We start from the raw sequence: 57,190 nt of genomic DNA, 5'->3' as shown, positions 1-57,190 counted from the left end.
GTCACTTCCTCGCACAGGCGGTTGAAGCGCTGCACCATCCCGTTGCGATCGAGAATCACGACGAGCGAATTCACTTCGGACACGACCTGCTCGGCGAACGCGAGCCCGTGCGCGAGATCGCCCGCGACGGATTCGGTATCGGAATAGGCGGAGGCCGTGCCGGCCCAGTCGGTCGTGTCGACTTTCCGCCCGACGAGATGAAGGCTCACCGGTTCGCCGAACAGCGTGATGTCGAGCACGAGGTGCGACGTGACGCCGGTCAGCGCGCGAATGCGCGCGGCCTGTTCGCCCGTCAGCGCGACGGCGACGTTGGTCAGGCCGCGGACGGCCGCCAGTTCGAGGGCATTGCTGTCGCTGCCGAGACGCCAGCAGGGGCTGCGCGTACCTACGTGCGCCTCGAGCACCGCGCTATCGTTTTCGTCATCCATGGAGACGCCCCGATCCAGAAAAAACGCACAGTGTAGACGGAGGCGACCCGGCCGGCCGCCCTTCCGGGGCGCGCGTCGCGCGTTCCCGGCAGGGCAACCGTGATTGCCGTGAAGATGGGCCTCGTCCCGTACTTGTTTCCAGCTAATGCGACCCGGCGTTCGCGCGTGATGCGCGCAGGTGCTGCCAAACGAATGATGAGAGCCATCTTATCAAATGACGATCAGGATTGGCACTCACATTTAGAGCAGAGTGTCAAGGAATTGGGACTCGATTGGCAAGCCGGATTTTTCATGATTGGCGGCCTGCTCAATCGCGTTTGCGACGGTGCGGGACGGGTTCGGCGAATCGGGCTGAGCGCCCCGCCGGGCGGGCGTTTGCGGCTGATTCCAGCCGTCATGGACAGCGCTGTGACAAGCCATCTGCGACAGGGTCGGATCGCGTTGCGGCGACCCGACTTTTCGTCGATTTTGATTCCTTTCGTGCGCTAATACACAACTTTATTCCACAGTCCGTTGCAATGCCGTTCGAGCATCGGCGCCGGTCGCCGGCGCCGGTCGCGCGGCTCAGCCCGCCGTGCCGTATCCGCCGCCGCCCGGCGTTTCGACGACGAACACGTCGCCCGGCGCCATCTCCGCGCGGCCGATATGGCTGAGCGTCTCGACCGTGCCGTCCGCGCGCTCGATCGTGTTGCGGCCGAGCGCGCCGGCCTCGCCGCCCGCCGCGCCGAACGGTGCGTGGATCCGGTTGTTCGACAGGATCGACGCGGTCATCGGCTCGAGGAAGCGGATCCGCCGCACCGCGCCGTCGCCGCCGCGCCAGCGCCCGCCGCCGCCCGAGCCGGCGCGGATCCGGTGCGAGTCGAGCCGCACCGGGTAGCGCCATTCGAGCACCTCCGGATCGGTCAGCCGCGAGTTCGTCATGTGCGTCTGCACCGCGCCGACGCCCGCGAAGCCGTCGCCCGCGCCGCTGCCGCCCGCGATCGTCTCGTAGTACTGGTAGCGATCGTTGCCGAATGTGAAGTTGTTCATCGTCCCCTGGCTCGACGCGACGCAGCCGAGCGCGCCGTACAGCGCGTTGGTGATCGCCGACGACGTCTCGACGTTGCCCGACACGACCGCCGCCGGATACTCCGGGTTCAGCATCGAGCGCGCCGGCACGATCACCGTGAGCGGCTTCAGGCAGCCGGCGTTCAGCGGGATCTCGTCGCCGACCAGCGTGCGGAACACGTACAGCACGGCGGCCATGCACACGGCCTTCGGCGCGTTGAAGTTGTTGTCGAGCTGCGCGGACGTGCCCGTGAAATCGATCTCCGCGCGCCGCGCCGCCCGGTCGACGCGGATCGCGACGCGAATCTCCGCGCCGTTGTCGAGCAGATAGCGGTACGCGCCGTCCTGCAACGCGCCGATCACGCGCCGCACGGCTTCCTCCGCGTTGTCCTGCACGTGCCCCATGAACGCGAGCACGACGTCGCGGCCGAACTGCGCGACCATCCGGCGCAGTTCGTCGACGCCTTTCTGGTTCGCGGCGACCTGCGCGCGCAGGTCGGCCATGTTCTGCTCGACGTTGCGCGCCGGGTAACGGCCCGACGCGAGCAGCGCGCGGGTTTCCGCATCGCGCAGCGTGCCGGCCGACACCAGTTGCCAGTTGTCGATCAGCACGCCCTCCTCGTCGATATGCGTCGAATCGGGCGGCATCGAGCCCGGCGTCGTGCCGCCGATGTCCGCGTGGTGGCCGCGCGAGCCGACGTAGAACAGCGGCGCGTCCGAGCCGTCGGCGAACACCGGCGTGATGACGGTCACGTCCGGCAGGTGCGTGCCGCCGTGATACGGGTCGTTCAGCATGAACACGTCGCCGTCGCGCATGCGGCCGCGGTTGCGCTCGATCACCGTGCGGATGCTCTCGCCCATCGAGCCGAGGTGCACCGGCATGTGCGGCGCGTTCGCGATCAGGTTGCCGTCGCCGTCGAAGATCGCGCACGAGAAGTCGAGCCGCTCCTTGATGTTCACCGAGTACGCGGTGTTCTGCAGCCGCAGCCCCATCTGCTCGGCGATCGACATGAACAGGTTGTTGAAGATCTCGAGCCGCACCGGATCGGCGTCGGTGCCGAGCGAGCGGCGCGTCGGCAGCGGCGTCGTGCGCGTCAGCACGAGGTTGCCCTGCGCGGTCATCCGCGCGCGCCAGCCAGGCTCGACGACGGTCGTGCCGTTCTTCTCCGCGACGATCGCCGGGCCGTCGATCGCGTCGCCGGCCAGCAGCGTGTCGCGCACGTAGAGCGCCGCGTCGTGCCATTGCCCGCCGGAATGGAAGCGCACCGCGGAATGGGCGCGTAGCGCGGCATCATCGCCGTTGCCCTCGTTGCGCGGCGCGAGCGGCGCGATCTCCACCGGCGCGTCGGAGCGGCCGATCGCCTCGACCGACGCGAGCTCGGCGACGAGCGGCGTGCCGGGCATCAGGAACGCGTAGCGCTGCCGGTATGCGGCCTCGAACGCCTGCTGCATCGCGGCGACGCTGCCGGCCGGCACGTCGAGCGCCGAATCGGTGCCCTGGTAGCGCAGGTGTACGCGCCGCTCGGTCGCGATCCGCTCCGGCGGCACGCCCTGTTCGAGCAGCGCGCCGACGGCTTCGTCGGCCAGCCGGTCGAGCGCCGCGTTCAGCGCCGGCAGCGACGCGTCGGACAACACGGCCTCGACCGCGCGCTCGCGCATCGCGGTCTGGTCGGCGAGGCCCATCCCGTACGCGGACAGCACGCCCGCGAGCGGATGCGCGAACACCTGCGTCATCCCGAGCGCGTCGGCCACGCCGCACGCGTGCTGGCCGCCCGCGCCGCCGAACGTCGTCAGCACGTAGCGCGACACGTCGTGGCCGCGCTGCACGGAAATCTTCTTGATCGCGTTCGCCATGCTGCCGATCGCGATTTCCAGGAAACCTTCGGCGAGCGCCTCGGGCGTCTCGCGCCGCCCGGTGGCCGCGTGGATCTCGTCGGCAAGCGCCGCGAACTTCGCGACCACGCCGTCGCGGTCGAGCGGTTCGTCCGCATGCGGGCCGAACACGCGCGGGAAATGATCGGGCTGGATCTTGCCGAGCATCACGTTGCAGTCGGTCACCGTCAGCGGGCCGCCGCGCCGGTACGCGGCCGGCCCCGGGTTCGCGCCGGCCGATTCCGGCCCGACGCGCAGCCGCGCGCCGTCGAAGCCGAGCACCGAGCCGCCGCCCGCGGCAACCGTATAGATGCTCATCATCGGCGCGCGCATCCGCACGCCGGCCACCTGCGTCTCGAACACGCGCTCGAACTCGCCGTGGTAGTGCGACACGTCGGTCGACGTGCCGCCCATGTCGAAGCCGATCACGCGCTCGAAGCCGGCCGCCTGCGCGGCGCGCACCATCCCGACGATGCCGCCGGCCGGGCCCGACAGGATCGCGTCCTTGCCCTGGAACGCGTCGGCGCGCGTCAGCCCGCCGCTGCTCTGCATGAACTGCAGGTTCACGCCCGGCATCTCGTGCGCGACCTGCTCGACATAGCGGCGCAGGATCGGCGACAGGTACGCGTCGACGACGGTCGTATCGCCGCGCGACACCATCTTCATCAGCGGCGACACCTCGTGCGACACCGATACCTGCGTGAATCCGATGCGGCGCGCCAGATCCGCCAGCGCGCGTTCGTGCGCGGTGTAGCGATAGCCGTGGATCAGCACGATCGCGAGCGCGCGCACGCCGGAGTCGAACACGCGGCGCAGCGACGTTTCGGCACCCTGAACATCGAGCGGCACGACGACGTCGCCATGCGCGCCGATGCGCTCGTCGATCTCGACGACGCGCTCGTACAGCGCATCGGGCAGCACGATGTCGAGATCGAACAGGCGCGGCCGGTTCTGGTACGCGATGCGCAGCACGTCGCGAAAGCCGCGCGTCGTCGCGAGCACGGTGCGTTCGCCCTTGCGCTCGAGCAGCGCGTTGGTCGCGACCGTCGTGCCCATCTTCACCATCTCGACGCGCTCGGGCGTGATCGGCTCGCCGGGCGCGAGGCCGAGCAACTGGCGGATCCCGGCCACCGCCGCGTCGCGGTATTGCTCGGGGTTCTCCGACAGCAGCTTGTGCGTGACGAGCGTGCCGTCGGGCCGGCGCGCGACGATGTCGGTGAACGTGCCGCCGCGATCGATCCAGAATTGCCAGCGTGCGGCGTCGGAGGGAACGGGGGAAAGGTGTCGGTCAGTCATGATGTCGGGTCGATGCGTCGTTGAGTCGAGGGACGAGCGCCGCCGCACGGCGCGCGTCGCGCGCCGCGTCACCGGGTCGGTCAAAGGGGGAGAAAAACGAAGGGCCGGCCGGCCCGCCGCTCAAGCGGCGTCGAGTTCGCGGCCGCGTGTCTCGGGCAGCGTCAGCGCGGCGACGATCACCACGCCGTACGCGGCGACCGCGAAGATGCCGATGCTCGTGCCGAGCCCGTATTGCTTGGACAGCGCACCGATCAGGAACGGGAACAGTGCGCCGATCGCGCGGCCCACGTTGTAGCAGAAGCCCTGGCCGGAGCCGCGCACGCGGGTCGGGAACAGCTCGGTGAGGAACGCGCCCATCCCCGAGAAGATGCCCGACGCGAAGAAGCCGAGCGGAAAGCCGAGCCACAGCATCGACGCGTTGGTCAGGTTCAGCGACGTGTATGCGAACGCGATCACCATCGAGCCGACCGCGAACAGGATGAAGTTCGGCTTGCGGCCCAGCCGGTCGGTCAGGTACGCGCTCGTCAGGTAGCCGACCCACGAGCCGAAGATGATCATCGCGAGATAGCCGCCGGTGCCCATCACCGTGAGGTGCCGCTCGGTCTTCAGGAAGGTCGGCAGCCACGTCGTGATCGCGTAGTAGCCGCCCTGCGCGCCGGTCGTCAGCAGCGCCGCGCGCAGCGTCGTCGTGATCAGCTTCGGCGCGAAGATCTCGGTGAGGCGCGGCGCATCGGCTACTTGCGCCTGCGCGGCCTTTTCCTTCTCGTAGACGTCCGGCTCCTTCACGTAGCGGCGGATCGCCACGACCAGCAGCGCGGGCGCGAGGCCGACGAGGAACAGCGCGCGCCACGCCTGCTCGGCCGGCAGCACCGAGAACAGCAGCGCATACAGCAGCGCGCACAGCCCCCAGCCGATCGCCCAGCCCGACTGCACGAGACCGACCGCCTTGCCGCGGTCGCGCGCGCGGATCACTTCGCCGATCAGCACCGCGCCGGCCGTCCATTCGCCGCCGAAGCCGAAGCCCATCAGCGCGCGCGCGGCGAGCAGCTGGTGATAGTTCTGCGCGAGCCCGCACAGCGCGGTGAACACCGCGAACCACAGAACGGTGAGCTGCAGCGTGCGCACGCGGCCAATCCGGTCGGACAGAATGCCGGCGATCCAGCCGCCGGCTGCCGATGCGAGCAGCGTGATCGTGCCGATGAAGCCCGCGTCTGCGAGCGAAATGCCCCAGGTCGCGACGAGTGTCGGGATCACGAACGACAGCATCTGCGTGTCCATCCCGTCGAGCATGTAGCCGACCTTGCAGCTCCAGAACGCGCGGCGCTCGCGCGGCTGCGCATCCCCGTACCACGAGAACAGGCCGCTACGCTCGAGGGGCGCGGGCTCGGCGGCGGGGGCCGCGAGGGTCTTGCTTTCCATGGTGATGCTCCTGTCGTTGTGCGCCGTCAAATGGCGATCGTGCGTGCGGTGTGTCGTGCGGGTGGCCGTCGCCCCGGCTCAGAATACGGCCAGCGATGCGTTCGTGATGTCGGTCATCAGCATGTGGCCGGGCGTATGCGCGATCGCGATCGGCAGCTTCGCGTCCATCAGCGCGGTTTGCGGCGTCACGCCGCAGGCCCAGAACACCGGCAGCTCGCCGTCGCGGATCGTCACCGCGTCGCCGAATTCGGGGGCGTTCAGATCGGCAATGCCCAGTTCGCGCGGATCGCCGAGATGGATCGGCGCGCCGTGCACGCCAGGAAACCGGCTCGTGATCTGCACCGCGCGGATCGCGTCGGCGCCGCGCATCGGCCGCATCGACACGACGAGCTGGCCGCCGAAGATCCCCGCGCGGCGGTTCGGAATCGACGTGCGGTACATCGGCACGTTACGCCCCTCCTCCACATGGCGCAGGCCAATCCCTTCGCGGGCCAGCATGTCCTCGAACGAAAACGAGCATCCGATCGCGAATACGACGAAATCGTCGCGCCACAGTGCTTCCAGCGACTCGACACGTTCGGTCAGGCGGCCGTCGCGGTAGACGTTGTAGCTCGGCACGTCGGTGCGGATGTCGAGATCCTCGCCGAGCGCGTCGACCCGGAACGCACCCGGTTCGCCGACGCCCAGCAGCGGGCAGGCTTTCGGGTTCGCCTGGCAGAAGCGCAGGAAATCGTGCGCGACCGCCTCGGGCAGGATCGCGAGGTTCGCTTGCGCGTACGGGCCGCAATGGCCGGCGGTCGGGCCGCGGAACGCGCCGTGGCGCACGGACTGGCGGAATTCGGAAGGGGTCATGAGGGTCTGTCGCAGATCGGTATGTCGTCGGGATGACGGTGCCGTGTCATCGGATACGGCGAAGAATAGAAAAGAAAAAATTTTGACGCCAACGAGTTTTTCTGCGCTTCGTGTATAGAATTTCTTAACGGATCTTGGGGTTTTCCCAGGCTCCGTTCACTTTTCTTCACCGGCAAAGTGCGCATCCGCCCCATCGCCCGACCGCCATGAACACGCGTTTTCTCGAAACCTTCGTCACGCTCGCGAAGCTGCGCAACTTCCGCACGACGGCCGCCGCGCTGCACGCGACGCCGGCCGCGATCTCGCAGCGCCTGAAGGCGCTCGAGGACGAACTGCAGACGGTGCTCGTCGACCGCGACAGCCGCGAATTCCGGCTCACGCCGAACGGCGAATACCTGCTCGGCTATGCGAAAGCCGTGGTCGAGGCGACCCAGGAGCTGCTGGCCGCCGCCTCCGGCGAGCGCGCGCTGCGCGGCAAGCTGCGGCTCGGCGTGATCGAGACCGTCGTGCACAGCTGGCTGCCGCACTACATGCGGCGGCTGGCGGCCGACTATCCGCAACTCGAGATCGACCTGACCGTCGACGTCAGCGTCGTACTGCAGCGCCGGCTGATGGCGGGTGAGCTCGACCTGATCATCCGTGTGGAAGGCAGCGACGAGGCGTCGGTCGTGTGCGATGCGCTCGCGAACTATCCGGTGCGCTGGATCGCGCGCGCGGGGCTGCTGCCGAACACGCGCACGGGGCTCGCGCGGCAGGTGCTGCGCCAGCCGATCCTCACTTACGGGCGCGGCACGGCGCCCCACCGGGCGCTCGAGGATATCGTCCGCACGCTCGCGCACGCGCACGGCGTGCCGCTGTCGGACACGCGCATCACCGGGTCGCCGTCGATCTCGGTGATCGTGCAGCTCGTGCGCGACGGGTTCGGCGTCGCGGCGATTCCGGTGCTGTTCGTCGACGCGTTGATCGAAAGCGGTGAAGTCGTGGAGCTGCCGCTGCAGCCGTCGCCGCCGTCGATCGTCGTGTCGATGTCGCGGCGGGCGGACGCGCCGAGATTCGTGCATGGCGCATCGATTGCGGCGCGGGCCGCCTGTCACGAGTACTGCGAGAAGAGCAAGCGGTTGCTGGTCGAAGCGCTTTGATGCGGTGCGGGCCTGCGGATGGCGAGGCCGGGCAGCCGGCACGGATTCGACATCGCCGCCCGAATCACCCACAATCGCCAGCGACGCGTGCGCGCCATGTATCGCGAATGCCGGCACGGCCGTCCGGCATTGACCGCTTCGCACGCCCTGCACAACAGGAAGGCAACATGCAGACTCGCCCCGCTTCCGCTCGCCTGAACCTCGCGCGCGCCGTCATCGTCGCGCTGTACGTCGTGTCGCTGCTGCTGCCGGTCGCCGCCGAACCGCCGAATGCGGCTGGCGCAATAAACTGGCTGCGCGGTTACATGGTGCTCGCGATCGGCCCGCTCGCGATCCTCGACCTGCAATTCGCCTGGCTCGGCAATCCGCTGCTGGTCGTTGCGCTGATCAAGCCGAACCGCATCGTGTCCGCGCTGCTCGCCGTGGTCGTGGTCTTCGCACTCGGATGGCACACGATACCGACCGGCCCGGACTTCAAGCCCATCCACGCATTCGGCATCGGGTACTACCTGTGGATTGCGGCAATGGTTGGCGGCGCCGCATTGCCTTGGATCGGCGGGCGCATGAAGAAGGAAGCCGTCGCGCCAGCCGATTCCAGCGACGCGGCGCAACCCGGCACCGCACCGTCACCGCCCGTTTCGCCGATCCCGCCGGGCCGCTGGGCCGTGACCGCGACCGATACGCGCATCGAGGCGACCGACCCGAAAGGCGCAACGCACGGAATCGCGCTGTCCGACCTCGGCGCGGTCGCGATCGAAACCACCGACCAGGGGCCGTACGAATCGGATGTGTGGTGGATCCTGTTCGATACGAACAAGCAGTTCGCGTGCGGGTTCCCGCAGGACGCCGAAGGCGCGAAAGCGGCCGTCGACCGGCTGCTCGACCTGCCTGGCATCGACCACCGCAAGGTCATCGACGCGCAGACGTCGGTCCAGAACGCGATGTTCCCGATCTGGCAGCGCGCGGCGCGGGCGGAGCCGAAAGACGACGTAGCACAACGCACCGACTGAACCCGCACCGCGACAAAGCCAAAGGGCACGGCCACGCAAACCCGCAGCCGTGCCCGTATCACCCGGCCTCAGCCCGCCGGGCGCTCACCTGCTTCAGTGCCACCGCCCGGCATCCGTCCCCGGCGCGAACTCGATCCCCCGCAGCACTTCCGCAAACTTCGCCGTCCTCAGCACCGCGAACTGCTCGTGCGCGGCCGTCGTCGCGCTGGTGTTCTTCAGCACGTCACGCACGGCAACCAGCCGGTTCGGATCCGCACCGATATCGCCGTTGCCGCTGACCGTCGACGTAATCGCCCAGATCGTCACCGTGCCGTCGCGTTCGACGCGGCCCGTCAGGTTGCGCAGGCCAGCCGTCGCCGGTGCCCACGGCAGGCCCGTCGCCGAATTGTTGCCCGTCGGATAGCCTGCGACCGAATACGGCTGACCGAGGTTCAACCCGTTCTGCAGCGTGTATGCGAGCTTCCACTGCTTCGCACCTGCGTCGTAGACCCACTTCTGCAAGCCGGCGGTCGTCTGCGCAGCGGCATGCGTATACAGGTCCGCGCCGCCCGTATAGCCGTCGCCTTCGTCCGCGACATAGAGCGTGTTCGCGTCGGCGAACCAGATCCCGAACGGATAGGAGAGCGTCGTCGCGGTCTTGTTCGGCGTGGCCGGGAAGCCGGCCAGCACGCACATGTTGTTCGGCAGGCCAGCCGTCTGCAGCGTGGCCGCGTTGTAGGCGAGCGGCGCCGTCGGCAGCGCGGCCTTCGGCGACGGCACGCCGACGCCCGACGGGCACGCGGTGCCAGTCGTATCGACGAAGTACACGGTGTTCACGCCGTTGCCGCCGCTGCCCTTCGTGTAGTACACGACGTTGTCGTGCACCGTGATGCCGCGGAAGTTGTCGTCCTTGCCGATCTTGTCGGCCTTCGCGCCGAGTGCCGTGACCGAGAAGCTCGCGAGCGGCGTCGGCACGCCCGGATCCTGCTGCGCTTCGTGACGCTTCGCGCCGTCGATGAGCTGGGCGCCCGCGCCGAGGATCACGTTGTCCGGCTGCGGATTCGAGCCGTTGCCGGCGTTGCCCGACGTGTAGTAGAGCTCACGGCCGTCGCGATTGTTCAGGATCGCCGCGCGGCCGTTGTTGCCGCTGTACGCATTCGTCTCAGTGAAACGGAAATGCCCGTGGCGATCGATGCGCGCGATCGCGCGATAGAAGGTCTGCCCGTCCGGGTTCGTCGTATCGACCGCGAGCGGCGTGTTCGAGTTCGACACGTCGATCGCATTGACCGGTGCGACGTAGCCCATGAACGTCAGATAGTTGCCGTCGAGGGACAGGTGCAGGCCGAGTTCCGACTTCGAGCTGAAGCTCGTCACCATCTGGTCGCGCGCGAAGCCTTTTTGCAGACTGTTCGGCACTTCGAGCGTGCCGACGACACCGCCGGCCGGCGTGATCTGGTCGAGGAAGATGCGCGAAGTGATGCCGAAGCTGCCGTCGTAGCGGTCGTTGTTCCACACGTACGGATAGGTGCCGTCATTCGGCGCGCCGGATGCCGTGCCGCAACCGCCGGTGGTCTTCGCGCAGTTCGGCGGCAGGATCGCGCCGGGCTGGACGTTGCTCGACACGTTGTCGTACACGCTGCGGCTGAGGACCAGGAAGCCCGGCACGAAGCCCGGCGTAAAACGGCTGTCGCCGTCGTTGTCATGCGGGGCAGCGTGCGCGCCGATGCTCGCGGCAATCAGCGTCAGTACGAAGACGGGAACGGTACGATCGCGCAGCGCGCGGCGGCGCTTCGCGGACAAGGCGAAATTCGGCATGGACAAGGCTCCGTACGACATCGAGTGAGGATGTTGTTGGTGGACAGACTGACGACGTGAAGCCCCGCCACCTTAGCCATGCTTGATGAAGAATTGATTGCACACGAGCGCGGGGAAACCCGCGCGCCAACCCGGGCTGCCGAGCGCGGCGCCTCGTTATTGATCCGTAATGCGAAAGAAATGAATCAGACAGCCGTTCAGGCGGGTTGCCCCGCATGCGGCTGCGTGAGCTTGCCGTCGCCATACTCGCGCAACACTTTCGAAATCACGACGCGATAGCCGTCCAGCCAGCGCGCCTGCTTCGTCTTTGCCTCGAGATGCGCCGGGTGCTGCATCAGCTGCTGCAGCGCGGCCTCCGACTCCCAGTAGTAGACGTTCTGGATCAGTCCCGATTCGGCGTTCTCCCATGTCTCCTCGCCGAGATAGCCGGGCGTCGCGCGCGCCATGTCGGCGATCTGCCGGTCGAGCCGGTGGAATTCGTCGTCGTATTGCCCGGCACGGAAAATGAAAGTCGACGCGTACATGCCCGCTCCATCGAAAGCGATTGAAAGAGCGCCGATTGTAAGACAAATGCAACATGCCGAGACCGTCACGCGGCGAGCGTATCGAAGTCGGGGCGGCCGGCGAGCCACGCATCGATGCGCGGTGCGTCTTCACGCATGTCGGTCGCGGGCGACGGCAGCGCGGCCAGCGCCTGTCGTGCGCGTTCGAGCGCCTGTGCGAAGCCACGCAACTCACGCGTCGCGGGACGGTCGTCGGCCAGCCGGCGCGCAAGTGCTGCGTCAATGTTCGTACCGATCAACGCGAGTTGCGCATCGATGAACGCCATGCACAGCGCGTGGCAATGCGCGGACACCGATGCAACGGCCAACAAGACCGGCGCGATCGACACGGTCAGGTAGCCGCCTGGCGCAAGCCGCGACAGCGCATGCCGCACGTCCTGCCCGCCAGCGGTCAACGATGCGAACACCGCATCTCGCCACACCGCGCGCTCGAACACGAGCGCTTCGCGATACGCGTCGAGCGCCGCACGATCCGCGACCTCTCCGGCCGTCACCAGCGGAATCGGAAATGAAGATTCAACGGACGATTGCGTGCGCGCCGTTTCGACGATGCAGTTCGCGCCGAGCCACGCCGCATCGTCGCGCCGCGCGGCCAGCACGCGGGGCTGCAACCGGTCCGGCAGCAACGGATCGAGCGGCACCGCGCGGCAGATCGACGGCTTGTCCGCATGCACGCTGCAGCGTCCGTCGTCGGCCAGCGCCGCGCAACGGCCAAGCGACGGATAGTCGTAGCCCTGCAGCGTCAGTGCGATCCATTCGGCTCCCCCGCTGCCCGTGCGATGAAACAACCGCGCCGCCAGCGCATCGGAAGCCGCGACGTCGTCCGCATCGAGCGCGTGCTCGCGGCCGCCGGCACGCCAGCGCTCGCCGATTCGCCGCTTCGGCACGCGACGGATCGCCAGCGCACCGACGAAGCGATGCCGATGCCGGAACAGTTCGCGCAACGACAGCGCCGGTGCGCTGTTGCAGCAGCGTCCGCATGCGTTGCATGCGAGCAGATAGGTATCTACCACGGCCGCCGTACCGAATCCTGGTAGCGCGTGAGAATGAAGCGCGCGACGTCGTCCGAGTGATACGCGGCGACGAGTTGCGTGACCCACGGCTTCGTGCGATCAGCCTCGCGCACCGTCAGCACGTTCGCATACGGCGAGCGCGCATCCTCGAGGCTGATGCTGTCACGCGCGGGTTGCAGCCCGGCGCGCGCGGCGTCGTCGCTGTCGATCGCGACGAACGCCGCCGTGTCGAGCGCCGCGTAAAGGCGATCGCGCCGCAGTGCGACGAGCTTCAGCCCGAGCCGGTTGCCGGTCACGTCGCGCAGCGTCGCGTGCAGGCCGGCCCGCTCGCGCAGCGTCACCAGCGTGTCGTTCTGCAGCAGCACGAGCGCGCGCGCCATCCCGCGCGGATCGGCGGGTATCGCGACCGTCGCACCGGGCCGCAGTTCGTTCAGGTTCTTCAGCCTGCGCGAATAGAGCGCCATCGGCAGCGTGACGGTCGGCGCGATTTCGGTCAGCGCATAGCGCTTCTGCGCGCGCGTCGCGGCAAGCTGTTGCGCATCCTCGAAGCTGGCCGCGTCGATCCGGCCATCGGCCAGCGCGGCGTCGATGCGCGATGCATCGTCGAATTCGACGACGTCAATGCCGAATCCTCGCGACGCGGCGACCCGCTTCACTTCATCCAGGATCTGCGCATGCACACCGCGTGTCACGCCGACGCGTACGGCCGGCGCAGCCGATTCGGCGGCAACGGTCAAACCCGAGTGAACGACCGCGCACGCAGCCATCAGCCACGCGCCCGCGCAAACCATGACGCGCTTCATGATGCATCCCTCAGTATCGTGCGAAACCCGATATGCGACGCGCCGAGATCGGCTTCCTGCTGTTCGCGCGACGACGCGCGATAACGCACGCAGTAGTCGCGCGAACACAGGAACGAGCCGCCCTTGATGACCATCGGCGTATCGTGCCGGCGCGTCGGCGGCGCGACGGCCGCCGTGTCGCCGTTCGTGTGCGACTGGTGCGGGCCCGTGTATGCGTCCTTGGTCCATTCCCATGCGTTGCCGATCATGTCGTAGAGCCGGAACCCGTTCGCCGCGTAGCAGCCGACGGGCGCGAGCCCCGCATGGCCGTCCTCGGCCGTGTCAAGCACCGGGAACACACCCTGCCAGTAGTTCGCGGCCGGCTTGCCCTGCGCATCGCGCGGCGCCGCGTCGAGCGATGCGTCGTCGCGGCCGGCCTTGCCCGCGTATTCCCATTCGGCCTCGGTCGGCAGGTCGCGGCCGAGCCAGCGCGCATACGCGAGCGCATCGCGCTGCGTGACGAGCGTGACGGGCAGGTTGCCGAGCCCGTCGACGCCGCTGCCCGGCCCGCGCGGATGACGCCACGATGCGCCCTTCACCCATGACCACCACGCCAGGTCACGCGCGTTCATCTCGTCGCGCGTCGGCACATGAAACACGGCCGCCCCATCCTGCTGTTCGGCCTCGGTCACGTAACCGGTCGCCTGCACGAACGCGGCGAACTGCGCGATCGTCACGTCGGTCTGGTCGATCCAGAATCCACCGACACGCGTGCGACCGTCGCCGACCGGGCGCTCGTCCGCGTAGCCGCGCGTGCTGCCGAACACGAACGCGCCGCCGTGCAGGTGCACCATCCCCGCCTTCGGGTCGTCACGCCACCCGGCCGGCAACCCCGAATAGCGCGCGCATTGGCGCTCCGAGCCGAGCGGGGCGAGCGCGCGGCCGCGATTCGCGTCGTCGAATGCGTCACCCGCCGGTGCGACGGGGTTGGCATAGCCGGCCGCGAACGCGGCGGCGAACAGCGTGGCGGCAAGCGCCGCGCCGATCGTCCAGAATCGGAACCGCATCGTGTCGCCCCGGTTCAGTAGTAGCCGCGCGGACGCAGCGGTTCGACCCCGCCGACGTTGCTCATGTAGGTCTTCCACTGGTCGACGAGCGTGCCGATCACCGACGGGTTCTGCGCGGACACGTCGGTCGTCTCGCCGCGATCCGACGCGAGGTCGTACAGCTGCCAGTGACCGTCGGGCGGCCCGAGCGGCGGCTCGGTCCACAACGCCTTCCAGCGGCCGTCGGCGCTGCGCAGGTACGCACGGCCGTACGCTTCGTCGCCGAACGGCGCGGTATGCACCTCGCCCGTCGCCGTGCCCGTCAGCACCGGCAGCAGCGACTGGCCGGTGACCGGATACACGTAGCGGTTGTTGTAGATCACCTTGCCCTTGTTCTGATCGACGCCCGTCAGCGTGTTGACGAGCGGCGGCGCCGGCTGCGACGGCGGCGTGACGCCCGCGACCGCGAGGAACGTCGCCGTGTTGTCGGTCACGTGCGTGAATGCTCGCAGCGTCGGCAACTGCTGCGTCTGGCCCGGCAGGCGCACGATCGTCGGCGTCGACACACCGCCTTCGGCCGAATACCCCTTCGTGAGCCGGAACGGCGACGCACTCACCTCGGCCCAGCGCAGCCCGTATTGCAGGCGCTGCGCGTTCTGCTTGCCGTTGTCGGTGCCGAGCGTCGCGTAGAGCGGCGCCTGCCCGTTCGCGGTATCGGTCGCCGTCGGGTCCGCGCCCGAGTCGATCGGCCAGCCTTCCGCGCCGTTGTCCGACTGGAACATGATGAACGTGTTGTCGTATTCGCCGATGTCCTTCAGGTGCTGGATCAGGAGGCCGATGTTGTAGTCGAGGTTCTCGACCATCCCCGCATAGATCTCCATGTAGCGCGCCTGCGCGCGGCGCTCGGCCGGCGACAGGCTCGACCACAGCTTGTCGACCTTGCCGGGGCCGTAGTCGCTGTAGCCGTCCGCGGCCGAATGCACCGCGCTGATGTATTTCGCGGCAGGCGTGCCGTTGTTCGCGGTCGCGGGCGACGCGGCCGTCGTTTCAGGCAAGCCGTCGAACGGCTTGAAATCGGCGGGGATCAGGCCGAGCGCCTTCTGCCGCGCGATCCGCGCGTTGCGGATCGCGTCGTAGCCGGCGTCATACACGCCTGCATACTTGTGCAGCCACGGATCGGGCACCTGCAGCGGCCAGTGCGGCGATGTGTAGGCCGCGTACGCGAAGAACGGCTTGCCGTCGCGCCGGTTCGAATCGATGTACGAGATCAGCTTCTGCGTATAGAAATCGGTCGAATAGAACACGGCCGGACTGCCGCCCGCGCCGCCCGGCTGCCCGGGCTGGCCAGGCTGCACGTAGCGGCCGTCTTCCGTGTAGTTCGACGAGCCGGCCGGCTCGTGCGCGAAGTGGTTCGTCGCCGCGCCGCCGAGCAGCACGTAGCTGCGCTCGAAGCCCCACTGGTCGGGCGTCTGTCCGCTGCCCGTCGCGCTGCCGACGATCCCCGAGCCGATGTGCCACTTGCCCGCGATGTAGGTGTGGTAGCCGGCATCCTTCAATAGTTGTGCGAACGACAATGCCCGGTCGTTCAGGTAGCCCTCGTAGCCGGGCAGCCCGCGCCGTTCATCGGTCGGCACGCCCATCGTGCCTTCGCCGACGAGATGGTGGTCGGTGCCGGACACCAGCATCGCGCGCGTGATCGCGCAGACGGTGCCCGTGTGATGGTTCGACAGGATGCGGCCCGACGCGACGAGCGCGTCGAGGTTCGGCGTGTTGATCTCGCCGCCGAATGCATGGATGTCGGAATAGCCGAGATCGTCGGCCATGATGTACAGGATGTTCGGGCGTTTCGCGGCCAGCGGCGGCGTGGTGTTCGTCTGTGGCGACGGCGTCTCGCTGTCGACGCCGCCACACGATGCGAGCGACACCGCGCCGGCAATCGCGGCGCAGACGACACGGAAACGAAATGCATGCAACGGCGACGCGGACTTTTTCATTGTTGTGAACGCTCGATCTACGGGAGCGGCGATCTTAGCGTCGCGCGCGCGGCGCCCAAAGTCCGATTCGTCACATGCTAACGGGGTGGCGGAATATGCCGCGCGAACGGCAACACGGCGGGCACCGAAACCGGACGCCGCAAGCGGTTTTCGAAAGCGACGATCAATTGCTCGAAATAGCGATTGCTTCCCGCCCCGCCATCAACACACAATGCGTCATTTGCTTTCCCGCCACGCATATAAATCCAGTCGATCGTCGAATCGACCAACGGGCCGATAAAAACATGTTCTTTCGAACTGATGCCAAGCTGCTTGCGCCGATACACAGTCTTCTGAAGAAACCTTTCGATTTCTCTGCCGGAAAAAGTATCCACGGGCCGCTGCGTCAGCATTTGATGCATCGCGACGACTACAAGAGCCTGATTGCGCTTGGCAATTTCTACGATCGCGCATGCCTGTCGGCGCAACACGCATTGCCCGGGATCGTGCCGCTTCTCGAAAGCTCGCTGTCGCCTGTCATTCCGGCCGATACCGACCTGACCGCCTTGTGCCGGATGGAATTCGACGGCAGCACACCGCCACCGGTTTTCAATATCAGCGCGTCGCAATATCTCAGCCATGTCAGCGTTCAATGCCAGCTCGAGCGCTTGTACGACATGTGCGATCTGAAACAAACGGGATCGGAAAACGCCATAGGCGATCCCTCGGTCGCTGCCGCGCTTCGCGTGCTGATGCTGAATGAAGCACTCGCGCTGTGCCTGAGCGGCATCGCGAAAGTCAACTATCACGCAGACCGTTTCGACATCACCGTATTCGACGACGCTGCGCGCGATGCGCTGCGGGCGACCTGGTTTGCCCGCACGCTCGATCGCAACAGCCACATGAGTACGCTGGCAATCATCAAGATGATCGCGAATACGGGTGCCGTCACGGCGACGGACTTGGCCCCCCTGATCGAACACATCCTGGACCGCGACCTGTCGATCGCGTGGCAGCGGCTGACACCGGAGGGACTCGCGCTGACCAGCATCCGGCATCTACACGACGCGGTCGCGCTGGTCGCGGTCATCGCCGTGGCCACCGTCAGAGGCAAGCCGCTCAGGATGACGCACGCGGAGCTGTCACGGCACGGGCTCGAACCGGACGCGGTAGCAAACCTCCTGCGACGCCAGGCACTGGCGCTCGCGACCGACCGGTTCGTGACCTGCAGCGGCGACGTGCTCGACATCCGTATCGATGCCGTATCGAAAGGCCTGCGCGCCTACTACCGTGCGCTGGAGGAGGAATTCGGCGAGCGCGATCTGCTACGGCTTCATGCCGGCGGGATTTTCTTCGAAAAGACGATCATCAGGCAGCGCATCGACGACGGAGAGGACTATCGGCCGCACTTCCGGACCTACGACGGCTTCGACCGGACCAAAGTGCTGGGCGGCGCGACGAATGAAGCCGATGTCGAATTCATCATCCACGACACCCGGCAACGACACTACTATTTCGTCCAGATCAAGCACGCGCTGCTCGGCGAGAAGGCGTTTTTCGAAGCGGTGGTCGCGACCGTACAGAAGGATTTCGGCAAAGGCCTTAACCAGTTGCGGGAGGCCAAACGCCTCCTCGAATCCGGGCAGCTCGCCAAGACGCTGGCCGCACGCGGCATCGACGACGCAACGCCTGAGAATTCGAGCTTCGTTCTGCTACACAACATCGCGCAATTCGACTTCCAGAGCACCGACGACGGTATCTCGCTCTATGACTGGGCGACATTCCGGAACCTGCTCAAGGATGCCGAGTGCCAGGTCGGCTCGACCAGCGGCGGGCACCGGTTGATCCGACTGCCGACACCGCTGCGAATCGACCATCCGATGACCGTGATCCGTCGGTTGCTTGACGAACATCCCGCGTATCGGCCAATGAGCAACGGCGACTGGATGTCGGAACGCGCTACCAGCGAGTACACGATCGACGAGAAAACGATCCGCGTGAAAGGACTCGGCATCTGAGCGCCGCCCTTTCACCGCCTGCCGTGCGTCAACTCCGCCCGCCGAGACTGCCGCCGCCATCCACGGCCAGCACCTGCCCCGTGACGAAAGCGGCTTCGTCCGACAGGAAGAACGCGATCGCCGCGGCCACATCGTCGGCCGTGCCGAGCCGGCGCGCGGGGATCGTCGCGAGCACCTTGTGTTCGGCTTCGCTGCCGACGGGCCGCGTCTGCCGGAACAGTTCCGTCTCGATCGGCCCCGGCGCAACCGCGTTGACGGTCACGCCATGTTCGGCCAGTTCCAGCGCCCACGTGCGCGTGCAGCCGACGAGCGCGCTCTTCGCGGCGGAATACGCGGTGCGATCGAGGCTGCCGAAAATCGCACGGCTGCAGATGTTGACGATGCGCCCGTGGCCACGCGCCTTCATCGCATCCGCAAAGTGCTGCGTAACCTGGATCGCGGCCCGCACGTTGAGATCGAACACGGTCTGCAGCGACTGGAAATCAATCCGTCCAAGCGGTTGCGGCAACACGATGCCGGCGTTGTTCACGATGCCGTCGACGTCGTGCTGCTCGCTGACGCGTGCAAGGGTGGCCGCCGTCTGTTCGATGTCGGCGAGATCGCACGCGCGCAATTCGCCGGGGAAGTCGATGTCCTGCGTGTGACGCGCGAGACCGATGACGCGATGGCCTCGCCGTGCGAGCAAGGCGCTGACCGCAAGACCGATGCCGCGCGATGCGCCGGTGACGAGATACGTGCGAGATGACATGAGTGCTCCCGAAGTCCGTTCACATGAATAGCGTGGAGGGAGGTTTCCGCGGCGGAAGCCCGAACCTGCGCTTTCATCGGACGATTCTACGTGTGTCACGGGACGTTACGCCGTGTCGTTACGCGCGAACCCGTAGCAGCACGTTACGTTTTCTCCGCGTCAGCGTCGCCGGCAATTTCCAAATCACGATTTTCATCAAATATCGCCTGATTTAATTGTAATGCTCCGTTTATAAAAGAAAGTTTGTTAATGAATATCGAACTCGCAAACGTTTTACGCGACAAAAATATGCAACCCAAAAATTAGACGAATAACGACTTAAAAAAGTATGCCGTTTAAAACAACGGCAGGCACGCGTCTTGCTGACTCCCCCCACCATGTGCCGCGTTCGACCAGGAACGAATAACCCGAAAATCGGGCGGCGCCCTATTTCGTACAAATGATTCCGGGGTCGGGGAAATGGTATCGAGTGCAAGCAGGCGATGGGCCTGGGGGGCCGTGACGTGCCTGTCGCTGTTCGCGACGGCGCGCGCACCGGCACAAGACACCGTCGACGCGCCGCCTTCCGCCGCGGCGAACGGCGGACATCCGATTGCGCCGCCCTCGACGCTGCTGAACGCCGAACGCGTCCTTGAAGCACCGAGACCCGCGCCCGGCGCGGGCCCGGCCGCGGCGAAGCCGGCCGCCGGCGCCGCGACGGCCCGTGCCCAGGCCGCCGCCCGCAGCGCCCTTCCGGAAGACCAGCTCGGCGGCACGGTCACGACCGATGCCGTGACGCTCGCCGGCCGCGATTTCTACACCTACTTCTCGCAGACGTGGTCGGAAATCCCGCTGAGCGAGCGCTACATGGTCGCGATTCACGAACGCCCGTCCGGGCGTTACGGCAGCCTGATCTGGGTCGAATTCCAGCAAAAGCGCGTATTCCAGACCTTCCTGCCGATCGCACGGGCAAATGTCCGGGCCGTGGCCGAAAGCGCCGCCAGCATTTCCTTCCAAACCGTCATTCAGGACGATCTGTCGAATTTGCTGTTTCCCGATTCGGATCTGGCCAAAGACGAGATTTAGTCGATTAATCAAAAACAGGGGTTAGGGAAAATGAATCGAATCAGATTGAGCTTGATCGCCCTGGTCGCGATGACCGCGGTGTCGCCCTATTCGTGGTCGTCGACGCTGGTATATCAGCCCAACAACCCGAACTTCGGCGGCAACCCGGCAAACGGCCCCAATCTGCTCAACGAGGCCAACGCGCAGAACAAGCACACGGATCCGTCGCTGTCGGCCTATTCGTCGTCGACGTCCACGTCGTCGCTCGACCAGTTCAATGCGCAGCTGCAGCAGGCGATCCTGTCGCGCGTCGCGGGCTCGGTGACGAACTCGATCGTCGGCACCAACGGCGAACTCAAGCCGGGGACGATCAGCACGGGTAATTTCACGATCGTCGTGAGTGCGGCCGGCAACGGCAACCTGCAAGTGACGACCACCGACAAGACGACGGGTGCGACCTCGACGTTCATCGTCAGCAACGGCCAATAAATCGAAAAAACCGACTGAGCGAATCATGAAAAAAAATGCTGACCGCACACGCTTGAACCCGGGGATGACGCGAATCGCCGTGGGCGCGGTATTGCTGCTGTCGCTGGTCGGCTGCGTCACGCGGCCGATGCCGGCATTGAGCAACGCGACGCTGACGCCGCCGACACGCACCACGCGCGACCTCACGCACCTTCCGCCGCCGAAGGGCAGGATCGTCGCGGCCGTCTACGGCTTCCGCGATCTGACGGGGCAGTACAAGGCATCGCCGGACAGTTCCTTTTCGTCGCAGGTCACGCAGGGCGGCGCGTCGTTCCTCGTCAAGGCGATGCGCGACTCCGGCTGGTTCACGCCGGTGGAACGCGAGAACCTGCAGGATCTGCTGACCGAACGCAAGATCATGCGCGCCACCGACGGCGCGGATGCGAAGAAGGCGCAGAACGATGCGATGGCGCCGCTCTTGCCCGCGAACATCGTGCTCGAGGGCGGCATCGTCGGCTACGACACGAACGTGCGGACCGGCGGGGCCGGCGTCGCCTACCTCGGGATCAGCGGGTCGACGCAATACCGGGTCGACCAGGTCACCGTCAACCTGCGCGCGATCGACATCCGCACGGGCCAGGTGCTCAACAGCGTGTCGACGACCAAGACCGTCTATTCCTACCAGGTCGACACGGGCGTCTATCGCTTCGTCGGCTTCAAGGACCTGCTGCAGGCCGAAGTCGGGCTGACGCGTAACGAACCCGCGCAGATCTGCGTCAACGAAGCGATCGAATCGGCGCTCACGCACCTGATCGTCCAGGGCGTCGCGAACCAGACCTGGGCGCTGAAGAACGACCAGGACTGGTACGACCCGACGATGCAGCGCTATCTGCAGGAAGACCGGCAATACGCGCAGGACATGGAGGACGCAAACACCGCGTACGACCCGCAGAAGATCGATCGCCCGGTTGCGTCCACTCATTAACCGGCATCAGGCCGGCCAGCGGAGAAAACATGATGAATCGACAGCGTGATCGGAACGGCCGCGCCCGCGTGACGCGGCGGGTGCTCGCGACCGTGTGGACGGCCGCGGCCATGCAGGCCGCGTCGGCGGCACCGGTGCCGCTCAGCGATCTCGGCCCGCCCGAACCGGCGTTCGACTACAGCGGCAACATCGTCGCGGTCCAGCAAAGCGGCGTCGGCAATACCGCGTCGCTGGACCAGGCGGGCCACAACGGTGCGCTGGTCTGGCAGGCCGGCGACGGCAATTCGATCGTCGCGCGGCAGACCGGCGCGCAGAACTGGATCGCAGCGTCGCAGGCCGGCTTCGGCAACGCATTGAATGCGACGCAGCGCGGTAACGGCAACACGTTGCGGGTGCAACAAAACGGTGCCGGCAATTCGGTCGATGCGACGCAGGTCGGCACGTCGCTGTCGGCGCGCGTCACGCAGAACGGCAGCAACAACGCGGTGAACATCGTGCAGGGCGGATCGAACACCGGCATCCAGGTGATCCAGACCGGCAACGGTGCGCGCGCAACGGTGCTGACGCGGTAACGGCTACGCAGTTTGCAAGTGGTGTGAGGTGTGGGGCGTGAGAGCGCGCTCAATTGGCGGGGGTGCCGGCAAAAGACCCACTTTTCCGGCGAATTTTCTTTCGAATCAGGAGCAAGAAATGAAGGTGACCAAGTCTGCAATCGCAATCGCAGTGCTGATGCTCGCATCGGCTGCCGCACAGGCCGATTCGTCGGGGAACAACGTGAACATCGGGCAATCCGGCAACTTCAACTCGGCGACCGTCGAACAGACGGCGACGAGCGGTGATTCGGTATCGATCAGCCAGTCGGCAGCCGGCAACGATCCCCGCTACGGGTTCGTCGCCAACGTGACGACCCAGGGCGGCAGCGGCGACACGACCGTGATCCAGCAGAACTCCTGGTGGGCGCAGCCGTATTCGAGCGTGAACGTGTCGCAGACGGGCACGTCGAACGAGAAGAACTACGTGACGCAGTCCGGCGGCGGCGATTTCTCGGCGAACATCACGCAGACGACGTCGGCCTACACGGGCGGCCCGCAATACGACACCAACACGATCAACCAGTACAGCTACATCGACAGCGCGTCGATCTCGCAACAGGGCGGCGGCTGGAACACCGTCACGATCAACCAGGGCACGCCGAGCCAGTCGGCGATCGGCAACAACGCGACCGTGGCGCAGACGGACTCCGTCTTCAACACCGTCGGCATCACGCAGACCGGCAACAACGGCACCGCGAACGTCCAGACGACCTGGGGCGGCGCGAACGTGACGTCGATCACGCAAACGGGCGGCACGACCAACGCCAACGTGACGCAGTTCGCCGAAGGGGGCGACCAGGTCACGACGACGCAGAGCGGCACCGAAACCGCCAACGTGAACTCGTCGTTCGGCGGCGGCAACGTGACGACGATTTCGCAATCGGGCGGCGTGAACGGCAACAACGCAACGGTGAACCAGCTCGCGGCGGCCGGCAACACGACGTCGATCACGCAGACCACGGACGGCAACAACGCAACGGTCAATCAGTGGTTCGAGTTCGGCGACAACGCGACGATCAACCAGTCGGCCCCGTCGAACAACGCGACGATCACGCAGCAGTATGGCTTCGGCAACGGCGCGTCCATCACGCAAACGGCCGCGTTCAACACGGCGTCGATCACGCAAAGCAGCTCGGCCGGTTCGACGGCATCGATCACGCAGGGTTCGGCGGACAACCAGGCGTATGTGACGCAGCTGGCAGCATCGGGCTCGACGGCGACGGTGAACCAGTCGGGTGACATCGGCAACTACGCCAATGCGTCGCAGACGGGCGCGGATGACGTGCTGAGCCTCTCGCAGGTCGGTGGTTTCAACCTCATCAACGCATCGCAGGTGTCGGGCACGGGTAACCAGGGCTACGTGACGCAGATCGGCTACAACAACAACGCCACGCTGGTACAGCAAGGCAACGCGAACTACGCGAGCATCAGCCAGAACGGCTTCAACAACACCGCATCGATCAAGCAGCACTGAGCGCCGCCGGTGTAACGAAAAGGCCGGACGGTTGCCCGTTCGGCCTTTTTTTCATTCGACAGGGGACGATCATGGTTGGCATTCACGATCTCAACGCCTATTTCGACATCGCCGCCAGCGCCGGCGGCGTGAACATCGTGCCGCACGTGCGGGCGGCCGCACCGGTCGACGTGTCGTACAGCCTGCGCATCGTCAGGACCGGCGGAGCAGGATCGGCCACGCTGACGCGCTCCGGCGAGTCGCGGCTCGCCGGCGGCGAGGACCGGCCGCTCGCGACGCTGAGGCTGAGCGTCGGCTCGGACGACATCTGCAACGCGACGCTGGTGCTGCACGTCAATGGCGAGCACGCCGAGTATTCAGTGGACTGCAATCCGCATCGGGCGTCGAATTGAACTCGTGCGGCGAGCGGCGCGGTGAGCGCAAGGCCGACCGCGTACCGCACGAGGTTCGCGATGACAGGATGCACGCCGGTGCCGAAGCGCGTTTCCCACGACGGGCCGCCGGGATCCTCGGCGTGCGACGATCATGCGCCGCGTCGGCCGATCATGCTTCGCGGGAACGTCGCGCCACCCTCAATCATCGGACGCCAGCACGCGCGGTATCTCGTCGACGAGCGCATCGATGACGACCCGCACCTTCGACGGCACCTGGCGCGAGGCCGGCCGCACCGCGAACACGTCGGTGCCCGACACGCTGTTGCTGTCCATCACGAGCGCGAGGCGGCCGTCGCGCAGGTAAGGCGCCATCAGCCAGCACGGCAGCCACGCGAGGCCCGCGCCGGCGGCGGCCGCATCCGCGATTGCCTGCAGGTCGTCGAGGCGCAGGCGCCCGGCCGGGCGATGGTCGTGCACCGCGCCGTCCGCACCGACGACCCGCCACGGCGTTGGTTGCCCGCCGCGCGAATACGCGATGCCGACGTGCGACGCGAGTTCGCCGGGCCCCGCCGGACGGCCATGACGTTCGAGATAGGCAGGCGACGCGCAGATGCCCATGCGCTGCACGCCGAGCTTCCGGCCGACGAGCGCGCTCGTATCGGCCAGTTCGCCGATACGCACCGCGATGTCGAAGCCGTCGTTGACCAGATCGGCCACGCGATCGCTGAACGATACGTCGATTTCGAGCCGTGGATGGCGCTCCACGAGGCGCCGCATGACGGGCGCCACGCATTGCCGCCCGAACAGCACGGGCACGCTGACGCGCAACCGCCCCGCCGGCTCGCGCTGCCCCGCGTCGAGCGCGGCCTCCGTCTCGCCGAGTTCGGCCAGCAGCCGCCGGCACTGCTCGTAATAGACGAGCCCTTCGTCCGTCAGGCCGAGCTGGCGTGTCGTGCGCTGCAGGAGCCGGGTGCCGAGACGGCGCTCGAGCCGCGCGACGACCTTCGCGACGGCCGAGCGCGTGACGCCGAGCCGCAGCGCGGCCGCCGCGAAGCTGCCCGACTCCACCACGTCGACAAATTCGGCCACGCCTCTCAGCCGCTCGTCCATGCCATTCCGCTCCGATTGGGTCACATGATTGTTGCCGCACGGGCGACACGCATCGGCCGAATTCTCGCCAATGCGTCCCTGTGCGCAACACTATGATAGTCCGCTCTATCTCGACATATCGAAAAGGAGTCGACATGCACGCATGGCAAGTGAAACCGGGCGACGGCGTGGCCGGGCTTCGGCGCATCGACGCGACACGCCGCGCGGTCGGGCCGACCGACGTCGTCGTGAAGATCCACTCCGCCGGACTGAACTACCGCGACCTGATGTTCGCGCGCGGCGACTATCTCGGCATCGGCACGGACGCGCTGATTCCGGTTGCCGACGGCGCCGGCGAAGTCATCGAAACCGGCCGCGACGTCACGCGCTTCAAGCCCGGCGATCGCGTGATCAACACGTACTTCCCGCACTGGACCGACGGGCCACCCACACCGCGGAAAGTCTCCGGTTCGCCCGGCGCGCAATTCGACGGCGTGCTGGCCGAACACTTCGTGTCCGACGAAGCCGCGCTGGTCGCGATTCCCGCCCATCTGAACTACGACGAGGCGGCGACGCTGTCGTGCGCGGGCATCACGGCGTGGAACGCGCTGTTCGCCGACGGCGGCTTGAGGCCCGGCGCGACCGTCGTGCTGCTCGGCACGGGCGGTGTGTCGATCGTCGCGCTGCAGCTCGCGCATGCGGCGGGGCTGCGCACGATCGTCACGTCGTCGAGCGATGCGAAGCTCGAACGCGCGCGCGCACTCGGTGCCCACGCAACCATCAACTATCGTGCGACGCCCGAATGGCAGGACGAAGTCCTGCGGCTCACCGGCGGTGCGGGCGCGGATCTGGTCGTCGAAGTCGGCGGCAAGGATACGCTGCCGCGCTCGGTCGCCGCGACGAAGATGGGCGGCATCGTGTCGGTGATCGGGGGCCTCAGCAGTTTCGCCGGCCCCGAACTCGGGCTGCTGTCGCTGATCGGCGGGATCCGGCAACTGCACGGGATCATGGTCGGCAGCCGCGCGATGCTCGATGACGTCGTGCGGCTCGTCGACGCGAAGCAGATCAAGCCGGTGGTCGATCGCGTGTTCGGCTTCGACGAAGCGCCGCAGGCCTATGCGTACCTGCAGTCGGGGCAACACTTCGGCAAGGTCGTGATTCGCGTCGCGCAGTAAGCGCATCGAGGCGACGGGCGGTTCGGCCCGCCGCCTTTTCCATCTTCGCCAGTCAGAACGTGTGACGGCTCCCCGCGTGAACCATCGACTGCTTCGAAGTCGACGACCGAGCAGCCGCGCCGAAGCGACATTCGCATCGGCGCCGACCAATCCCGAACCCGACGTCGCACCCGGGTTGTCTGCATTCGGCAAGACCGCGCCGACGAGCAACCCGCCCTGCTCGTACTGCGCGCCGACGCTCCACTGCCGGTTGTTCGCGAAGCCCATGTCGTTGCTGAAGCTGTATGTGCCGCCGAACGATCCGCCCGGTCTGCACGCCCGCCGCACAGCGGGCCGTGTCGCAATAGCGGGAGCGACGCGCTTTGCACGACGGCGCGAATGCATTTCCGAATCCGTTATTGGATCGGGCCGCCGCGCATTTTTATACTCGTCAGCACTCTCTTTTAAAGAGTGCCAGCCAATTTCGACAGATCAGCACAGGACGAAAAAATGAGCCTACGCCCCTTGCACGACCGCGTGATCGTGAAGCGACTCGACCAGGAAACCACCACCGCGTCGGGCATCGTGATCCCCGACAGCGCCGCGGAAAAGCCCGATCAGGGTGAAGTGATCGCCGTCGGCCCCGGCCGCAAGGATGCTGACGGCCAGCGCATCGTGCCCGACCTGCAGGTCGGCGAGCGCGTGCTCTTCGGCAAGTACGCGGGTCAGGCCGTCAAGCTGGACGGCACCGAGTTTCTCGTGCTGCGCGAGGAAGACATCGTCGCGGTCGTCAATCACTAACGGAGCGCAATCATGGCAGCGAAGGAAATCATTTTCAGCGACGTCGCACGGGCCAAGCTGACGGAAGGCGTGAACATTCTCGCGAACGCGGTGAAGGTCACGCTCGGGCCGAAGGGCCGCAATGTCGTGCTCGAACGCAGCTTCGGCGCCCCCGTCGTCACGAAGGACGGCGTGTCGGTCGCGAAGGAAATCGAACTCGCGGACAAGCTCCAGAACATCGGCGCCCAGCTCGTGAAGGAAGTCGCCTCGCGCACCAGCGACGCGGCCGGCGACGGCACCACGACGGCCACCGTGCTCGCCCAGGCGATCGTCCGCGAAGGCCAGAAATACGTCGCGGCCGGGCTCAATCCGCTCGACCTGAAGCGCGGCATCGACAAGGCCGTCGCGGCGGCCGTCGACGAGCTGAAGAAGATCAGCCGCCCGACCACCACGAGCAAGGAAATCGCGCAGGTCGCGACGATCTCCGCGAACGGCGAGGAATCGATCGGCCAGCGCATCGCGGAAGCGATCGACCGTGTCGGCAAGGAAGGCGTGATCACCGTCGAGGACGGCAAGTCGCTCGCGGATGAACTCGATGTGGTCGAGGGGCTGCAGTTCGATCGCGGCTACCTGTCGCCGTACTTCATCAACAATCCCGACAAGCAGATCGCCGAGATCGAAAGCCCGTACATCCTGCTGCACGACAAGAAAATCGCGAACATCCGCGACCTGCTGCCGGTGCTCGAACAGGTCGCGAAGTCGGGCCGGCCGCTGCTGATCATCGCGGAGGATGTCGAAGGCGAAGCGCTCGCGACGCTGGTCGTGAACAACATCCGCGGAATCCTGAAGACGGTGGCCGTGAAGGCGCCGGGCTTCGGCGACCGCCGCAAGGCGCTGCTCGAGGACATCGCGATCCTCACGGGCGGGCAGGTCATCGCCGAGGAAACGGGCCTCACGCTCGAGAAAGCGACGCTGGCCGAACTCGGCCAGGCGAAGCGCATCGAGGTCGGCAAGGAAAACACGACCGTGATCGACGGCGCGGGCGATGCGAAGAACATCGAAGCGCGCGTGAAGCAGATCCGCGTGCAGATCGACGAAGCCACGTCGGACTACGACCGTGAAAAGCTGCAGGAACGCGTCGCGAAGCTCGCCGGCGGCGTGGCAGTGATCAAGGTCGGGGGCGCCACCGAGATCGAGGTGAAGGAAAAGAAGGACCGCGTCGACGACGCGCTGCACGCGACCCGCGCGGCGGTCGAGGAAGGGATCGTGCCGGGCGGCGGCGTCGCGCTGATCCGCGTGCGGCAGGCGATTCGCGATTTGCAGGGCGTGAACGCCGACCAGAACGCGGGCATCAAGATCGTGCTGCGCGCGCTCGAGGAACCGCTGCGCCAGATTGTCACGAACGCGGGCGAGGAAGCGAGCGTCGTCGTCGCGAAGGTCGCCGAAGGCTCGGGCAACTTCGGGTACAACGCGCAGACGGGCGAATACGGCGACCTCGTCGAATCGGGTGTGCTCGATCCGACCAAGGTCACGCGTACGGCGCTGCAAAACGCGGCGTCGGTTGCGGGGCTGTTGCTGACGACCGATGCGACCGTGTTCGAGGCGCCGAAGGACGCGGCGCCGGCGGCGGCGCCAGGTGGCCCGGGTGCGGGCGGGCCGGGGTTCGATTTCTGACGGTGCGGCGCGTGTGCCGGTTCGCCGGCATGCGCGCGCGCTCATGGACTCCCGCGGCGCGTGGCGATGAAAGTCGTCACGCGTTTTTTTTAAACCCGGTCTGCCGTTACGTCCATCCCGCGTCGACCACCCTCACCACCTTGCTTCCACTCGCCGGCGTCCTCTTGATGCGCATCGCCAGCCCGGCCAGGGCATCGCGAACCTCCGGCAGCGCACGTCGCACACGGCGCGATCCCGCATGGCCCCCGAAACCTTTACGACCTTTTTACTTGCGCCCGCGCATGCGTTCACTAGAATGTGTTCGCAGCCCATCCCTCACCGAGCACGCACATGCGCATTCGAAGTCCTCGCCCTCCGAGTTGCTTTTCTGCCTGACAGGCAGGACGCCTGCGTCTCTCTTTTCCCGAGCCACCGTCCTGCCAGCAGGCGGACGGTGCGCGCCGTAGTCATTCCCGTGCACGCTTGAACACGACGTCGATGCGCTAGCCGCGCATCGCGCGATGCAAGCGTGTTCGCGCGGACATTCCCGTCACGACGCGCCATCGATCCGCCGCCGCGGCAACGATCGATCGGCATGCCCGCATCCGACCTGTCGATCCAGTTTCATTGATTTGCATACCTGATTTAATCAACGGAAGTTTCCGATACCGGAGCCCGATCATGTTCGAGATCGACAAGCAGTACACCCGCGAATTCATCCACACCGCCTGTGGCGGCAGCAAGCAGGCATTCCTGCCGACGAAGAACGGCAAGGTCGTGGCCGCCTGCCTGCGCACGGACCTCAACCCGCACGCGCCCGACGTGATCCTCTGCGACGGCAGCGCGTCGGCGCGAGCGGCGGGCAGGACGCTCGCCGCGCAACGCGATGCGATTCCGGTGTTCATCCGCATGGCGACAGACGCGTATCGCTTCGTCGGCCAGTACGTCGTCAGCGAATCGCTCACCGCGCCGCTCGACTGCGCGCCTTACGTGCGCAACAGCAGCTTCACGCCCGGGCAGATCTCGCGCGTGCTCAAGCTCAAGCGCTGCTGATACGCATGCGGGGCGCATCGCGCGCCCCGTTCCGGCCATCTTTCATACAGGAGCAACAATCATGCTTGGCCTGACGTTCTGGAAACACGTGATCGGCGAGCGGACCGATGCAATCCGCGATGACAGGGCGGCTGCACACGACCGGCACCGGCGGGTGTCGAGAACGCTCGTGCTGACCAGCGCCGCGGTGGCGTTCGCGGCGATCGCGTTCGGCGCGCCGGTCGTCGGCATTTCGGTCTTTTTGCTGACGACGCTGCCGTTCGTGCTGTCGGGCACCTGAAGGCGTGCGTATCGGGCGCGTCGCGCGAGCCGCGACGCAATCGATACACCATTTTAATGCCGCCCCCCAGCGTATCTGACACCCTCTTTACGCGGTTTTGTCTAGGATTTCCCTGTCATCCCGACACGGAGAGATCCGCATGCAAACGCAGCAGGCCGCCGCTGGCGGCCACCCCGACCTTCCCCGCCGACGCGGCGGCGCACCGGACACGACCCGGCTGGCCGACGCCTGCCCGCCCGACCACATCCTGCTCGACGTGCCGGTCGAAAGCGCGATCCAGTTGTTCGACCTCGTCGCGCGCCATATCGAGCGCAGCAGTGGCATATCCGCCGAACGGATCAGGACCGAACTGGTCAAGCGCGAACAGCTCGGCTCGACCGGCCTCGGCCAGGGCGTCGCGATTCCGCATGCGCGTGTCGACGGGCTTCGCTCGGCCGTCGCGCTATTCGTTCGCACGCGGTATCCGTTCACCTTCAACGCACCGGACCGCAAGCCCGTGCGCGAATTCATCGTGCTCGTCCTCCCGAAAGCAGACGACCGTGCGCATCTCGAACTGCTCGCCGACGCGGCGCGGTGTTTCAGCGAGCGCCCGTTCCGGCAGGCATCGCGCGACGCGCAGACGCCGCACGAGATTCACGAGCTGATGCAACGCATGCATTGATGCCGCACCGTGCGGCGACAGGCATTCCCTTCATCCATTCGGATTCCCATGTTCCCAGACCCTGAAAGCCCCACCCCTACGTCGCGTCGCGTGGCCGGCCTGGCCCGCTCGCTGCCGTTCATGCAGGCCCTGCACGGGCAGACCGTCGTCATCGTCGAGGGCGGCGCCGCGAGCGATGCGCGCGCCCGTCAGGCGTTCGCGCAGGATGTCGCGCTACTCGCGCTCACCGGCGTTCGTCCGATCGTCGTCCAGAGTGTGCCCGCCGCGTCCGGTACGCAACCGATCCACGCCGTTCACGCGGCGATGGCAGGCGTCAATCATGAGCTGGTGCGCCTGATCGGCAGTCACGGCGCCAAGGCGATCGGCATCGACGGCCACGATGGCGGCCTGCTGGTGGCGAGCGTGGATGCCGACCGCACCGGCACGAGCACGGTCGCACGTTTCGACGGCACCGCGCTGAACGCGTTTCTCGAGAACGGTCTGGTGCCCGTCGTGATGCCGGTCGCCCCGGACGACGCAGGCCACGATCGCCTGCTGCGCGCCGAACGGCTCGGCAGCCTCTTCGCGCAGCGCACGGGCGCCGTCACGCTGGTGATGATGGTTGAAAGCACGCTGCTGCGCGAACTCGGCGAGCTCGCCGGGCTTTACGGCATCACGGAACTCGAGCACTGGCTTGCCGAGCACCCGGCCGCTACTGCCGCGTCCTGCGTGCGCGAAGCGCTCGATGCACTCGCACACGGCGTGCAGAACGTCCATCTCGCCGATATCGGGCAACCCGAATCGCTGATCGACGAACTGCTCACCGAAGAAGGCTCGGGGGTCGTGTTCTGCCGCCGCGGCAACACCGACCTGCTGTCGGAAACCCGCCGCTACTTCGCGGATTCGGCGAGCGTGCTGCGCGACGGCTTCAGCGTCGAGCAGAAGCAGGTCGTGCGGTTCTGAAGGGGATAGCGATCGAACGCTTGCGGCGACCCGCATGGGCCGCCGCAAGCGAATGGCGTCAGCGCCGCGTCGCGAGACGCCGCACGACGCTCACCAGCGCATCGACCTCGTCGCACGTGTTGTAGAACGCGAGCGACGGCCGCACGGTTGCCTCCAGGCCGAAACGCCGCAGGATCGGCTGCGCGCAGTGATGCCCCGAGCGCACCGCGATGCCCTCTTCGTTCAGCGCCTGCCCGACTTCCTCGGTTTCATAACCCTTCAGCACGAACGACAGCACGCTCGCCTTGTCGCGCGCGGTGCCGACGAGCCGCACGCCCGGCACCGGCGCGAGCACGCTCGTTGCATACGCAAGCAGGTCGTGCTCATAGCGCGCGATGTTCTCGATGCCGACCCGGCTCACATAGTCGAGCGCGGCGCCCAGCCCCACCGCATCCGCGATGTTGCCGGTGCCGGCCTCGAACCGGTTCGGCGGCGGCTGGAACACCGTACGTTCGAACGTCACGTCCGCGATCATGTTGCCACCACCCTGCCACGGCGGCATGTCGTCGAGGATCGCGCGCTTGCCGTACACGACGCCGATCCCGGTCGGCCCGTAGATCTTGTGCCCGGAGAACACGAAGAAATCCGCATCGAGCGCCTGCACGTCCACGCGCATGTGCGAGATCGACTGCGCGCCGTCGACGAGCGCCTTCGCGCCGGCACGATGCGCGAGCTCGACGATTTCCTTCACCGGCACGACCGTGCCGAGCGCGTTCGACACCTGCGTGACGGACACGATCCTGGTGCGGTCGTTGAGCAGCTTCCGGTATTCGTCGAGCAGCACCTGCCCCGAATCGTCGACCGGAATCACGCGCAGCTTCGCCCCCTTCTGCGCAGCAAGCTGCTGCCACGGCACGATGTTCGCGTGATGTTCGAGATGCGACACGATGATCTCGTCGCCTTCGCCGACGTGCTGCACGCCCCACGTCTTCGCGATCAGGTTGATCGCCTCGGTCGTGCCGCGCACGAACACGATCTCATCCGGCGACGCCGCGCCGATGAAACGCCGCACGGTGTCCCGCGCATGCTCGTAGGCATCCGTCGCGCGACCGGCCAGCGCATGGGCGGCACGGTGGATGTTCGAGTTCTCGTGCGCATAGAAATACGCGAGCCGGTCGATCACGGCCTGCGGCTTGTGCGTCGTCGCCGCATTGTCGAACCACACGAGCGGCTTGCCGTTGACGCGCTCCTGCAGGATCGGGAAATCGCGGCGGATCGCGTTCACGTCGAACGGCGGGTGCGCGCCCTGATGCCACTGCCCCTGCGGCTCGAGTGCATGCGCATCGTCGATGAAGTAGCGCGGCACGTCGGCGCCCGACGCACGCGATACCGGCACGTCGCGATGCACCGCGAGCAGCTCGCGCAGCACGTCGTCGCCGGGCAACCCGAACGCTTCCGGCGATGCGAGGCCGTTCGACGGCACGACGATGTCCTGCGGCGTCGCCTGCCAGCCCTGCAGCGAACCATCGGTGAAGTAGTACGGCGATGCTTTCGCCGCGCCTTCCTGCGCCGGCGCATTCGCTTGCGGCACGCCGAGCGCCGCGCCGCCGACGCGCGGCTCCAGCGCCGGCGCGATCGACACGAAGTTGTCGGGCAACCCGTTCTGCGCGGCCGCATGCGGCGCGAGCGCGGGTGCGCGGTTGCCGAGCGACAGCACGTGCGTCGGTGCGGACGGCGCGAGGTTCGCGCCGGGCACTTTCCCTTGCGGGAGCGCGAGACCGGGCACGCCGGTGCCCGCGCCGCCCGGCCCTGCGAGCGGCGAGCCGCCCGGCACCGGGTTGCTCACCGACGCGAGGATCGGTGCAGCGGCCGGCAATGCCGACGGTACGCCGCCAACCGCACCGCTGCCGGCCGACAGCCCGGGCGCGGTGGCCTGCCCGGGCGGTGTCGCAAAGAACTCGGATGCGAGCCGCGCAAGCGTAGCCGGGTCAGGCAAGCCAGCCGGCAGCGGCGCGTGCGGCAGCGCGTGCGCGTCGCCGCCGGCCAGGCCGGGATTAACGGTAGGTGTCGGGATAGTCATGGAACTTGGCGATTTCGACATCATCGAGGACAGCCAGCGCATCCGGCGAATGGACCGCGAGCGAGCAATACAGCGAGATCAGGTACGACGCGATCGCCTGGTTGTTGATCCCCATGAAGCGCACCGACAGGCCCGGGCCCTGCTCGCCCGCGACGCCCGGCTGATACAGGCCGACGACGCCCTGCCGCTTGTCGCCGACGCGCAGCAGCAGGATCTTGGTCTTGCCGTCCGCGACCGGCACCTTGTCCGACGGGATCAGCGGAATGCCGCGCCACGTGAGGAACTGCGAGCCGAACAGGCTGACCGTCGGCGGCGGCACGCCGCGCCGCGTGCACTCGCGGCCGAACGCGGCGATCGCGAGCGGGTGCGTGAGGAAGAACGCGGGTTCCTTCCACACCTTGGTCAGCAGCTCGTCGAGATCGTCGGGCGTCGGCGCGCCCGTCAGCGGGAAGATCCGCTGGTCGTCGGTCACGTTTGCGAGCAGCCCGTAGTCGGGGTTGTTGATCAACTGGCTTTCCTGCAGTTCCTTGATCGTCTCGATCGTCAGGCGCAGCTGCTCCTTGATCTGGTCGTGAGGACTGCTGTAAAGATCGGAAATCCGCGTATGCACGTCGAGCACCGTGCTCACCGCGTTCAGGAAATACTCGCGCGGCTGTTCCTCGTACGGCACGAAGGTCTGCGGCAGCACGCTTTCGTCCTCGAGCTGCGTGCACGCGGCGCGCACGGCTTCCGGGTTCTTCACCTGGTTCAGGCGATAGATGCCGGCCTCGACCGGCACCCATTGCAGAAGATGGGTCAGCCAGCGCGGCGTGATCGTGGAAAGCTGGGGGACGGTCTTGGTAGCGTTCGCTAGTTGGCGGGCGGCGTGATCGCTCAGCGCGGCCGTGCCGCTTGCAACGGTCGACATGTGGGGCTCCGGGTTCTTTAGATGAAAAACGGGATTGCTTATGACGCTCGACGATTATCGGAAGCACGCACCTGCCGGCTCAACATGCTATAGCCGTCACGTCGCGTGCAACCGAAAGGGAAACGAAACGGGGGCCTCAGGCGACGTACACGCCCGGCAGCAGCGTCGAGATCGACACGTCGAACGCGCGCGCGATCTTGTCGGCGGTGACGATCGACGCGATCGCCTCGCCGCGCTCGATCTCGCCGACATACGAGCGGTTCAGCCCCGCATGCTCGGCAAGCTGCTCCTGCGACCACGTGCGCGCTTCGCGCAGCTTGCGCACGTTGGCGCCGAAGTGATGGATGAGGTCGCTCATCGGGCCTCCTATGCGACCCGCGCCGCCGCGCGCGGCGCCGCGTTCGCTTCGCTGCGCAGCACGGCCTGCGTGATGTTCGCGCCGGCCGGCACGTCCTGCGTGAGCCACACGTTGCCGCCGATCACCGCGCCGCGCCCGATCGTCACGCGGCCGAGGATCGTTGCGCCCGCATAGATCACCACGTCGTCCTCGACGATCGGATGGCGCGCCAGCCCCTTCTCCAGGTGGCCGGCCGCGTCGCGCGGAAAGCGTTTCGCGCCGAGCGTGACGGCCTGGTACACGCGCACGCGCTCGCCGATGATCGCCGTCTCGCCGATCACGACGCCCGTGCCGTGGTCGATGAAGAAGCCCGCGCCGATGCGCGCGCCCGGATGAATGTCGATGCCCGTCTCCGCATGCGCCTGCTCGGCGATGATCCGTGCGAGCAGCGGCAGGCCGAGCCCGTACAGCTCGTGTGCGAGCCGGTGGTGGATCATCGCGAGGATGCCCGGGTAGCACAGCAGCACCTCGTCGACGCTGCCGGCCGCCGGATCGCCGTGGAATGCGGCCAGCACGTCGCTGTCGAGCAGCCGGCGAATCTCGGGCAGGCGCGCGGCAAATGCCTGCACGGCTGTCGACGCGACGTCATCGACGTTATCGGCCAGCACGTCGGCATTGCGCTGCCGCGCCGCGTAACGCAATTCCAGCTTCACCTGTGCGAGCAGCGCATTCAACGCCGCATCGAGCGCGTGGGCCACGTGAAAATTCTCGCTCTCCTGGCGCAGGTCGGGCGGCCCGAGCCGCATCGGGAACAGCACGCCCTTCAGCCCGCCGATGATCTGCGCGAGTGCCTCGCGCGCCGGCAGGTCGCGCCCGCCCGGTTCGAGCGAGCGGCGCTGCTTCTCGCGCCACGCGCGGCGCACGGTCTGCAGCGATTGAACGATGTCGTCGATGTCGAATGCGGCCATGCTGCTTTCTCCCTGTAACGGCCGTGAATCAGTCCTGCGCCCACGGCAGGCCGCGAAAACGCCAGCCATTGCTGCCGCCGCGATGCTGCCGTTCGTCGAGGTCGCCCTCGAACCCTTCGAGCACGTTGAACACCTGCGTAAAGCCCCCCTTCGTCGCGGCCTCGGCCGCCTGCGCCGAGCGGTTGCCGCTGCGGCATAGCAGCAACACGACGGCCGCCTTGCCGGTCTTCGCTTCCAGTTCGCGCACGAAGCGCGGGTTGCGCGTCAGGCTCGTGCCCGTTGCCCACGGCACATGCAGCGACTCCGGCACATGGCCGACGAATTTCCGTTCCTCGGCGGTGCGCACGTCCACCAGCACTGCGTCGCCCGCGGAGAACAGCGCCCATGCGGCTTCCGGTGCGACGCCGCCCGCATAGGGCGTGCCGGCCGCTGCTGCTGCCGCGCGCGCGTCTTCGAGCGCCTGCTGCGCGGCGGTTCGTTGTTCCAATGCAACCGTCATGACACTTCCTTGTTTTCGTTGATTCGTATGATCAAAAAACACCGGGAATGCGGCCGTTGCAGCTTGCGTGCTGTCTATAGCCGTCAGCACCACTATGCGAGTGCGGCCGGGCAAGCAGAACCAATAAAAATTCATTTCCTAATCAGCGGCGCGAGGAATGCAATAGTCGGGGAACGTGAACGGGCGGATCCAGGTGGGGCGCTTTGCGACGACCGGAGGCCATCGCATGGTGCGAGAGATAGTGGGTGGGGAATCAGAGCGATCGCGACATGGCGCCGGGGTGCGAGAAGCACGCCATCGGCCTGGTTGTCGTCTTGTCTTCGAAAATGAGCCCGTGCGCGGCGCGAACGCATGAACCCGGTATTTGAGTGTCCGTGCTCTGCTGCGGATTCAACCCGTCGATGCAACACACTTGAGGCTGCATGGCAGCGGGGCGTGTTGCAATGAAACAGAGGTGGCGGATCGACTATACAGACGGTCAGAAGACGCTAATGTGGGAGCGCTGGCGCACGGGCGACCGGCTCTGATCGTCTGCGGACTCGCGCGCGCGATCGAAGCGGCCATCGACGTTCCTGTTCGAGGCAGCATGACACTGGCTCGGCCGCGCGTCATCACGCAATTTCATCGTCGACACACTCTCCGCCAACTTTGGCCAACGCATTCAGCAACCCTGTTCGCAGCGTGATCAACGCGAGACTCTTTGCGTCGAGTTCCGCGAGCTTTGCTTGCAGGCACATGACCTTTTGCTCGACGCCGAACGTCGGACTTTCCCATACATGGACAACGTCGCCAATTTCCGCCAGCGTGAAGCCCAACGCCTTCGCGTGGACGATCAGCCGTATCCGCTGTAACGAAAGTTCCGAATAGTGCTTGTAAGTGTTCGTCGCGTTAGGCTGCGTTGTTTTGTCCAGCAGGCCCATACGCTCGTAGTAACGGACGGTGTCGCGTGATACACCCGCCCGCTTGCATAGCTCGCCGATGCGCATGCTGCCTCCAATCGATGTCGTGGGACGTCATTTACGCTTGACCGTTGACTATAGTCAACGGTTTAGAGTGCAACTCCCGTTCCACTCCATCAGCAGGCCATGAGCAAATCTTTCGATTTTGGCGGAAAAACAGCACTCGTCACCGGTGCATCGTCGGGTATCGGGCGCGCGTTTGCCTATGCGCTGGCCGAACGCGGCGCGAGACTCCTGCTGGTCGCACGCTCTCACGACAAGCTGCGCGATCTGGCCGCGGAACTGCGACGCGACCATGCGTGCGACGCCAATTTTCTGACGGTCGACCTGAGCGCGGCCGACGCCGTCAACACGATCGATCGTCATCTGAAGGCGACAGGCATGTTCGTCGATGTGCTGATCAACAATGCGGGCTTCGCAGCTTACGGGCGCTTTGAAACGATTCCGTTGACGCGCCAGCGCGATGAAGTTCTGGTGAACTGCATCGCCGCGGTCGAGCTGACTCATCTTCTGCTGCCGGGGATGCAAGCGCGATCCGATGGCGCGGTCATCAACGTCGCGTCAACCGCGGCATTCCAGCCCGATCCGTATATGGCGGTCTACGGCGCGACGAAAGCCTTTCTCCTGTCATTTTCGGAAGCCGTCTGGGCCGAGAACCGGCATCGGGGCATCCGGGTCGTCGCCCTATGTCCTGGCGCGACGCAAACGGCCTTTTTCGACGTTGTTGGTGCAAAGGAGGCTGCCGTCGGCGTGCCGATGCCGGTCGCGAACGTGGTGCAGGATGCGTTGCGGGCGCTCGATCGCAATCTGAGCTATCGGGTTGTGGGGGCACGAAATCGACTGCTTGCGAACTTGCAGAGACTATTGAGCCGCCAGATGTCGGCTCGGCTCGTTGAGAAAATTCTTCGCCCGAGAGAAGTTCAGGGGCTCGCGGAAACGGATATCGAGGCGTAGAGCTGTGCCGTCTACACATGGCAGTCTCTCGATGTTGCGATCCGCAGATCGTCTTCGGCGGATACCCGACTTACCTCGTTGCCCGTTGCGCTGGGTTGAAGGGGAAAAATAACGTCGTGAACGCTACCGACCGCGAGCTGGTATTCATCGAGATGGAGATTCGCTAAGGCAGCGCTTGAGAGGAAGCACAGACGAACACCGACTTAGAAGCGGCCCAGCCGATTGACGGCTTGTGGCCGACTTGCGCCTGAAGACCGCGCGCAAACCTCATCCGGGTCGCTTCCAATCGAAAAGGCATAAGCCGATGCGACGTGATCCGTTGTGGAGGAGAAAACGCGCCGGTATTGCTTACTGCCTAGCTTTCCACCCAAATGGGTTCGTCGGGGTGATGTTCTCGAATGACATCGATTGCATGTGCCAACGTTTCAGTATGCTCGGGACGCACCTCATGTGTGAATTCAGTCACGCGCACGCCGGTTGAGCGAAGCCTTGTGACGTGATCGTGGGCCAGGATGCCTCCACTCACCCACAACTGGTAATCGAGATGATCGCGGCTCAGTTTTTCAAAGGCGGCGACTCCCGCCGCGGACCACGCGAAGAAGATCATATTTCCTCTGTAACGACACAATGAACGTCAGACTTCAAATCTAACGAGAACGCTGAGCGCAAGGATTGTCGAGCATCTGGATATCAACGTCGACGGTCCGTTTTTGGTTGCGGATTCAACCCGGGCGGTGGCCGCTCCGACAAACGGCGACTGACTCAACCCGACCCGGAACAGACCTTCGTGTTTTCTGGGAGCAGTCATTCAACCGTCTATTGGCTCTCTATGAGGCGTATAGTTTTCCGCCCTCGCCAACCCAGATTACGCCCGGGATCATGTAGAAATAGACAGCTAGCTCTGCATCGTTTGCATCACACACGTGACTCGGCCATTGAACCCGGAGCTGGCGAATAATTTCTTCGGGCGTCTCGTGCCACTGGGCATCTCGATCGTAGATGGTGTATCGAGGACGTGGATTCGCAGGAGATGTATAGCAGTCTGCTCCTGGAGCGATGAACATGATCTTACCGTCATCTAACAATTGCCTGACTACATCAAAGAACGCAGCCTTATATTCGTCAAATGAAAAGGTTGGATTCCAGTGCCTAATTGAGTCAAAGAGGCCTGTGATCCAAAGACCGAATGAATCTCGAATGATCTCCTCGAGGTGGTCTATCTGCTTCATTGCTGAACATCGGCTTCGCCGTCCGCTGATCCATAGGTGTCCAGTTCGAGTCGAATACCACGCGACGCCAACGCCGTGAGGGAAGTAGCCATTTCGAAGTACCTATAGTTTTGATGGCCCAGATTGTCGCCAATCTACGGGCAGCAGTCCAATGACCGTTCGTGGCCGGTAGCTGCCGCTCGCCATCGCCGACAACTGGCCTGATGGCGAACTTTGACCGATCCCGTCCGGCCCACTGGTAAACTCGGGCAGCCAAAGCAACTTTTCCCGGTCACATGAGCATGCAACCCACCGCAGCACCTGCACCCGTCACTCCAATGATGCAGCAGTACCTGCGGCTTATCTGACAAGGATCAGCGCGTAATCCTACGCCAAGACCTACGCTGGCACTTTCCTGGATGAGTCGTTACCGCCCCGGACGAGACGCGTGCCATTCCCATGTACGGACTTTGGGAACGGTCGAATACTCCGATTCGACCTGCAATTAATGCTTTTCTCAACGGCACAGATACGCGGACCAATGGAGCGCCCAGAACCCTATAAGAACCGCACCGAGAAGTATCCATGCACGTCTGCGCGACATTCGCGGTTGAAGCGCGGTGCCTCGGTCGGCAAACAAGTAAAAGTATCGGAGCGTCGTGTCCACTAAGGCGAAAGCAAACGCAATTGCGTATATGGCCAGCGCTAAGCCATAGCCCGAACCGAGTAGAATCCGAAAATTGAAGGGCAATTTATCGCAAGTGATAAAAAACACCCCTCCGAGCAGGAGAACGGTGAACAGCGCGGAGGCAACAAAGGAGATCCGTTCTTTGACCATATAGTGACGCGCTCCAAGGACTGTCGTGCGCAAGATACTAGCTTCCTCTCGCTATCGCCGACAACTGGCCGGGATGGTGAACTTCGAGCGATCCCGCGCGGGCCACTGGTAAACTCGGGCAAAGCAACTTTTCCCGGTCACATGAGCAAGCAACCTGCCGCAACACCTGCCCCGTCACTCCAATGATGCAGCAGTACCTGCAGCTTATCTGACAAGGATCGGCGCACAAAGCTACGCCAACACCTACGCCTCCCCTTTTGAGGGCGGGCCGTTACCGACCCATCACGGACATCCGGTCGCGCGGGATCGACGTCGAATCCTCATCGCAAAGCAGCCATTTAAAGCTACCAAACCGAGGCGTGTGCAAAACGTGGAACCTGTGAAGAATGTCGTCGCGCGCGAGCGCAACTGCATAATTTCCCTACCGTAAAAGCTCGACTATCAGGACATCGGTGTCGTCTCGCGCTACCAACGTAAGCTGCGATTCATCGCGTATGGCAACTCCGTCGCGTGGCGCGAGCTGGATTTCCCCGACATCAAGCCGACCATGATCGGCAACCAGATACGCCATGCGTGACGCCGGCAACACGTGATGCACCGTCATGCCTTCGCGTAACGTCGCGATACGCACGCGCGCGTCCGCGTGGACAGGCAGCGCTCCCGCGCGCACATCGTCGGCATCGCCGCTCGCCAGCGTGACGAAGTGGCCTTCGCGACATCCGCGCGAACAGATTCGCGTCGCCCAACGGGACGTGCCGCCCGGCGTGTGCGGATGTAACCAGATCTGGAATAGCCGCGCAGGCGCATCTTCTTCGTTACGCTCGGAATGGTGGACCGCGGTGCCTGCACTCATCACCTGCAGGGAATCGGCGACCAGTCGCGCGCGATTGCCCGAGTCGTCTTCATACGTGATCGCGCCCGAGCGCACCCATGTCACGATCTCAACGTCGCGGTGAGCATGCAGGTTGAAGCCCGAGCGCGGCGCGAACTCATCGTCGTTCCACACGTAGAGCGCGCCAAGCGGCGCATGGCCGACTCGTCCGCATTCGCCGAAGCGGAAATGCAGTCGCGTATCGAGCCAGTTGCGCCTGACTGCGCCAAGCGAAAGGTAAGGACGATGTTCGATCATGATGTGCATCCGCTCAAACGCACGCACTCGCCGGGCGCTGGTGCGATCGTCGATGGCCCCGCAACCGCGCGCCCAGGCTGCGCTTAGACCTGCTGCTGGCCGCCATCGACGAATAGCTCGACGCCGTTCACAAAGCTCGCATCGTCAGAGGCCAGGAACAGCGCGGCGCTCGCGATCTCGCCCGGCTCGCCAAGACGCCCCATCGGGATCTGGACAGCCAGGTAATCGGCGAGACCCTGGCGTTGGGCGGCATCGTCACCGGCGAGGTCGAGCAGGCCGGGCGTGCGCGTCGCACCCGGGCTGATCGTGTTCACCCGGATGCGGCGATCCTTCAGATCGAGAATCCAACTGCGTACGAAGGCGCGCACTGCGGCTTTCGATGCCGAATACACGCTGAATGCAGCCGTGCCCGCGCTGCCTGCCGTCGAACCCGTGACGATCACCGACGCACCCTCGGCGAGCAGCGGCAGCGCCTTTTGCACCGTGAACAGCACGCCCTTCACGTTACGATCGAAGGTGTCGTCGTAGTGTTCTTCGGTGATGCTGCCAAGCGGCAGCATCGAGCCGCCGCCGGCGTTCGCGAACAGCACGTCGAGATGCCCCTGTTCTTCCTTGATCTGCGCATACAGCGCGTCGAGGTCACCCATCTTCGTGGAATCGCCACGTACACCCGTCGCGTTGCCGCCTGCTTCGCGGATGCCCTGCACCGCGGCATCGAGTTCGGCCTGACGGCGGCCGGTGAGGTAGACGTGTGCGCCTTCTGCCGCGAAACGCTGTGCGGTCGCGAGGCCGATGCCGCTGGTTGCGCCGGTAACGAGTGCAATCTTGTTGTCGAGCTTGTGTGCCATGGTGTTTCTCCTTTCGATCAGTAACTGGAGGACTGCGTTCGGTGTTGCGTGCTGCGATGTGAGGAGAATATCGACGGCCGCATCTTTTCGAAATAGAATTGATTGAAATCAACCGTTGCAAAAATGAAACGATGAGGGGAAATGGCGAAGCTGCCTGATTTCGAAGGACTCGCGATGTTCGCGAAGGTCGCCGAGGAAGGATCGTTCGCGGCCGCGGCGCGCGTGATGGGGGTGTCGGTGGCCACGGTATCTCGTGGCGTCGCCCGTCTGGAAGACCGGTTAGGCGCGCGGCTCTTCAACCGCACGTCGCGCCAGCTCTCACTCACCGAGTTCGGCCGAACGATCTGCGAGACGGCCGGAGAAATCTACCGTCAGGCCGAAGAAGCAGAAAACGCCGCGCGCGAGATGTCGGTGCAGCCGCGAGGACTGGTGCGTCTGGCCGTGCCGATGTCGTTCGGGCTGCGCTGGGTCGCGCCCCTGCTGCCCGCGTTCTTTCGCGCGTATCCGGAAGTGTCGATCGACCTGCATCTATCGGATGCGTCGGTCGACCTGGTTGCCGATGGCTTCGACGCCGCACTGCGCATTGCCGCGCTGCCGGATTCGTCGCTGGTGGCGCGACGGCTATGCGCGGTCACACAATTTGTGGTGGCGTCGCCCGAGTACCTGAAGCGCGAAGGACGGCCCGCGCATCCGCGCGAACTGGTGAGCCGGCCGTGTCTCTCATACGCGTACCGCGCACGCAGCGACGTCTGGCGCTTCACGAACGCCTCGGGGGAGGAGGAACCGGTCATGCCGGCCGGTCCGCTGCGCGTGACTAATTCCGATGCGCTGCTGCCCACGCTGCTTGACGGACTCGCAATTGCCGAGCTGCCCGAATTCATCGCCGCCGAGTATCTGGCCGATGGCCGCCTCGAAGCGATCCTCACCGACTGGTCGCTGACGAAGGGCGGCCTTTACTTCGTCACGCCGTCGGCGCGCGCCCGTCCCGCGAAGGTGGCCGCGCTGTCCGATTATTTTGCGGAACATCTGTCCGAGCCGTCATGGCGATGGCCGAAGTAATGGCTTCGACGAGCTGAACGGCTGGCTGCCCGCCCTCAGCTGTTGTGTGACGTGCTGCACACGGTAGCAGCGGCAGACGCGTTTGCCGTGACGCGCACCGCTTGATCATTGCATTGATGAAAGGCCGCTTTGTCGATCGAAGCGGCCTGAGGATATTTCGGGGGATTGGCCGTTCGTGGCCGAATCGAGCCTCAGTGCAACCCCGAGGCCCGCGGACCGGCTTCGACCACTACCTTGAAGTAACTTTAGAGGTCAACGTTGAGTGAACAAAGCCCCAAGTAGAATGAATCTCGACACTTCTGTCGACTCCACTGCTGCTGCCCGCATCACCGGTGCATGCGCAGACGTTCCTGAGCATTCCTGTACATCGGTCACGGGTAACGAGGCATGCACGGCATCGTCTGGGGCGCCGTGGACAAAAACCTCGCTGCACAGGCAAGCGACCGATGTTTCAATGACGACTCTCAACAACACGAGTGTCGGTTTCTCGTGTGTCGCCAACTTTCACCCCAGTCATATTTCCGTCATGCCTGGTGTTTCGGACGGAAATACCAACATTCCGACGGCAGCCACGATTCAATCGAGCGACTAACCATCGACGTTGCGCGGGTGCACGATTCGCGGCGCCATACGGCGCCGCTCTCACTCACTGCGCATCCTGCTTCACACGCTCCGCGGCCGCGATGATCGCATCGGCCACGGCTTTCGGCTGGCTCAGCATCGACACATGGCTGCCGTTCACGCGCGCGACCGTCGCGCCGATCCGCTTCGCCATCGATTCCTGCAGCGTCGGGTCGATCATCCTGTCCTGCGTCGCGACGACGAACGTCGACGGCTTCGCATGCCACGCGGCCTGCGTGACCTTCTCCGAGATGCAACCGCCATACCACGGCCCCTGGGTCGCCGCGACGATGCGCTGCTGCGCGGGCGCCAGGTCCGGCGCGAAATCCTGCGCGATCGCCTTGTCCGACAGCGTCGCGAAACCGCCCGCGTCCTTGCGCAGTTCACCGGCCCAGGCGGGCGCCGGCAGCCCCTGCGTGACGTCGGCGATCGATTGGCCGTTGTCGGGCGCGAACGCGGCGACGTACACGAGCGACTTCACCTTGTCGTCGTTGCCCGCCTCGCTGATCACGACACCGGCCCATGAATGGCCGACCAGCACGACCGGCCCCTGCTGCGCGTCGATCGTGCGTTTCGTCGCGGCCGCATCGTCCGCGAGCGAGCTCAACGGATTCTGCACCGACACCACGTGCAGCCCGCGCGCCTCGAGCAGCGGAATCACGCGGCTCCAGCTCGACCCGTCGGCGAACGCGCCGTGCACGAGCACGACGTTCGTGCCCTTCAGGTCTTCTTTCGGCGCGGCCTGCGCCGCCGCCGCACCGAACAGTCCGCCGACCACCGCGGCGGATACCAGAACGCGTTTCATCAAACCGGCCATCGTCATGCTCCTTGTTCTGCTGTGTTTTTCACCGAAGTGCTGAAGGGGTGGCCGCGCCCGCCGACGGCAAGCGCGGCAGCGCATCACGAATGCGCGTACAAGTTGTCGGCGGCATTCGGTGCGGCGGGCGCTTGCGTCGCGCCGCGATGGCCGACAGGCGTCGATGCGTCGGCCATGTTGTCGCCCTGCGACTTCGACGGGCCGTTCTGGTCGGAACGCGCGACCTGCAGCGCGGCGGCGACGTCTTCCGGGTAATGCGGTTCACTGCGGGCCGGGTTGTAGCCGGCCTGCTCCAGGCGGACGAGTTCGGCGCGCACGTCGGCACGCGTGAGGCCGTGGCCGGTATCGGCGAACGACAATGCGGGGATGGCGGCGAGGACGGCGACGGCGAGGATTCGAGCGGCTTTCATGAGGGTTCTCCTTGAAGGAAGTAGGTCAGTCGATCATTCGGCATCCGATCCAGATCGTCTGGCATCGAACGTTTCCTGCATGTCGACAGTAGAACCCGCGCACGTATCTGCCATGTTTCCGAAACCGGTGCTTTCTGCATGCCAGTTTTTCAGGCGCGGCCGCAGATACAGTGCGATACAAACCGGGCTGCCGCATCGTTCACGGCCCCGTCTGCCGATGTGCTCCCCCAAAGCTCACCCGCCATGAAAAAAGGCGTGCCACGCACGGCACGCCTTTCGCGTCGAACACATCACGCCACGCGCGTCACGGCGCCAGCCGTGTGAACACGTCATCGTGGTTCTTCACACGCGCCTCGTGGCACGCGAAGCACGTCTGATGCTGGCCGATATCGGCCGGCACGCCGTTGATGAAGCGCCCGAACCCCCAGCCGCCCGTCGATGCATAGCGGCGCGAGTCCTTCACCATCACCTGGACGGTCGTCGCCTGGCCCGGCACCGTCGCAGGTGGAAACGCGTCGGACTGCTTGCGCTTGTACGCGAGCTTCACGAGGATCGTGCCGTCCGGGAACGGCAGCGTCGCCTGTTCGAGCGCACGGATCGCGACGGGGTTGCCGAGCACCACGCGCAGCTCATCGAGCGGCGCGGCCTCTTCGGCCGGCGCGACCATTTCCCACTTCCGGTAGCCGGGCGGAATCGTCACGCCGTAGATCGGCGACGCGGCGGCAGCCGGCTTCGGCTGCTCGGCCAACGCGGCCGGGCCGCTCGCCAACCCCGCGCCGGCCACCAGCACGCCCGCGACGAACACGCGGCGCGCGGTGCGCCGCACCACGCCCACGCATGCCCGCATCACAGGTGCTCCACCTGCAGGATCGCCTCCGCGAACGCTTGCGGCGCTTCTTGCGGCAGGTTGTGGCCGATGCCGCCGGTGATCGTCCGGTGCTGGTACTTGCCCGTGAACTTCTTCGCATACGCGGCCGGTTCAGGATGCGGCGCACCGTTCGCGTCGCCTTCCATCGTGATCGTCGGCACCGTAATCGCGGGCGCGGCGGCAAGACGCCGCTCGATGTCGTCGTACTGCGCCTCGCCCTTCGCGAGCCCGAGGCGCCAGCGATAGTTGTGGATCACGACGGCGACGTGATCCGGGTTCTGGAACGACGCGGCCGAGCGTGCGTAGGTTTCGTCGGAGAACGGCCACTTCGGCGACGCGAGTTGCCAGATCAGCTTGTTGAACGCGTCGCGGTTCGCCGCGTAGCCCAGCGCGCCGCGCTCGGTCGTGAAGTAGAACTGATACCACCACTGGAACTCGGCCTGCGGCGGCAGCGGCTTGCGGTTCGCCTCCTGGCTGCCGATCAGGTAGCCGCTCACCGATACCAGCGCCTTCACCCGCTGCGGCCACAGCGCCGCGATGATGTCGGCCGTGCGCGCGCCCCAGTCGTAGCCGCCGAACACCGCGCGGTCGATCTTCAGCGCGTCCATCAGCGCGATGATGTCGACAGCCGTGACGGCCTGCTGGCCGTTGCGCACCGTGTCGGCCGAGCGGAACGTCGTCGACCCGTAGCCGCGCAGGTACGGCACGATCACGCGATAGCCGGCCGCGACGAGCAGCGGCGCGACTTCCGCGTAGCTGTAGATGTCGTACGGCCAGCCGTGCAGCAGGAACACGACGGGGCCGTTCTGCGGCCCGAGGTCCGCATACCCGACGTTGAGCACGCCCGCGTCGATCTGGTGGATCGTGCCCAGCGACGCGACGCCGGCCGAGCGCTTCGCAGGCGCCGCGTCGGGTGCCGACTGCGCATGCGCAAGGGCGCTGAACCCGAGGTCGGCGAGGCTCAGGCTCGCCAGCGTCGTACCAAGGATCAGGCGGCGGCGGGTGTTCACGGTATCAGGCATGACTCGTTCTCCAGTGTCGATCGCTAAGAAGGGGCCCCGCGGCGCGTGCGGCCGCTCGGGAATCGGCGTTCGCAGCGGCGGCGCAGGGCACCGCGCTGCCGCGCGAATCGCTTCACCGGATTTATACCCAAGGCCTCTGGAGGCTTTGTATCCCAACGTATCTGTGCGCGAACACGACACACGACGATTCAAAAATCGTGCTGGAAACGCGCATTGGCGGGCGAGTCGACCCGCATTCACCACTCGAGCCACCCAGGCACACGAGGCCGTTCAGTCCTTCCGGTCCGGCAGGATATGGGCACGAATCGACCGCCCCCGCCACGAAATGTGGTCGATCCGTGCGCGCAGCGTGTAGAGCGCCACCGACGACAGCGTACTGAAGCTGAGCAGCGCGACCGGGTTGCCAATCCCGGCCGGCACGCGCTCGATCGCATCGAACCGCGGGAATCCATACTGCGTCAGGAACGCGCCGACCTCGTCGTCGCGTGCGTGTTCCTCGACATTGACCAGCAACAGTTCGGCCATGACGGCTCCTTTCTCTGTTCGTTCGTCCGCCCGTCACCGGATCAGCTCGCGCGTATGGTGCGCGATCATCAGTTCTTCGTTGGTCGGAATCACCCACGCCGGTACGCGACTCGACGCCGTCGTGATGAGCGGCCCGCCGGCATGGTTCGCGTCGACATCGATCTCGACGCCGAGCCAGGCCGCGCGGCGCATCACCCCTTCGCGAATCGCCGCCGCGTGCTCGCCGATCCCCGCCGTGAAGACGATGGCGTCGATGCCTTCCATGGCGGCGGCAAGCGAGCCGAGTTCGCGCGCGATGCGGTAGACGTACAGCTCGATCGCGAAGCGCGCGCGTGGATCGTCGCTCGCGAGCAGGGTGCGCATGTCGCTCGATATGCCGGACACGCCAAGCAGGCCGGAGCGCCGGTACAGCAGATCCTCGACGGCGCGCACGTCCATCCCGAGTTCTTCCATCAGGAACAGCACGACGCCCGGGTCCAGGTTGCCGCAACGCGTGCCCATCGGCAGTCCGTCGACCGCCGTGAACCCCATCGTGCTCGCGACGCTCTTGCCCGCCACGAGCGCACACATGCTCGCGCCGTTGCCAAGGTGGGCGACGACCGTGCGCCCGCGCGCCGCCTGAGGCGCGATGTCGGGCAGCACGCTCGCGATGTACTCGTACGAGAGCCCGTGGAAGCCGTAGCGGCGCACGCCCCGGCTGGTGATCGACTCCGGCAGCGCGAACGCCTGGGCCACCGCGGGCTGCGTGCAGTGGAACGCCGTGTCGAAGCAGGCCACCTGCTCGATACCGGGCCGCACCGTTGCGAGGATGCGAATCGGCGTCAGGTTGTGCGGTTGATGCAGCGGCGCGAGCGGGGTGAGCTTTTCCAGTTCGGCCACGATCGCGGGCGTGATGCGCACCGGGCCGCTGAAGCGTTGCCCGCCGTGCACGACGCGATGGCCCACCGCCGCGAGACGATGCCCTTCCCGATGCGCCTCCAGGAACGCGGCGATCTGCGCGAGCCCTTCGTGATGGCCAAACGTATCGCCGCCGCCCCATTGCTGCTCGTGACGTTCCGCGTGACGGTCGACGGCGCTGAAGTGCGCGGTGGCCGTATACAGGCCGTCGACCTCACCGTGCACGATCAGCCCGAGCGTGTCGCCCTGCACGTCGAATGCGGAAAACTTGATGCTCGACGAGCCGGCATTCAACACCAGAATCACGTCTGCCATGGCGTCACCCCGCACGCGTGGCCGCTTCACGCTGCACGTACGCGACGCGCATCGCGACCGCGCATGAAGCCAGCCGGGTGATCAACGAATCGGCGCGACTCGTCAGGATGATCGGCACGCGCGCGCCGAGCACGATCCCCGCCGCGTCCGCGCCCGCGAGGAACGACAGGCTCTTGGCGAGCATGTTGCCGGCTTCGAGGTCCGGCACCATCAGCACGTTCGCATGCCCGGCCACCGGCGAATCGATCTGCTTGATGCGCGCGGCCTCGGGGTCGATCGCGTTGTCGAGCGCAAGAGGACCGTCGACGAGCGCGCCGGTAATCTGCCGCCGGTCCACCATCTTGCACAGCGCGGCGGCTTCGAGCGTCGACGGCACTTTCGGGTTGACCGTCTCCATCGCCGACAGGATCGCCACGTACACCTGCGGAAACGCCAGCGCATGCGCAAGATCGATCGCGTTCTGCAGGATGTCGACCTTTTCCTCGAGCGTCGGCGCGATGTTGATCGCCGCGTCGGTCACGATCAGCGGATCGGCGTGCGCGGGCACGTCCATGACGAAGCAATGGCTGATGCGCCGGCCGGTGCGCAATCCGGCATCGTGACGCACCACTTCGGCCATGAGCTCGTCGGTGTGCAGGCTGCCCTTCATCAGCGCGGCCGCCCGCCCGTCGCGAACGAGCCGCACCGCCGCGGCCGCCGACGCCTCGCTGTACGGCGCATCGACGATCTCGTGATCGGCGATCGACAGCCCGCACTGCGCGGCGGTCGCTTCGATACGTGCGCGCGGGCCGACCAGGATCGGTGCGATCAGCCGCTTGCGCGCCGCCTCCAGCGCCCCCTCGAGCGAGCTTCGATCGCACGGATGCACGACGGCCGTCGGCATCGGCGCCAGCGTCCGGCAGTGTTCGATGAGGCGGTGATATTTCTCGTGTCGGGTTTCCATTGCGATTCCTTGCCGTCCGTCACTGCACACGATCGAGGGCCGCGACCGGCCCCTTGGCCGGCCGCTTCGCGGGCGGCGCACCCAGCACCGCGCGGATGCGTTGCAGGGCCGCCCACTGTTGCTCGCTCACCGCCGCGCTTTGCACGCGCGGATCGCCCAGCAGCTTGTCCAGCAACGTCAGCAGCCGCCGGCGATCCTCTGGCCGGGCAAGCAGGGCCGGCAGCGTGGCGATGGCCTGTTGCGACGCGTACGTCGCGATGATCTCCTGCTCGCCGTAGATGCGCCGCCACTGGTCGGGCGGCAGTTCCGGAAGGTATTCGGCGTAGGTTTCGGCGAGTTCGCGCTCGGTCGCAAGCTGCGCCAGCGGAAACGGCTCGCCGCTGCGCTCGAGCAGGAACGCTGCGCGCGCCACTGCTTCGGTGTAGCCGCCCCGGTCGATCGACGCGAGCGCCTCCTTCACGAACGGCAGGTCGCGGGGATCCTTCGCCGCCGGCGAAGCAGCGTGACGGTCGCGATACTGCTCCGCGAAACGCAGCATGAACGGCTGCGTGTACAGCGTGAAGAACAGCGCCTCGGTGCCCGCATCGCGAATCGCGCGGAAATAGTCGAGCGACGCGCTGATGATGTCCGAGCCGCGACGCTCGAGCCTGCGCCACGGCTCGATATCGCCGGCCGGCCGGCGGTTCGCCTTGACCGTGTCGGCGGCCGGCTTCAGCCAGCGCAGCCACGGATTCAGGTCCGAAAACGCCCAGCGCTGAAAGCGCAGCGGATGAAAATCGCGCAACAGTTGTGCCGTGGTCTCGTTCGATGCCTGCTGCACGAACGGCTGCATGAACAGTTCATACGCGCGCTGCGTGAATTCGGACAGCTCGGCGACGGCCGCGAACGCCTGTTCGTCCTTGCGCCCGAAGCGGTTGAAGTATTGCGCGATCTCTTCGAGACGGTGCTCGGCGAAGGTGACGTCGTACGCGACCTTCCCGTCGGCGCCTTTCACCTCCTCGATCGACATCGCATAAAGGCCCGGCGGCAGCGTTTCGACGGCATCCAGCACGCTGACGATCTGCGCGTGCTCCTTCTTCGCGACCTTGCCCGACACGAAGATGCCGAGATGCCCGACATCCTCCTCCATCAACCCGATGATGACCTGCCCGCGCGACTTGATCTCCTCCGTGCTGCCGTAGATGTCCGCGACCCAGTTGAACGCCTGCTGCGGCGGCGTGATGTTGTCGCCCATCGACGCGAACAGGATGATCGGCGAGCGGATCTCGCGCAGGTCGAACGCCTTGCCCGCCCCGTCCCGCACCTCGCCGGACCAGAGCTTGTTGCCGATGAACAGGTTGCGCGTGATCCATTCGATCTCTTCGCGGTTCATCAGGTAGTAGCCGCCCCACCAGCGCTCGAACTCGAGGAAGCGCGGCGGCTCGGTGTCGATGTTGTCGTACACGTGGTAATACTTGTCCCACAACGTGTTCGCCGGGTTCAGGTTCTCGAAGTTCTGCACGAGATACGCGCCGTCGAACTTGCCGTTGCCGAGGTCCGACGAGAACGATGCGAGCCAGGTGCCGCCGAGCAGGCCGCCGGCATAGCGCATCGGATTGTCGCCGGGCCCCTCGCTCCACGCGCCGCTCCAGTACGACATCGGGGCGCCGTTGATGACGATCGGGCCCGTATCGTCGGCCGACGAACTCGCGAGCATCATCGCGGCCCAGCCGCCCTGGCAGTTGCCGACGATGGCCGGCTTGAGGCTGTCCGGATGCAGTTCCCGCACTTTCCGGACGAACGCCTGTTCCGCCGCGCACACGTCGAGCAGCGTCTGGCCGGGCTCGGGCGCCTGGAAGAACACGACGAAGTACACCGGATGCCCCGCGCGCAACGCAACGCCGACTTGCGAATCGTCCTTGAAGCCGCCGATACCGGGGCCGTGCCCCGCGCGCGGATCGATGATCAGGTAAGGCCGCTTCGCGGCGTCGACGATCACGCCGTCCGGCGGCTGGATGTGAACGAGCGCGTAATTGACGGGCCGCTCGAACTGCCGGCCGTCGAGCACGACGTCGTAGTCGAAATGCAGCACCGGCTTGAGCCCCTGGGCCGCGCGCTCGACGTATTGCGTGCCGCGCTCGCGCAGCGTGTCCCAGAACAGCAGCGAGCGCTGGACGGCGTCGACCGCGTAATGCCATGCGCTCAGCGGCGAGAACAGCGTGCCAACGGGCGCGGCGCCCGGGTCGCGGCTCGGGCTGTCGCTGCCGTCGAGTGCTTCGCCCAACCGTTTCCCGTACTGTTCCAGCGCGTGCCGCGTGCGCTTTTGCAGGACGTGGACAATCTCCGCGGCGATCTCGTCACTGCGCGCCAGTTGCGTGGCAGCATCCATAACACTGTTCTCCAGAGAGGCTAGGTGAATCTCGACGCATGCCGGGAGCGGCCGTCTCGCGTCAGCCGAGCACGTGCATCCCGGCGTCGATGTAGTGAACGCCGCCGGTCATCGCGCGTGCGGCATCGCTGGCGAGAAAGGTGCACAGCGCGCCGACGTCGTCGATGTCGAGCGCCCGGCGCAATGGCGCACGTCGTGCGGTGTCGTCGAGCAGGTGATCGAAGTTCGGCAGCCCGGACGCCGCGCGCGTGGGCAATGCACCGGGCGAAACGGCGTTCACCCGGATGCCCGCCGGCCCCAGTTCGACGGCCAGGTAGCGAACGGAGGCCTCCAGCGCCGCCTTGACCGGCCCCATCACGCCGTACTCGTCGATGACCCGGTCGGCGCCGATGTAGGTCATCGCCATCAGGCTGCCGCCGGAGGTCATCAACGGCTCGGCAAGCTTGGCCATCCTGATGAACGAGTGGCAGGAGGTATCCATCGCGAGTGCGAACCCTTCCGGCGAACTGTCGACGACCCGCCCGTGCAGATCGGCCCGGGGAGCATAGGCAACGGCATGCAGCAGAAAGTCGAGGCCGCCCCACTGCTCGCCGATCGCGTCGAACACCTCGCGCATCTGGTCGGTCCGGCTCACGTCGAGAGGCATCGCAATCGGCGGCTTCAGCTGTTCCAGCAGCGGCTCGACGTACGGCAACGCGCGGTCGGATTGCCAGGTCACGGCCAGCTCGGCACCCACTGCGTAAAATGCGCGCGCGCATCCCCACGCGATGCTCTGCTCGTTCGCCAGGCCGACGACGATTCCCCTTTTGCCTTCAAGGGGCGGCAAGCCATTGCGAGACACGTTCGACTCGCGCACGTCGTGATTCGTCATCGCGAAACCTCGGGTCGAATTTTTTCACCAGACGAAACTGCGTAAAGGCCGGTTGGCCTTTATGCGGAGAATCATTGTATTGAGGGTTTCAAACCATCTGATCATTCACGCGACGTGTTCTTGATTTCTATCAAAATCGCTTTCAGATCAGATAATTACGTTGAAATTTTTCGATCCATAAGAGCACATTTCATCGATATGTCATTCAATCGTGTGAGCAAGCGCGTGTTGCTTCTGCAAACAGCGATCCAATCATCGCCGTTCTCGCCATAAAAAGGAAACGAACGCGAGCGGCATGACTGCGCCGCCCCGCGTTCGTCGATTTCATGACCGGTTGGCTGCCCCACGCACGATCTGACGCTTCGTCACACGGCACCGACCGGGCCATCCTTCGGCCGGTTGCGTGCGGGCCGCGCACCAGGACATCCCCACCTATCGGGATGCGATCGGCTGATCTGCCGGACGCGGCGTCTCGCCGCTGCGCTGGATCCATCCGCCCCCCAGCGCACGGTACAGGTTGACCAGGTTGGTCCAGCGCGCCAGACGCGCATTGATCAGCGACTGCTGCGCGTTGTACAGGTCGGTTTGTGCGGTCAACACCGACAGATAGCTGTCGGCACCGCTCTTGTAGCGCAGGTCCGACAGGTCGAAGCGGCGCTGCTGCGCGTGCGCGTTGCGCTCCAGCGCCGCAATCTGCTGGTCGTACGTACCGCGTGCGGCCAGCCCGTCGGCCACGTCGCGGAACGCCGACTGGATCGTCCTCTCGTAGTTCGCGATCTCGATGCGCTTCTGCACGTGCGCGAGATCGAGGTTCGCGATGTTGGAGCCGCCCTCGAAGATCGGCAGCGCGATGTTCGGCGCGAACGACCATGCCGCCGAGCCGGCCTTGAACAAGCCGCCCAACGTCGGGCTTGCCGTGCCGAACGCGGCCGTCAGCGAGATCTTCGGGAAGAACGCGGCACGCGCCGCCCCGATGTTCGCGTTCGCGGCCAGCAGCGCCTGCTCGGCCTGCATCACGTCCGGGCGACGCGTCAGCAGATCCGACGGCAGGCCTGCCGGCACGTCCGGGAGCAGGTTCTGCGCATCGAGCGGCAGGCCCGCCGGCAGATCGTCCGGCAGCGGCTCGCCGATCAGCAGCACCAGATAGTTCAGCGCCTGCGCACGTGCACGTGCCTGCTGCTGCTGGTTCGCGAGCGCCGTCTCGACCACCGTCTGCGCCTGGCGCAGATCGAGTTCCGTGCCCGTGCCGTTGTCGAACTGCAGCTTCGTCAGGTCGTACGATGCCTGCGCGGTCTTCAGCGTGTTCTCCGTGACCTTCAGCAGGTCGTCGGTCGACAGCAGCGTCAGGTATTGATCGGCCACCTGCGCCACTAGCGAGATTTCCGACGCCTGCCGCGCGTACGCGGTCGACAGATACTGCGCGAGCGCCTGGTCCTTCAGGCTCTGCACGCGGCCGAACAGGTCGAGTTCCCACGACGCGGCAAGCCCGACGTTGTAGGTCCGGGTGATCGTGGCCTGCTCCGTCGGAGAAACACCCTGCGGATAGCGCTGGATGTTTCCCGTCCCCATGCCGTCAAGCGTCGGGAACAGCCCCGCGCGCGTGATCTGGTACTGCGCGCGCGCCGCCTCGACGTTCAGCACCGACGCGCGCAGGTCGCGATTGTTCGTCAGCGCGATCTCGATCAGCCGCTGCAGGCGCGGATCGGCGAAGAATTCACGCCAGCCGATGGCGGTCGCCGCCTGGCCGTTCGCGCTGCGCGCACCCGCTGCGGCGCCCGGCTGCGTCGAATAGACGCCGCCGGACGGGAACGCCTGCGCGACGGGTGTGTCGGGCCGCGTGTAGTGCGGCGCCATCGTGCAGCCCGCAGCGAAGAGCGCGGCCGCCGCCACAGCCGCGATGCGAATTCGACTCATGTTGCTCCCGTGGCGCGCCGCCGCGGCACGCGTTTCAGATTGCACGTTCATACGGCCTCCAGCACGCGAGCACGCTCGCTGGTCGCCGCCTCGCGATGGCGCTTCGCGATCAGCGTGTACACGGTCGGCAGCACGAACAGCGTGAACAGCGTCCCGACCAGCATGCCGGTGGAGACCGTGATCCCGATCGCGAAGCGGCTGGCCGCCCCCGCGCCGCGCGCGAAAATCAGCGGCACGAGCCCGGCGACCATCGCGGCCGTCGTCATCAGGATCGGCCGCAGCCGTACCGCGGCCGCGTGCTCGATCGCCGCGCGCCGGTCGAGGTGCTGCGTGCGTTGCAGTTCGTTCGCGAAGCTCACCATCAGGATCCCGTGCTTCGAAATCAGGCCGATCAGCGTCACGAGCCCGATCTGGGTATAGATGTTCAGCGTCGCGAAGCCGAGGTACAGCGGCACCAGCGCGCCGCACACCGACAGCGGCACCGACACGAGGATCACCAGCGGATCGCGCAGGCTCTCGAACTGCGCGGCGAGCACCAGGAAGATGACGACGAGCGCGAACACGAACGTGACGGTCAGCCGATTGCCCTCCTGCACGTATTGCCGCGATTCGCCGAGCCAGTCGATGTCGTAGCCGGCCGGCAGCGGCTGCTTCTGCAGGAATTCGACCGCTTGCCCCATCGTCACGCCGGGCGCGGCCACCGCCGACAGCGTTGCCGAGTTCAACTGGTTGAACTGCGTGAGGGCGTTCGCCTGGCTGCCGTTCGACACGCGCACGACGGTCGAAAGCGCCACCATCTTGCCGCCGCGCGTTTTCACGTAGTAGCGGTTGAGCATCTCCGACGACAGGCGCTCCGCGCGCGCGACCTGCGGAATCACGTCGTACGAGCGGCCGTTGTGGTCGAAGCGGTTCACGTAGTTCTCGCCCACGAGCACGGCGAGCGTATCGGCGATGTCCTTCATCGTCACGCCGAGCGCATTCGCCTGGTTGCGGTCGATCGTCACGCCGACCGCGCGGCTGTCGAATGTCAGATCGCTGTCGACGACCGCGAACAGTCCGCTCTTCGCGGCGGCGGCCTTCAGTTTGTCCATCGTCGCGAAAATGTCCTTGAAGTCCGCGGGCGCGCGCAGCACCATCTGGATCGGCAGGCCGCCGCTCGACGCGGGCAGAGACGGCAGCAGGAACGTGAACACCTGGTCGCCGGCGATCGCGTTCGTGCGCGCCTGCACGAGCGCCTGCAGGTCGGCCGCACCGCGTGTGCGCTTCGACCAGTCGACGAGGTTCACGCCGGCAAAGCCGAGGTTGGCCCCGCCGACACCGTTCAGCACGAAGCTCGTATCCGCTTCGGGCAGCGAGCGGAACACCTTCTCGATCTGCGGCGCGTAGCGTTCGAGGTAGTCGAGGTTCGCATACTGCGGCGCCTTCACCTGCAGCATGATCGAGCCCTGGTCCTCCTGCGGCGCCAGTTCCCGCTTCACGCCGCTGAACAGCACGCCGATGCCCAGCAGCACGCCCGCGCCGAACACCAGCACCGCCGGCCGCGCGGCGAGGCTCGCGTGCAGCAGGCGCCGGTAGCCGTGCGTGACGCGCGACAGCGTGTGTTCGATCGCCCGCGCGACGCGGCCCTCCGACATCCGGCTGTCGAGCAGCAGCGAGCTCAGCATCGGCGAAAGCGTCAACGCGATCACCGCGGACACGCACACCGCCCCTGCAAGCGTGAAAGCGAATTCGCGGAACAACGAGCCGGTCAGCCCGCCCATCAGCCCGATCGGCGCATACACCGCAACGAGCGTGATGGTCATCACGATCACCGGCGACGCGATCTCGCGCGCGCCGAGCAACGCCGCGCGCGCCGGCGGCTCTCCCGATTCGATGTGCCGGTGAATGTTCTCGACGACGACGATCGCATCGTCGACGACCAGCCCGATCGCCAGCACCATCGCGAGCAGCGTGAGCAGGTTCAGCGAGAAGCCCGCGGCCAGCATCAGCGCGGCGGAGCCGACGAGGGCGAGCGGAATCGTCACGACCGGGATCACGACCGCGCGGAACGAGCCGAGGAACAGGAAGATCACGACCACGACGATCGCGATCGCCTCGATGATCGTTTCGCGCACCTCGTCGATCGACGCGTTGACGAAGCGCGCGACGTCGAACACATCGCCGATCCTGATGCTGGCCGGCTTGCTGCGCTCCATCGTCGGCAGCAGTGCCTGCACGCCGCGCACGATATCGAGCGGGTTGCCCGACGGCGTCGCGTTGATCGCGATGTTGACGGCGCGGTGCCCGTTCATCAGCGCGCTCGCG

General features: G+C 66.0%; 52 protein-coding genes and 1 pseudogene (2 of these 53 running past the window's edge). 19 read left to right on the top strand and 34 right to left on the bottom strand.

The annotated features are described in order from the left end of the window. A protein-coding gene (gene pdeR, locus HWX39_RS04050; RefSeq protein WP_175965672.1) for a cyclic di-GMP phosphodiesterase crosses the window boundary here: on the bottom strand, positions 1 to 428 show its 5' end (the start). It extends 1,576 nt beyond the left edge of the window; only the first 428 of its 2,004 coding nucleotides appear in the window; the start codon lies at positions 426 to 428; the stop codon falls past the left edge of the window. A gap of 108 nt (positions 429 to 536) precedes the next feature. Between pdeR and HWX39_RS04045 the strand changes: the two genes are divergently transcribed. Continuing rightward, a complete protein-coding gene (locus HWX39_RS04045; protein WP_208458825.1) occupies positions 537 to 917 on the top strand; it encodes a hypothetical protein in 381 nt (126 codons plus the stop codon). 75 nt (positions 918 to 992) lie between these two features. On the opposite strand, the gene HWX39_RS04040 is transcribed toward HWX39_RS04045, so the two are convergent. From HWX39_RS04040 to HWX39_RS04030, 3 genes are all read right to left on the bottom strand, one after another. After that, entirely contained in the window at positions 993 to 4,643 is a 3,651-nt protein-coding gene (locus HWX39_RS04040; RefSeq protein ID WP_175965670.1) for a hydantoinase B/oxoprolinase family protein, read from the bottom strand. A 120-nt stretch (positions 4,644 to 4,763) separates the two neighbouring features. Beyond that, the gene (locus HWX39_RS04035; protein ID WP_175965669.1) at positions 4,764 to 6,062 is read right to left on the bottom strand and encodes an MFS transporter; all 1,299 of its coding nucleotides are present in this window, start codon (positions 6,060 to 6,062) and stop codon (positions 4,764 to 4,766) included. A gap of 78 nt (positions 6,063 to 6,140) precedes the next feature. Further along, the gene (locus HWX39_RS04030; protein ID WP_011356168.1) at positions 6,141 to 6,914 is read right to left on the bottom strand and encodes a putative hydro-lyase; all 774 of its coding nucleotides are present in this window, start codon (positions 6,912 to 6,914) and stop codon (positions 6,141 to 6,143) included. Positions 6,915 to 7,120: 206 nt separating this feature from the next. On the opposite strand from HWX39_RS04030, the gene HWX39_RS04025 reads away from it, so the two are divergent. Together HWX39_RS04025 and HWX39_RS04020 are read left to right on the top strand one after the other, a co-directional pair. Further along, positions 7,121 to 8,053 (top strand): LysR family transcriptional regulator, encoded by a 933-nt coding sequence (locus HWX39_RS04025; RefSeq protein ID WP_175965668.1) that lies wholly within the window; start codon positions 7,121 to 7,123, stop codon positions 8,051 to 8,053. A 167-nt stretch (positions 8,054 to 8,220) separates the two neighbouring features. Then, a complete protein-coding gene (locus HWX39_RS04020) occupies positions 8,221 to 9,063 on the top strand; it encodes a hypothetical protein (RefSeq protein WP_175965667.1) in 843 nt (280 codons plus the stop codon). 93 nt (positions 9,064 to 9,156) lie between these two features. On the opposite strand, the gene HWX39_RS04015 is transcribed toward HWX39_RS04020, so the two are convergent. The 6 genes from HWX39_RS04015 to HWX39_RS03990 form a co-directional block, all read right to left on the bottom strand. Then, positions 9,157 to 10,857, bottom strand: coding sequence for a hypothetical protein (locus tag HWX39_RS04015; protein ID WP_175965666.1), 1,701 nt, complete (start codon positions 10,855 to 10,857; stop codon positions 9,157 to 9,159). 197 nt (positions 10,858 to 11,054) lie between these two features. Then, a complete protein-coding gene (locus HWX39_RS04010; protein WP_175965665.1) occupies positions 11,055 to 11,381 on the bottom strand; it encodes an antibiotic biosynthesis monooxygenase in 327 nt (108 codons plus the stop codon). Between the two features lie 65 nt (positions 11,382 to 11,446). After that, positions 11,447 to 12,433, bottom strand: coding sequence for a YkgJ family cysteine cluster protein (locus HWX39_RS04005; RefSeq protein ID WP_175965664.1), 987 nt, complete (start codon positions 12,431 to 12,433; stop codon positions 11,447 to 11,449). Beyond that, the gene (locus HWX39_RS04000) at positions 12,427 to 13,236 is read right to left on the bottom strand and encodes a MetQ/NlpA family lipoprotein (RefSeq protein ID WP_175965663.1); all 810 of its coding nucleotides are present in this window, start codon (positions 13,234 to 13,236) and stop codon (positions 12,427 to 12,429) included. Before HWX39_RS04000 ends, HWX39_RS04005 begins: the two co-directional genes overlap by 7 nt. Beyond that, positions 13,233 to 14,282 carry a formylglycine-generating enzyme family protein gene (locus tag HWX39_RS03995; RefSeq protein ID WP_175965662.1) on the bottom strand — a complete coding sequence of 350 codons (1,050 nt, stop codon included), beginning with the start codon at positions 14,280 to 14,282 and terminating at the stop codon, positions 13,233 to 13,235. Before HWX39_RS03995 ends, HWX39_RS04000 begins: the two co-directional genes overlap by 4 nt. A gap of 14 nt (positions 14,283 to 14,296) precedes the next feature. Continuing rightward, complete coding sequence (locus HWX39_RS03990) at positions 14,297 to 16,255, bottom strand: arylsulfatase (RefSeq protein WP_175965661.1); 1,959 nt, start codon at positions 16,253 to 16,255, stop codon at positions 14,297 to 14,299. A 284-nt stretch (positions 16,256 to 16,539) separates the two neighbouring features. On the opposite strand from HWX39_RS03990, the gene HWX39_RS03985 reads away from it, so the two are divergent. Then, positions 16,540 to 18,252: a hypothetical protein gene (locus HWX39_RS03985; protein ID WP_244134898.1), complete on the top strand. Its 1,713-nt coding sequence runs from the start codon at positions 16,540 to 16,542 to the stop codon at positions 18,250 to 18,252. A gap of 28 nt (positions 18,253 to 18,280) precedes the next feature. On the opposite strand, the gene HWX39_RS03980 is transcribed toward HWX39_RS03985, so the two are convergent. Then, positions 18,281 to 19,000: an SDR family oxidoreductase gene (locus HWX39_RS03980; protein WP_175965660.1), complete on the bottom strand. Its 720-nt coding sequence runs from the start codon at positions 18,998 to 19,000 to the stop codon at positions 18,281 to 18,283. A gap of 459 nt (positions 19,001 to 19,459) precedes the next feature. Here HWX39_RS03980 and HWX39_RS03975 point away from each other — a divergent pair, with 459 nt between their 5' ends. The 6 genes from HWX39_RS03975 to csgH all read left to right on the top strand — a co-directional run bounded on the left by HWX39_RS03975 (position 19,460) and on the right by csgH (position 23,956). Next, positions 19,460 to 20,065, top strand: coding sequence for a CsgE family curli-type amyloid fiber assembly protein (locus HWX39_RS03975; protein WP_175965659.1), 606 nt, complete (start codon positions 19,460 to 19,462; stop codon positions 20,063 to 20,065). Positions 20,066 to 20,110: 45 nt separating this feature from the next. Then, positions 20,111 to 20,533: a curli assembly protein CsgF gene (locus HWX39_RS03970; RefSeq protein WP_244134897.1), complete on the top strand. Its 423-nt coding sequence runs from the start codon at positions 20,111 to 20,113 to the stop codon at positions 20,531 to 20,533. Positions 20,534 to 20,597: 64 nt separating this feature from the next. Further along, positions 20,598 to 21,497 (top strand): CsgG/HfaB family protein, encoded by a 900-nt coding sequence (locus tag HWX39_RS03965; protein WP_244134896.1) that lies wholly within the window; start codon positions 20,598 to 20,600, stop codon positions 21,495 to 21,497. Positions 21,498 to 21,526: 29 nt separating this feature from the next. Next, a complete protein-coding gene (locus tag HWX39_RS03960; protein WP_175965656.1) occupies positions 21,527 to 22,069 on the top strand; it encodes a hypothetical protein in 543 nt (180 codons plus the stop codon). A gap of 118 nt (positions 22,070 to 22,187) precedes the next feature. Beyond that, positions 22,188 to 23,564: a hypothetical protein gene (locus tag HWX39_RS03955; protein WP_175965655.1), complete on the top strand. Its 1,377-nt coding sequence runs from the start codon at positions 22,188 to 22,190 to the stop codon at positions 23,562 to 23,564. 71 nt (positions 23,565 to 23,635) lie between these two features. Continuing rightward, positions 23,636 to 23,956 (top strand): curli-like amyloid fiber formation chaperone CsgH, encoded by a 321-nt coding sequence (gene csgH / locus HWX39_RS03950; RefSeq protein WP_175965654.1) that lies wholly within the window; start codon positions 23,636 to 23,638, stop codon positions 23,954 to 23,956. 180 nt (positions 23,957 to 24,136) lie between these two features. Here the strand turns inward: csgH and HWX39_RS03945 are convergent, their stop codons facing one another. Continuing rightward, positions 24,137 to 25,048, bottom strand: a complete 912-nt coding sequence (locus HWX39_RS03945) for a LysR family transcriptional regulator (protein WP_175965653.1) — start codon at positions 25,046 to 25,048, stop codon at positions 24,137 to 24,139. A 134-nt stretch (positions 25,049 to 25,182) separates the two neighbouring features. Between HWX39_RS03945 and HWX39_RS03940 the strand changes: the two genes are divergently transcribed. Continuing rightward, entirely contained in the window at positions 25,183 to 26,202 is a 1,020-nt protein-coding gene (locus tag HWX39_RS03940; RefSeq protein WP_175965652.1) for an NAD(P)-dependent alcohol dehydrogenase, read from the top strand. A 111-nt stretch (positions 26,203 to 26,313) separates the two neighbouring features. Here HWX39_RS03940 and HWX39_RS36075 read toward each other — a convergent pair. Beyond that, a pseudogene (locus HWX39_RS36075) lies at positions 26,314 to 26,508 on the bottom strand (porin); the annotation flags it as partial. Between the two features lie 183 nt (positions 26,509 to 26,691). Between HWX39_RS36075 and groES the strand changes: the two are divergent. The 6 genes from groES (at position 26,692) to HWX39_RS03905 (ending at position 31,550) form a co-directional block, all read left to right on the top strand. Then, positions 26,692 to 26,982 (top strand): co-chaperone GroES, encoded by a 291-nt coding sequence (groES, locus tag HWX39_RS03930; RefSeq protein ID WP_175954388.1) that lies wholly within the window; start codon positions 26,692 to 26,694, stop codon positions 26,980 to 26,982. A 12-nt stretch (positions 26,983 to 26,994) separates the two neighbouring features. Further along, entirely contained in the window at positions 26,995 to 28,635 is a 1,641-nt protein-coding gene (groL, locus tag HWX39_RS03925) for a chaperonin GroEL (RefSeq protein WP_175965650.1), read from the top strand. 660 nt (positions 28,636 to 29,295) lie between these two features. Then, a complete protein-coding gene (locus HWX39_RS03920) occupies positions 29,296 to 29,667 on the top strand; it encodes a DUF6697 family protein (protein ID WP_039354345.1) in 372 nt (123 codons plus the stop codon). 61 nt (positions 29,668 to 29,728) lie between these two features. Next, positions 29,729 to 29,947: a hypothetical protein gene (locus HWX39_RS03915; RefSeq protein WP_226201287.1), complete on the top strand. Its 219-nt coding sequence runs from the start codon at positions 29,729 to 29,731 to the stop codon at positions 29,945 to 29,947. 139 nt (positions 29,948 to 30,086) lie between these two features. After that, positions 30,087 to 30,608 carry a PTS sugar transporter subunit IIA gene (locus tag HWX39_RS03910; RefSeq protein ID WP_175965649.1) on the top strand — a complete coding sequence of 174 codons (522 nt, stop codon included), beginning with the start codon at positions 30,087 to 30,089 and terminating at the stop codon, positions 30,606 to 30,608. A 48-nt stretch (positions 30,609 to 30,656) separates the two neighbouring features. Continuing rightward, positions 30,657 to 31,550 carry an acetylglutamate kinase gene (locus tag HWX39_RS03905; RefSeq protein ID WP_175965648.1) on the top strand — a complete coding sequence of 298 codons (894 nt, stop codon included), beginning with the start codon at positions 30,657 to 30,659 and terminating at the stop codon, positions 31,548 to 31,550. Positions 31,551 to 31,608: 58 nt separating this feature from the next. Here HWX39_RS03905 and HWX39_RS03900 read toward each other — a convergent pair whose 3' ends face one another. The 6 genes from HWX39_RS03900 to HWX39_RS03875 form a co-directional block, all read right to left on the bottom strand. Beyond that, positions 31,609 to 33,609 (bottom strand): family 2A encapsulin nanocompartment cargo protein cysteine desulfurase, encoded by a 2,001-nt coding sequence (locus HWX39_RS03900; protein WP_175965647.1) that lies wholly within the window; start codon positions 33,607 to 33,609, stop codon positions 31,609 to 31,611. After that, positions 33,584 to 34,516: a family 2A encapsulin nanocompartment shell protein gene (locus HWX39_RS03895; RefSeq protein WP_021156739.1), complete on the bottom strand. Its 933-nt coding sequence runs from the start codon at positions 34,514 to 34,516 to the stop codon at positions 33,584 to 33,586. The genes HWX39_RS03900 and HWX39_RS03895 overlap by 26 nt, the downstream gene beginning before the upstream one ends. Before the next feature lie 136 nt (positions 34,517 to 34,652). Continuing rightward, positions 34,653 to 34,874, bottom strand: a complete 222-nt coding sequence (locus HWX39_RS03890) for a helix-turn-helix transcriptional regulator (protein WP_175965646.1) — start codon at positions 34,872 to 34,874, stop codon at positions 34,653 to 34,655. Positions 34,875 to 34,882: 8 nt separating this feature from the next. Continuing rightward, a complete protein-coding gene (gene epsC, locus HWX39_RS03885) occupies positions 34,883 to 35,821 on the bottom strand; it encodes a serine O-acetyltransferase EpsC (RefSeq protein ID WP_175965645.1) in 939 nt (312 codons plus the stop codon). A gap of 28 nt (positions 35,822 to 35,849) precedes the next feature. Further along, positions 35,850 to 36,320, bottom strand: coding sequence for a rhodanese-like domain-containing protein (locus HWX39_RS03880; RefSeq protein ID WP_175965644.1), 471 nt, complete (start codon positions 36,318 to 36,320; stop codon positions 35,850 to 35,852). 611 nt (positions 36,321 to 36,931) lie between these two features. After that, positions 36,932 to 37,306 carry a MerR family transcriptional regulator gene (locus HWX39_RS03875; protein ID WP_175965643.1) on the bottom strand — a complete coding sequence of 125 codons (375 nt, stop codon included), beginning with the start codon at positions 37,304 to 37,306 and terminating at the stop codon, positions 36,932 to 36,934. 99 nt (positions 37,307 to 37,405) lie between these two features. On the opposite strand from HWX39_RS03875, the gene HWX39_RS03870 reads away from it, so the two are divergent. After that, positions 37,406 to 38,233 (top strand): SDR family oxidoreductase, encoded by an 828-nt coding sequence (locus HWX39_RS03870; protein WP_175965642.1) that lies wholly within the window; start codon positions 37,406 to 37,408, stop codon positions 38,231 to 38,233. A gap of 355 nt (positions 38,234 to 38,588) precedes the next feature. Here HWX39_RS03870 and HWX39_RS03865 read toward each other — a convergent pair whose 3' ends face one another. The 4 genes from HWX39_RS03865 to HWX39_RS03850 form a co-directional block, all read right to left on the bottom strand. Continuing rightward, the gene (locus tag HWX39_RS03865) at positions 38,589 to 38,840 is read right to left on the bottom strand and encodes a hypothetical protein (protein ID WP_175965641.1); all 252 of its coding nucleotides are present in this window, start codon (positions 38,838 to 38,840) and stop codon (positions 38,589 to 38,591) included. Positions 38,841 to 39,060: 220 nt separating this feature from the next. Next, on the bottom strand, positions 39,061 to 39,462 hold the full coding sequence (locus HWX39_RS03860; protein ID WP_175965640.1) for a hypothetical protein: 402 nt from the start codon (positions 39,460 to 39,462) through the stop codon (positions 39,061 to 39,063). 1,238 nt (positions 39,463 to 40,700) lie between these two features. After that, a complete protein-coding gene (locus HWX39_RS03855; RefSeq protein WP_175965639.1) occupies positions 40,701 to 41,408 on the bottom strand; it encodes a pirin family protein in 708 nt (235 codons plus the stop codon). A gap of 83 nt (positions 41,409 to 41,491) precedes the next feature. Continuing rightward, positions 41,492 to 42,256, bottom strand: coding sequence for an SDR family oxidoreductase (locus HWX39_RS03850; protein WP_175965638.1), 765 nt, complete (start codon positions 42,254 to 42,256; stop codon positions 41,492 to 41,494). 141 nt (positions 42,257 to 42,397) lie between these two features. On the opposite strand from HWX39_RS03850, the gene HWX39_RS03845 reads away from it, so the two are divergent. Then, the gene (locus HWX39_RS03845) at positions 42,398 to 43,315 is read left to right on the top strand and encodes a LysR family transcriptional regulator (protein WP_175965637.1); all 918 of its coding nucleotides are present in this window, start codon (positions 42,398 to 42,400) and stop codon (positions 43,313 to 43,315) included. A 646-nt stretch (positions 43,316 to 43,961) separates the two neighbouring features. Here the strand turns inward: HWX39_RS03845 and HWX39_RS03840 are convergent. From HWX39_RS03840 to HWX39_RS03790, 11 genes are all read right to left on the bottom strand, one after another. Beyond that, entirely contained in the window at positions 43,962 to 44,753 is a 792-nt protein-coding gene (locus HWX39_RS03840) for an alpha/beta hydrolase (RefSeq protein WP_175965636.1), read from the bottom strand. Positions 44,754 to 44,836: 83 nt separating this feature from the next. Further along, the gene (locus HWX39_RS03835; RefSeq protein ID WP_175965635.1) at positions 44,837 to 45,163 is read right to left on the bottom strand and encodes a DUF4148 domain-containing protein; all 327 of its coding nucleotides are present in this window, start codon (positions 45,161 to 45,163) and stop codon (positions 44,837 to 44,839) included. Between the two features lie 304 nt (positions 45,164 to 45,467). After that, on the bottom strand, positions 45,468 to 46,010 hold the full coding sequence (locus HWX39_RS03830; protein WP_175965634.1) for a cytochrome P460 family protein: 543 nt from the start codon (positions 46,008 to 46,010) through the stop codon (positions 45,468 to 45,470). Further along, a complete protein-coding gene (locus HWX39_RS03825; protein WP_175965633.1) occupies positions 46,010 to 47,053 on the bottom strand; it encodes an alpha/beta hydrolase in 1,044 nt (347 codons plus the stop codon). Before HWX39_RS03825 ends, HWX39_RS03830 begins: the two co-directional genes overlap by 1 nt. A 270-nt stretch (positions 47,054 to 47,323) precedes the next feature. Further along, a complete protein-coding gene (locus HWX39_RS03820) occupies positions 47,324 to 47,578 on the bottom strand; it encodes an RNA-binding protein (protein WP_175965632.1) in 255 nt (84 codons plus the stop codon). 33 nt (positions 47,579 to 47,611) lie between these two features. Continuing rightward, the gene (locus tag HWX39_RS03815) at positions 47,612 to 48,790 is read right to left on the bottom strand and encodes an acetate/propionate family kinase (protein WP_175965631.1); all 1,179 of its coding nucleotides are present in this window, start codon (positions 48,788 to 48,790) and stop codon (positions 47,612 to 47,614) included. A 4-nt stretch (positions 48,791 to 48,794) separates the two neighbouring features. After that, positions 48,795 to 49,733 (bottom strand): phosphate acetyltransferase, encoded by a 939-nt coding sequence (locus tag HWX39_RS03810; protein WP_175965630.1) that lies wholly within the window; start codon positions 49,731 to 49,733, stop codon positions 48,795 to 48,797. Positions 49,734 to 49,752: 19 nt separating this feature from the next. Beyond that, entirely contained in the window at positions 49,753 to 52,101 is a 2,349-nt protein-coding gene (locus tag HWX39_RS03805) for a DUF3141 domain-containing protein (RefSeq protein ID WP_175965629.1), read from the bottom strand. A gap of 61 nt (positions 52,102 to 52,162) precedes the next feature. Beyond that, positions 52,163 to 52,972: an enoyl-ACP reductase FabI gene (fabI, locus tag HWX39_RS03800; RefSeq protein ID WP_175965628.1), complete on the bottom strand. Its 810-nt coding sequence runs from the start codon at positions 52,970 to 52,972 to the stop codon at positions 52,163 to 52,165. Between the two features lie 432 nt (positions 52,973 to 53,404). Next, positions 53,405 to 54,886 carry an efflux transporter outer membrane subunit gene (locus HWX39_RS03795; RefSeq protein ID WP_175965627.1) on the bottom strand — a complete coding sequence of 494 codons (1,482 nt, stop codon included), beginning with the start codon at positions 54,884 to 54,886 and terminating at the stop codon, positions 53,405 to 53,407. A gap of 47 nt (positions 54,887 to 54,933) precedes the next feature. After that, a protein-coding gene (locus tag HWX39_RS03790; protein ID WP_175965626.1) for an efflux RND transporter permease subunit crosses the window boundary here: on the bottom strand, positions 54,934 to 57,190 show its 3' portion. Its footprint extends 830 nt past the window's final position; 2,257 of the gene's 3,087 nt are visible here — the last part of the coding sequence; its start codon lies off the right edge, out of view — the gene reads right to left on this strand; the stop codon is at positions 54,934 to 54,936.

Source organism: Burkholderia sp. BCC0322 (genome assembly GCF_902833045.1).
Classification (GTDB): domain Bacteria; phylum Pseudomonadota; class Gammaproteobacteria; order Burkholderiales; family Burkholderiaceae; genus Burkholderia.
Note: the sequence above shows the minus strand (reverse complement) of the source record. Positions and strands in the feature narration are given on the sequence as shown.

Coding starts and splice junctions, on each gene's coding strand:
- HWX39_RS04040 (WP_175965670.1), bottom strand. CDS start 4,643: ATGACTGACCGACACCTTTCCCCCGTTCCCTCCGACGCCGCACGCTGG.
- HWX39_RS04035 (WP_175965669.1), bottom strand. CDS start 6,062: ATGGAAAGCAAGACCCTCGCGGCCCCCGCCGCCGAGCCCGCGCCCCTC.
- HWX39_RS04030 (WP_011356168.1), bottom strand. CDS start 6,914: ATGACCCCTTCCGAATTCCGCCAGTCCGTGCGCCACGGCGCGTTCCGC.
- HWX39_RS04025 (WP_175965668.1), top strand. CDS start 7,121: ATGAACACGCGTTTTCTCGAAACCTTCGTCACGCTCGCGAAGCTGCGC.
- HWX39_RS04020 (WP_175965667.1), top strand. CDS start 8,221: ATGCAGACTCGCCCCGCTTCCGCTCGCCTGAACCTCGCGCGCGCCGTC.
- HWX39_RS04015 (WP_175965666.1), bottom strand. CDS start 10,857: ATGCCGAATTTCGCCTTGTCCGCGAAGCGCCGCCGCGCGCTGCGCGAT.
- HWX39_RS04010 (WP_175965665.1), bottom strand. CDS start 11,381: ATGTACGCGTCGACTTTCATTTTCCGTGCCGGGCAATACGACGACGAA.
- HWX39_RS04000 (WP_175965663.1), bottom strand. CDS start 13,236: ATGAAGCGCGTCATGGTTTGCGCGGGCGCGTGGCTGATGGCTGCGTGC.
- HWX39_RS03995 (WP_175965662.1), bottom strand. CDS start 14,282: ATGCGGTTCCGATTCTGGACGATCGGCGCGGCGCTTGCCGCCACGCTG.
- HWX39_RS03990 (WP_175965661.1), bottom strand. CDS start 16,255: ATGAAAAAGTCCGCGTCGCCGTTGCATGCATTTCGTTTCCGTGTCGTC.
- HWX39_RS03985 (WP_244134898.1), top strand. CDS start 16,540: ATGTTCTTTCGAACTGATGCCAAGCTGCTTGCGCCGATACACAGTCTT.
- HWX39_RS03980 (WP_175965660.1), bottom strand. CDS start 19,000: ATGTCATCTCGCACGTATCTCGTCACCGGCGCATCGCGCGGCATCGGT.
- HWX39_RS03975 (WP_175965659.1), top strand. CDS start 19,460: ATGGTATCGAGTGCAAGCAGGCGATGGGCCTGGGGGGCCGTGACGTGC.
- HWX39_RS03965 (WP_244134896.1), top strand. CDS start 20,598: ATGACGCGAATCGCCGTGGGCGCGGTATTGCTGCTGTCGCTGGTCGGC.
- HWX39_RS03960 (WP_175965656.1), top strand. CDS start 21,527: ATGATGAATCGACAGCGTGATCGGAACGGCCGCGCCCGCGTGACGCGG.
- HWX39_RS03955 (WP_175965655.1), top strand. CDS start 22,188: ATGAAGGTGACCAAGTCTGCAATCGCAATCGCAGTGCTGATGCTCGCA.
- csgH (WP_175965654.1), top strand. CDS start 23,636: ATGGTTGGCATTCACGATCTCAACGCCTATTTCGACATCGCCGCCAGC.
- HWX39_RS03945 (WP_175965653.1), bottom strand. CDS start 25,048: ATGGACGAGCGGCTGAGAGGCGTGGCCGAATTTGTCGACGTGGTGGAG.
- HWX39_RS03940 (WP_175965652.1), top strand. CDS start 25,183: ATGCACGCATGGCAAGTGAAACCGGGCGACGGCGTGGCCGGGCTTCGG.
- groES (WP_175954388.1), top strand. CDS start 26,692: ATGAGCCTACGCCCCTTGCACGACCGCGTGATCGTGAAGCGACTCGAC.
- groL (WP_175965650.1), top strand. CDS start 26,995: ATGGCAGCGAAGGAAATCATTTTCAGCGACGTCGCACGGGCCAAGCTG.
- HWX39_RS03920 (WP_039354345.1), top strand. CDS start 29,296: ATGTTCGAGATCGACAAGCAGTACACCCGCGAATTCATCCACACCGCC.
- HWX39_RS03915 (WP_226201287.1), top strand. CDS start 29,729: ATGCTTGGCCTGACGTTCTGGAAACACGTGATCGGCGAGCGGACCGAT.
- HWX39_RS03910 (WP_175965649.1), top strand. CDS start 30,087: ATGCAAACGCAGCAGGCCGCCGCTGGCGGCCACCCCGACCTTCCCCGC.
- HWX39_RS03905 (WP_175965648.1), top strand. CDS start 30,657: ATGTTCCCAGACCCTGAAAGCCCCACCCCTACGTCGCGTCGCGTGGCC.
- HWX39_RS03900 (WP_175965647.1), bottom strand. CDS start 33,609: ATGACTATCCCGACACCTACCGTTAATCCCGGCCTGGCCGGCGGCGAC.
- HWX39_RS03895 (WP_021156739.1), bottom strand. CDS start 34,516: ATGTCGACCGTTGCAAGCGGCACGGCCGCGCTGAGCGATCACGCCGCC.
- HWX39_RS03890 (WP_175965646.1), bottom strand. CDS start 34,874: ATGAGCGACCTCATCCATCACTTCGGCGCCAACGTGCGCAAGCTGCGC.
- epsC (WP_175965645.1), bottom strand. CDS start 35,821: ATGGCCGCATTCGACATCGACGACATCGTTCAATCGCTGCAGACCGTG.
- HWX39_RS03880 (WP_175965644.1), bottom strand. CDS start 36,320: ATGACGGTTGCATTGGAACAACGAACCGCCGCGCAGCAGGCGCTCGAA.
- HWX39_RS03875 (WP_175965643.1), bottom strand. CDS start 37,306: ATGCGCATCGGCGAGCTATGCAAGCGGGCGGGTGTATCACGCGACACC.
- HWX39_RS03870 (WP_175965642.1), top strand. CDS start 37,406: ATGAGCAAATCTTTCGATTTTGGCGGAAAAACAGCACTCGTCACCGGT.
- HWX39_RS03865 (WP_175965641.1), bottom strand. CDS start 38,840: ATGATCTTCTTCGCGTGGTCCGCGGCGGGAGTCGCCGCCTTTGAAAAA.
- HWX39_RS03860 (WP_175965640.1), bottom strand. CDS start 39,462: ATGAAGCAGATAGACCACCTCGAGGAGATCATTCGAGATTCATTCGGT.
- HWX39_RS03855 (WP_175965639.1), bottom strand. CDS start 41,408: ATGATCGAACATCGTCCTTACCTTTCGCTTGGCGCAGTCAGGCGCAAC.
- HWX39_RS03850 (WP_175965638.1), bottom strand. CDS start 42,256: ATGGCACACAAGCTCGACAACAAGATTGCACTCGTTACCGGCGCAACC.
- HWX39_RS03845 (WP_175965637.1), top strand. CDS start 42,398: ATGGCGAAGCTGCCTGATTTCGAAGGACTCGCGATGTTCGCGAAGGTC.
- HWX39_RS03840 (WP_175965636.1), bottom strand. CDS start 44,753: ATGGCCGGTTTGATGAAACGCGTTCTGGTATCCGCCGCGGTGGTCGGC.
- HWX39_RS03835 (WP_175965635.1), bottom strand. CDS start 45,163: ATGAAAGCCGCTCGAATCCTCGCCGTCGCCGTCCTCGCCGCCATCCCC.
- HWX39_RS03830 (WP_175965634.1), bottom strand. CDS start 46,010: ATGCGGGCATGCGTGGGCGTGGTGCGGCGCACCGCGCGCCGCGTGTTC.
- HWX39_RS03825 (WP_175965633.1), bottom strand. CDS start 47,053: ATGCCTGATACCGTGAACACCCGCCGCCGCCTGATCCTTGGTACGACG.
- HWX39_RS03820 (WP_175965632.1), bottom strand. CDS start 47,578: ATGGCCGAACTGTTGCTGGTCAATGTCGAGGAACACGCACGCGACGAC.
- HWX39_RS03815 (WP_175965631.1), bottom strand. CDS start 48,790: ATGGCAGACGTGATTCTGGTGTTGAATGCCGGCTCGTCGAGCATCAAG.
- HWX39_RS03810 (WP_175965630.1), bottom strand. CDS start 49,733: ATGGAAACCCGACACGAGAAATATCACCGCCTCATCGAACACTGCCGG.
- HWX39_RS03805 (WP_175965629.1), bottom strand. CDS start 52,101: ATGGATGCTGCCACGCAACTGGCGCGCAGTGACGAGATCGCCGCGGAG.
- fabI (WP_175965628.1), bottom strand. CDS start 52,972: ATGACGAATCACGACGTGCGCGAGTCGAACGTGTCTCGCAATGGCTTG.
- HWX39_RS03795 (WP_175965627.1), bottom strand. CDS start 54,886: ATGAGTCGAATTCGCATCGCGGCTGTGGCGGCGGCCGCGCTCTTCGCT.